The 50632-nt window shown below is 56.7% G+C and carries 59 protein-coding genes and 1 pseudogene (1 of these 60 only partly in view); 54 read left to right on the top strand and 6 right to left on the bottom strand.

The genetic code is table 11. The features are described 5' to 3' along the window. The 29 genes and pseudogenes from tuf to rplQ form a co-directional block, all read left to right on the top strand. Positions 1 to 147, top strand: a pseudogene (gene tuf, locus WA411_RS17035) (elongation factor Tu); the annotation flags it as partial. Positions 148 to 332: 185 nt separating this feature from the next. After that, positions 333 to 644 carry a 30S ribosomal protein S10 gene (rpsJ, locus tag WA411_RS17030; protein WP_004580743.1) on the top strand — a complete coding sequence of 104 codons (312 nt, stop codon included), beginning with the start codon at positions 333 to 335 and terminating at the stop codon, positions 642 to 644. A gap of 76 nt (positions 645 to 720) precedes the next feature. Continuing rightward, positions 721 to 1359 (top strand): 50S ribosomal protein L3, encoded by a 639-nt coding sequence (gene rplC, locus WA411_RS17025; protein WP_008174858.1) that lies wholly within the window; start codon positions 721 to 723, stop codon positions 1357 to 1359. An 11-nt stretch (positions 1360 to 1370) separates the two neighbouring features. Next, positions 1371 to 1976 (top strand): 50S ribosomal protein L4, encoded by a 606-nt coding sequence (gene rplD / locus WA411_RS17020; protein WP_008174860.1) that lies wholly within the window; start codon positions 1371 to 1373, stop codon positions 1974 to 1976. Next, entirely contained in the window at positions 1973 to 2266 is a 294-nt protein-coding gene (gene rplW, locus WA411_RS17015; RefSeq protein WP_008174862.1) for a 50S ribosomal protein L23, read from the top strand. The genes rplD and rplW overlap by 4 nt, the downstream gene beginning before the upstream one ends. A gap of 17 nt (positions 2267 to 2283) precedes the next feature. After that, complete coding sequence (gene rplB / locus WA411_RS17010; RefSeq protein WP_069185080.1) at positions 2284 to 3111, top strand: 50S ribosomal protein L2; 828 nt, start codon at positions 2284 to 2286, stop codon at positions 3109 to 3111. A 23-nt stretch (positions 3112 to 3134) separates the two neighbouring features. Beyond that, positions 3135 to 3410 carry a 30S ribosomal protein S19 gene (rpsS, locus tag WA411_RS17005; RefSeq protein WP_007154011.1) on the top strand — a complete coding sequence of 92 codons (276 nt, stop codon included), beginning with the start codon at positions 3135 to 3137 and terminating at the stop codon, positions 3408 to 3410. A 16-nt stretch (positions 3411 to 3426) separates the two neighbouring features. Continuing rightward, positions 3427 to 3759: a 50S ribosomal protein L22 gene (gene rplV, locus WA411_RS17000; RefSeq protein WP_069185081.1), complete on the top strand. Its 333-nt coding sequence runs from the start codon at positions 3427 to 3429 to the stop codon at positions 3757 to 3759. 11 nt (positions 3760 to 3770) lie between these two features. Then, positions 3771 to 4454 (top strand): 30S ribosomal protein S3, encoded by a 684-nt coding sequence (rpsC, locus tag WA411_RS16995; protein WP_008174872.1) that lies wholly within the window; start codon positions 3771 to 3773, stop codon positions 4452 to 4454. 12 nt (positions 4455 to 4466) lie between these two features. Further along, the gene (gene rplP / locus WA411_RS16990; protein ID WP_069185082.1) at positions 4467 to 4880 is read left to right on the top strand and encodes a 50S ribosomal protein L16; all 414 of its coding nucleotides are present in this window, start codon (positions 4467 to 4469) and stop codon (positions 4878 to 4880) included. Then, entirely contained in the window at positions 4880 to 5071 is a 192-nt protein-coding gene (rpmC, locus tag WA411_RS16985; RefSeq protein ID WP_008174877.1) for a 50S ribosomal protein L29, read from the top strand. Before rplP ends, rpmC begins: the two co-directional genes overlap by 1 nt. 1 nt (position 5072) lies before the next feature. Beyond that, positions 5073 to 5339: a 30S ribosomal protein S17 gene (rpsQ, locus tag WA411_RS16980; RefSeq protein WP_008174879.1), complete on the top strand. Its 267-nt coding sequence runs from the start codon at positions 5073 to 5075 to the stop codon at positions 5337 to 5339. 18 nt (positions 5340 to 5357) lie between these two features. Continuing rightward, a complete protein-coding gene (rplN, locus tag WA411_RS16975; protein WP_007154005.1) occupies positions 5358 to 5726 on the top strand; it encodes a 50S ribosomal protein L14 in 369 nt (122 codons plus the stop codon). Between the two features lie 17 nt (positions 5727 to 5743). After that, a complete protein-coding gene (gene rplX, locus WA411_RS16970) occupies positions 5744 to 6064 on the top strand; it encodes a 50S ribosomal protein L24 (protein WP_069185083.1) in 321 nt (106 codons plus the stop codon). Positions 6065 to 6079: 15 nt separating this feature from the next. Next, complete coding sequence (gene rplE, locus WA411_RS16965; protein ID WP_008174883.1) at positions 6080 to 6619, top strand: 50S ribosomal protein L5; 540 nt, start codon at positions 6080 to 6082, stop codon at positions 6617 to 6619. A gap of 12 nt (positions 6620 to 6631) precedes the next feature. Next, positions 6632 to 6937, top strand: coding sequence for a 30S ribosomal protein S14 (rpsN, locus tag WA411_RS16960; RefSeq protein ID WP_012139779.1), 306 nt, complete (start codon positions 6632 to 6634; stop codon positions 6935 to 6937). Positions 6938 to 7025: 88 nt separating this feature from the next. Beyond that, positions 7026 to 7418 carry a 30S ribosomal protein S8 gene (gene rpsH, locus WA411_RS16955; RefSeq protein WP_069185084.1) on the top strand — a complete coding sequence of 131 codons (393 nt, stop codon included), beginning with the start codon at positions 7026 to 7028 and terminating at the stop codon, positions 7416 to 7418. A gap of 9 nt (positions 7419 to 7427) precedes the next feature. Next, positions 7428 to 7961: a 50S ribosomal protein L6 gene (gene rplF / locus WA411_RS16950; RefSeq protein WP_008174888.1), complete on the top strand. Its 534-nt coding sequence runs from the start codon at positions 7428 to 7430 to the stop codon at positions 7959 to 7961. Positions 7962 to 7970: 9 nt separating this feature from the next. Beyond that, positions 7971 to 8318 (top strand): 50S ribosomal protein L18, encoded by a 348-nt coding sequence (rplR, locus tag WA411_RS16945; protein ID WP_041341459.1) that lies wholly within the window; start codon positions 7971 to 7973, stop codon positions 8316 to 8318. A 12-nt stretch (positions 8319 to 8330) separates the two neighbouring features. Next, positions 8331 to 8831 (top strand): 30S ribosomal protein S5, encoded by a 501-nt coding sequence (rpsE, locus tag WA411_RS16940; RefSeq protein WP_008174892.1) that lies wholly within the window; start codon positions 8331 to 8333, stop codon positions 8829 to 8831. 4 nt (positions 8832 to 8835) lie between these two features. After that, positions 8836 to 9024 carry a 50S ribosomal protein L30 gene (gene rpmD, locus WA411_RS16935; protein WP_012139786.1) on the top strand — a complete coding sequence of 63 codons (189 nt, stop codon included), beginning with the start codon at positions 8836 to 8838 and terminating at the stop codon, positions 9022 to 9024. A gap of 1 nt (position 9025) precedes the next feature. Continuing rightward, entirely contained in the window at positions 9026 to 9460 is a 435-nt protein-coding gene (rplO, locus tag WA411_RS16930) for a 50S ribosomal protein L15 (protein ID WP_069185085.1), read from the top strand. A 17-nt stretch (positions 9461 to 9477) separates the two neighbouring features. After that, on the top strand, positions 9478 to 10800 hold the full coding sequence (gene secY, locus WA411_RS16925) for a preprotein translocase subunit SecY (RefSeq protein WP_064230335.1): 1323 nt from the start codon (positions 9478 to 9480) through the stop codon (positions 10798 to 10800). 30 nt (positions 10801 to 10830) lie between these two features. Further along, a complete protein-coding gene (gene rpmJ / locus WA411_RS16920) occupies positions 10831 to 10944 on the top strand; it encodes a 50S ribosomal protein L36 (RefSeq protein ID WP_008174902.1) in 114 nt (37 codons plus the stop codon). Between the two features lie 140 nt (positions 10945 to 11084). Continuing rightward, complete coding sequence (rpsM, locus tag WA411_RS16915) at positions 11085 to 11441, top strand: 30S ribosomal protein S13 (RefSeq protein ID WP_014575963.1); 357 nt, start codon at positions 11085 to 11087, stop codon at positions 11439 to 11441. A 13-nt stretch (positions 11442 to 11454) separates the two neighbouring features. Then, positions 11455 to 11844: a 30S ribosomal protein S11 gene (gene rpsK / locus WA411_RS16910; RefSeq protein WP_007153992.1), complete on the top strand. Its 390-nt coding sequence runs from the start codon at positions 11455 to 11457 to the stop codon at positions 11842 to 11844. A gap of 18 nt (positions 11845 to 11862) precedes the next feature. Then, positions 11863 to 12483: a 30S ribosomal protein S4 gene (gene rpsD, locus WA411_RS16905; protein ID WP_069185086.1), complete on the top strand. Its 621-nt coding sequence runs from the start codon at positions 11863 to 11865 to the stop codon at positions 12481 to 12483. Between the two features lie 35 nt (positions 12484 to 12518). Next, positions 12519 to 13523, top strand: coding sequence for a DNA-directed RNA polymerase subunit alpha (locus tag WA411_RS16900; protein WP_291909230.1), 1005 nt, complete (start codon positions 12519 to 12521; stop codon positions 13521 to 13523). A gap of 33 nt (positions 13524 to 13556) precedes the next feature. After that, entirely contained in the window at positions 13557 to 13955 is a 399-nt protein-coding gene (rplQ, locus tag WA411_RS16895) for a 50S ribosomal protein L17 (RefSeq protein WP_064230334.1), read from the top strand. A gap of 224 nt (positions 13956 to 14179) precedes the next feature. Here the strand turns inward: rplQ and uvrA are convergent, their stop codons facing one another. Next, positions 14180 to 17002 carry an excinuclease ABC subunit UvrA gene (uvrA, locus tag WA411_RS16890; RefSeq protein WP_291909234.1) on the bottom strand — a complete coding sequence of 941 codons (2823 nt, stop codon included), beginning with the start codon at positions 17000 to 17002 and terminating at the stop codon, positions 14180 to 14182. A 186-nt stretch (positions 17003 to 17188) separates the two neighbouring features. Between uvrA and WA411_RS16885 the strand changes: the two genes are divergently transcribed. The 19 genes from WA411_RS16885 (at position 17189) to WA411_RS16795 (ending at position 37209) form a co-directional block, all read left to right on the top strand. Further along, positions 17189 to 18559, top strand: a complete 1371-nt coding sequence (locus WA411_RS16885; RefSeq protein ID WP_291909236.1) for an MFS transporter — start codon at positions 17189 to 17191, stop codon at positions 18557 to 18559. Positions 18560 to 18616: 57 nt separating this feature from the next. Further along, the gene (gene ssb / locus WA411_RS16880) at positions 18617 to 19141 is read left to right on the top strand and encodes a single-stranded DNA-binding protein (RefSeq protein ID WP_069185089.1); all 525 of its coding nucleotides are present in this window, start codon (positions 18617 to 18619) and stop codon (positions 19139 to 19141) included. Positions 19142 to 19376: 235 nt separating this feature from the next. Beyond that, positions 19377 to 20309: a biogenesis protein MshI gene (locus tag WA411_RS16875; protein ID WP_291909238.1), complete on the top strand. Its 933-nt coding sequence runs from the start codon at positions 19377 to 19379 to the stop codon at positions 20307 to 20309. Further along, positions 20306 to 20911, top strand: a complete 606-nt coding sequence (locus WA411_RS16870; RefSeq protein ID WP_291909241.1) for a PilN domain-containing protein — start codon at positions 20306 to 20308, stop codon at positions 20909 to 20911. Before WA411_RS16875 ends, WA411_RS16870 begins: the two co-directional genes overlap by 4 nt. After that, positions 20911 to 21600, top strand: coding sequence for a type II secretion system protein GspM (gspM, locus tag WA411_RS16865; RefSeq protein ID WP_291909244.1), 690 nt, complete (start codon positions 20911 to 20913; stop codon positions 21598 to 21600). Before WA411_RS16870 ends, gspM begins: the two co-directional genes overlap by 1 nt. Before the next feature lie 43 nt (positions 21601 to 21643). Further along, positions 21644 to 21949 carry a hypothetical protein gene (locus WA411_RS16860; protein ID WP_227514620.1) on the top strand — a complete coding sequence of 102 codons (306 nt, stop codon included), beginning with the start codon at positions 21644 to 21646 and terminating at the stop codon, positions 21947 to 21949. 17 nt (positions 21950 to 21966) lie between these two features. Then, positions 21967 to 23679: a pilus (MSHA type) biogenesis protein MshL gene (gene mshL / locus WA411_RS16855; protein WP_209398983.1), complete on the top strand. Its 1713-nt coding sequence runs from the start codon at positions 21967 to 21969 to the stop codon at positions 23677 to 23679. Between the two features lies 1 nt (position 23680). Then, positions 23681 to 24520: an ExeA family protein gene (locus WA411_RS16850; RefSeq protein ID WP_291909250.1), complete on the top strand. Its 840-nt coding sequence runs from the start codon at positions 23681 to 23683 to the stop codon at positions 24518 to 24520. Then, the gene (locus tag WA411_RS16845; protein ID WP_291909253.1) at positions 24517 to 25593 is read left to right on the top strand and encodes an MSHA biogenesis protein MshN; all 1077 of its coding nucleotides are present in this window, start codon (positions 24517 to 24519) and stop codon (positions 25591 to 25593) included. The genes WA411_RS16850 and WA411_RS16845 overlap by 4 nt, the downstream gene beginning before the upstream one ends. Further along, the gene (locus WA411_RS16840) at positions 25593 to 27362 is read left to right on the top strand and encodes a GspE/PulE family protein (RefSeq protein ID WP_291909256.1); all 1770 of its coding nucleotides are present in this window, start codon (positions 25593 to 25595) and stop codon (positions 27360 to 27362) included. Before WA411_RS16845 ends, WA411_RS16840 begins: the two co-directional genes overlap by 1 nt. Next, on the top strand, positions 27362 to 28591 hold the full coding sequence (locus WA411_RS16835) for a type II secretion system F family protein (RefSeq protein WP_291909259.1): 1230 nt from the start codon (positions 27362 to 27364) through the stop codon (positions 28589 to 28591). Before WA411_RS16840 ends, WA411_RS16835 begins: the two co-directional genes overlap by 1 nt. A gap of 39 nt (positions 28592 to 28630) precedes the next feature. Beyond that, positions 28631 to 29173, top strand: coding sequence for a hypothetical protein (locus WA411_RS16830; RefSeq protein WP_291909261.1), 543 nt, complete (start codon positions 28631 to 28633; stop codon positions 29171 to 29173). Positions 29174 to 29210: 37 nt separating this feature from the next. Next, positions 29211 to 29723, top strand: coding sequence for a prepilin-type N-terminal cleavage/methylation domain-containing protein (locus tag WA411_RS16825; protein ID WP_291909264.1), 513 nt, complete (start codon positions 29211 to 29213; stop codon positions 29721 to 29723). Positions 29724 to 29764: 41 nt separating this feature from the next. After that, on the top strand, positions 29765 to 30256 hold the full coding sequence (locus WA411_RS16820; RefSeq protein WP_291909267.1) for a type II secretion system protein: 492 nt from the start codon (positions 29765 to 29767) through the stop codon (positions 30254 to 30256). A 151-nt stretch (positions 30257 to 30407) separates the two neighbouring features. Continuing rightward, positions 30408 to 30866, top strand: a complete 459-nt coding sequence (locus tag WA411_RS16815) for a type II secretion system protein (RefSeq protein ID WP_336119296.1) — start codon at positions 30408 to 30410, stop codon at positions 30864 to 30866. Beyond that, positions 30863 to 31354 carry a type IV pilus modification PilV family protein gene (locus WA411_RS16810; RefSeq protein WP_291909270.1) on the top strand — a complete coding sequence of 164 codons (492 nt, stop codon included), beginning with the start codon at positions 30863 to 30865 and terminating at the stop codon, positions 31352 to 31354. The genes WA411_RS16815 and WA411_RS16810 overlap by 4 nt, the downstream gene beginning before the upstream one ends. Further along, complete coding sequence (locus WA411_RS16805) at positions 31354 to 32130, top strand: type II secretion system protein (RefSeq protein WP_291909273.1); 777 nt, start codon at positions 31354 to 31356, stop codon at positions 32128 to 32130. Before WA411_RS16810 ends, WA411_RS16805 begins: the two co-directional genes overlap by 1 nt. After that, positions 32120 to 32533, top strand: a complete 414-nt coding sequence (locus WA411_RS16800; protein WP_291909276.1) for a pilus assembly PilX family protein — start codon at positions 32120 to 32122, stop codon at positions 32531 to 32533. Before WA411_RS16805 ends, WA411_RS16800 begins: the two co-directional genes overlap by 11 nt. 290 nt (positions 32534 to 32823) lie before the next feature. Then, complete coding sequence (locus tag WA411_RS16795) at positions 32824 to 37209, top strand: LamG domain-containing protein (RefSeq protein WP_291911201.1); 4386 nt, start codon at positions 32824 to 32826, stop codon at positions 37207 to 37209. A gap of 61 nt (positions 37210 to 37270) precedes the next feature. On the opposite strand, the gene ntrC is transcribed toward WA411_RS16795, so the two are convergent. The 4 genes from ntrC to glnA all read right to left on the bottom strand — a co-directional run bounded on the left by ntrC (position 37271) and on the right by glnA (position 42146). Beyond that, the gene (gene ntrC, locus WA411_RS16790) at positions 37271 to 38698 is read right to left on the bottom strand and encodes a nitrogen regulation protein NR(I) (protein ID WP_153634797.1); all 1428 of its coding nucleotides are present in this window, start codon (positions 38696 to 38698) and stop codon (positions 37271 to 37273) included. Then, entirely contained in the window at positions 38695 to 39789 is a 1095-nt protein-coding gene (glnL, locus tag WA411_RS16785; protein ID WP_291909470.1) for a nitrogen regulation protein NR(II), read from the bottom strand. Before glnL ends, ntrC begins: the two co-directional genes overlap by 4 nt. 254 nt (positions 39790 to 40043) lie before the next feature. After that, the gene (locus WA411_RS16780; RefSeq protein ID WP_291909283.1) at positions 40044 to 40568 is read right to left on the bottom strand and encodes a DUF4124 domain-containing protein; all 525 of its coding nucleotides are present in this window, start codon (positions 40566 to 40568) and stop codon (positions 40044 to 40046) included. Between the two features lie 174 nt (positions 40569 to 40742). Continuing rightward, positions 40743 to 42146, bottom strand: a complete 1404-nt coding sequence (gene glnA, locus WA411_RS16775) for a glutamate--ammonia ligase (protein ID WP_222466519.1) — start codon at positions 42144 to 42146, stop codon at positions 40743 to 40745. A 560-nt stretch (positions 42147 to 42706) separates the two neighbouring features. Between glnA and typA the strand changes: the two genes are divergently transcribed. From typA to WA411_RS16750, 5 genes are all read left to right on the top strand, one after another. Beyond that, positions 42707 to 44518 carry a translational GTPase TypA gene (gene typA / locus WA411_RS16770; protein WP_069185108.1) on the top strand — a complete coding sequence of 604 codons (1812 nt, stop codon included), beginning with the start codon at positions 42707 to 42709 and terminating at the stop codon, positions 44516 to 44518. A 126-nt stretch (positions 44519 to 44644) separates the two neighbouring features. Then, complete coding sequence (gene pip, locus WA411_RS16765; protein ID WP_069185109.1) at positions 44645 to 45607, top strand: prolyl aminopeptidase; 963 nt, start codon at positions 44645 to 44647, stop codon at positions 45605 to 45607. Between the two features lie 91 nt (positions 45608 to 45698). After that, the gene (dtd, locus tag WA411_RS16760) at positions 45699 to 46157 is read left to right on the top strand and encodes a D-aminoacyl-tRNA deacylase (protein WP_291909293.1); all 459 of its coding nucleotides are present in this window, start codon (positions 45699 to 45701) and stop codon (positions 46155 to 46157) included. 488 nt (positions 46158 to 46645) lie between these two features. Beyond that, positions 46646 to 47653, top strand: coding sequence for a porin (locus tag WA411_RS16755; protein WP_291909296.1), 1008 nt, complete (start codon positions 46646 to 46648; stop codon positions 47651 to 47653). 90 nt (positions 47654 to 47743) lie between these two features. Further along, complete coding sequence (locus WA411_RS16750; protein WP_291909298.1) at positions 47744 to 48607, top strand: CYTH domain-containing protein; 864 nt, start codon at positions 47744 to 47746, stop codon at positions 48605 to 48607. A 27-nt stretch (positions 48608 to 48634) separates the two neighbouring features. Here WA411_RS16750 and WA411_RS16745 read toward each other — a convergent pair whose 3' ends face one another. Further along, positions 48635 to 49813: a potassium channel family protein gene (locus WA411_RS16745; RefSeq protein ID WP_291909300.1), complete on the bottom strand. Its 1179-nt coding sequence runs from the start codon at positions 49811 to 49813 to the stop codon at positions 48635 to 48637. A gap of 80 nt (positions 49814 to 49893) precedes the next feature. Here WA411_RS16745 and glnE point away from each other — a divergent pair, with 80 nt between their 5' ends. Continuing rightward, positions 49894 to 50632: the 5' end (the start) of a bifunctional [glutamate--ammonia ligase]-adenylyl-L-tyrosine phosphorylase/[glutamate--ammonia-ligase] adenylyltransferase gene (gene glnE, locus WA411_RS16740; protein ID WP_291909301.1), read on the top strand. Its footprint extends 2168 nt past the window's final position; only the first 739 of its 2907 coding nucleotides appear in the window; the start codon lies at positions 49894 to 49896; its stop codon lies off the right edge, out of view.

Here is a 50632-nt window from a genome sequence, read left to right as displayed (position 1 = left end):
GGTGTGGAAATGGTTATGCCGGGTGACAACGTCAAGATGAGTGTTACCCTGATTGCTCCGATCGCCATGGAAGATGGCCTGCGCTTCGCGATTCGCGAAGGCGGCCGTACCGTTGGTGCCGGCGTAGTCTCCAAGATCATCGAGTAATCTCCTCGTTTGATCAGGAAAAAGGGGCTGATTCTTCAGCCCCTTTTTCTGTTTCAGTCGCAAAGCCTGCCTGACCTGGTCAACCAGCATTGTTGTTGACAGGGTTGGGTATTATGCATACAATGCGGCTCCTTTTTTTGAAGGTCGGCTAACAAGTAGCTGCTACGAGTGGAGTTTGGTGCATCATGCAAAGCCAAAAAATTCGAATCCGGTTGAAGGCGTTTGATTATCGCCTGATCGACCAGTCCACGCAGGAGATCGTCGATACCGCCAAGCGGACCGGCGCTCAGGTGCGTGGCCCTATCCCTCTGCCGACGCGGAAGGAAAAGTACACCGTATTGATCTCTCCGCACGTCAACAAGGACGCGCGCGATCAGTATGAAATTCGTACGCATAAGCGTTTGCTCGACATCGTTGAGCCGACGGAAAAGACAGTAGATGCTCTGATGAAACTGGACCTGGCAGCAGGTGTAGACGTTCAGATCAGCCTCGGCTAATACCGCCCGGTATTAGTCTGTGTAACTGTCATAAGGCCATAGAGGGTGAGAGCCCCGTACACTTAAGAGGTGAAACATGGCAATTGGTGTTGTCGGTCGTAAGGCCGGTATGACCCGTATTTTTACGGAAGATGGGCAGGCGCTGCCCGTAACGGTAATCGAGGTTGAGCCCAACCGCATTACCCAACTGAAAACTCTTGAAAGCGATGGCTACCGCGCCGTACAGGTGACAGTCGGTACTCGTCGTTCCTCTCGTGTTACCAAGAGCGAAGCGGGCCATTTTGCCAAGGCTGGCGTTGAAGCCGGTCGTGGTATGTGGGAATTCCGTCTTGCTGATGGCGAAGGTGAAGACCTGGCCGCCGGTGGCGAAATTACAGCTTCTGTATTTGAGGACGGTCAGGTGGTTGATGCCATCGGTCAGTCCAAGGGTAAAGGCTTCCAGGGCGGCGTAAAGCGCTGGAACTTCTCAATGCAGGACGCCACTCACGGTAACTCTCTGTCTCACCGTGCTCCGGGTTCCATTGGTCAGAACCAGACTCCGGGCAAGGTATTCAAGGGCAAAAAGATGGCGGGCCAGATGGGTAACGCTCAGGTAACTGTGCAGAACCTGAAGATCGTCCGTGTCGACGCCGAGCGCAACCTGCTGCTGGTAAGTGGTGCCGTTCCCGGCGCAACTGGCGGCGATGTTGTCATCAAGCCTGCAGTTAAAGCCTGAGGAGCGGTGCGATGGAATTGACTATTACAGGTAGCGGCAAAGGAATTTCTGTTTCCGACGCCGCATTCGCCAAAGATTTTAACGAGTCGCTGGTTCACCAGGTTGTGACTGCCTACATGGCAGGCGCCCGCCAGGGTACCAAGGCTCAGAAGACGCGTTCCGAAGTAAGCGGTGGCGGTAAGAAGCCATGGCGTCAGAAGGGTACCGGTCGTGCCCGAGCTGGTACCATCCGCAGCCCGATCTGGCGCTCCGGTGGCGTTACCTTTGCTGCCAAGCCCCGTGGCTTCGAGCAGAAGGTTAACCGCAAAATGTACCGCGCAGCGATGCGCTCCATTTTTTCCGAGCTGGTTCGCCAGGAGCGTCTGGTTGTTGTTGACGACATGAACGTTGACAGCCCGAAGACCAAGGCATTCAACGCCAAGCTGAAGGACATCGGTGTGACCAATGCGCTGATTCTGTCCGACAACGTCGAGCAGAACCTGCACCTGGCCTCACGCAACATCCCGCACGTTGATGTGCGTGATATTGCTGGCCTCGATCCGGTTAGCCTGGTTGCCTTCGAGAAGGTCGTTGTGACCGTTCCCGCTCTGAAGAAGATCGAGGAGATGCTGGGATGAATCAGGAACGTATTTACAAGGTCCTGCTTGGACCGCACGTATCGGAAAAAGCGTCTCTGGCAGCAGAGCGTGGTCAGGTTGTGTTTCGTGTAGCACCCGATGCCACCAAGCCCGAGATCAAGAAAGCCGTTGAGCAGCTGTTCAACGTCACCGTAGAAGGTGTTCAGGTTCTGAACCGTAAGGGTAAGCTCAAGCGCACTATCCGCGGGTTCGGCAAGCGTAATGACATTCGTAAGGCTTACGTCAAGCTGGCAGAAGGTCAGGACATCGATTTTCTGGATGTGGAATAAGGTAAAGGGGTCGTAATATGCCGATCGTCAAAACCAAACCAACATCTGCCGGACGCCGTCACGTTGTAAAGCTTTACAACCCGGATCTCCATACTGGGCGCCCCTACGAGCCGTTGGTAGAAAGAAAGAACAAGACGGGTGGTCGTAACAATGTAGGCCGCATCACAACCCGTCACACGGGTGGTGGCCACAAGAAGCACTACCGTGTCATCGATTTCAAGCGGACCAAAGATGGTATCCCGGCGGTCATTGAGCGCCTGGAATACGATCCGAACCGCTCTGCGCACATTGCACTGCTGAAGTATGCCGATGGCGAGCGTCGCTACATTATCGCTCCCAAGGGTATGCAGATCGGTGATCCTGTGCGCTCTGGTATCGACGCGCCAATCAAGGTGGGTAGCACTCTGCCGCTCCGGAACATTCCGGTCGGTTCTGTGATCCACTGCGTCGAACTCAAGCCTGGCAAAGGTGCACAGCTGGCTCGCTCTGCGGGCGCATCCGTACAGCTGGTTGCCCGGGAAGGTGCATATGCCACCATCCGCCTGCGCTCAGGTGAAATGCGTAAGGTGCTTGTAGATTGCCGTGCAACGCTGGGTGAAGTATCCAACAGCGAGCACAGCCTCAAGCAGCTTGGTAAAGCGGGTGCATCACGTTGGCGCGGCAAACGGCCAACAGTACGTGGTGTTGCTATGAACCCAGTTGACCACCCGCATGGTGGTGGTGAAGGGCGTACCTCTGGCGGGCGTCACCCGGTTACTCCGTGGGGTGTTCCGACCAAAGGGCATAAGACTCGTAAGAACAAGCGTACTGACAAGATGATAGTACGTCGTCGTTCGGCCAAGTAAACGACTACATAGAGGTAATTGCTGTGCCACGTTCTTTGAAGAAAGGTCCTTTTATAGACCTGCATCTGTTGAAGAAGGTCGAGGCAGCTCTGGAAGCTAACGACAAGCGGCCGATCAAAACCTGGTCCCGCCGGTCAACAGTCTTTCCAGAGATGGTAGGCCTGACCATTGCAGTCCACAACGGCAAGCAGCACGTGCCGGTTTATGTCACCGAAGATATGGTTGGACATAAGCTGGGTGAGTTCGCGGCAACGCGTACTTATCGTGGTCATGCGGCCGACAAGAAAGCTAAACGCTGATTCTGAGGTAATCGAAATGGAAGTAGCAGCCAAGTACAAGGGCGCTCGCCTCTCAGCTCAGAAAGCACGTCTTGTCGCTGACCAAGTACGCGGCAAGGCTGTTGAGGACGCCCTGAACATTCTGACTTTCAGCCCGAAGAAGGCGGCGGTCGTGATCAAGAAAGCTCTTGAGTCCGCCATCGCCAACGCTGAGCACAACGAAGGTCTGGACGTTGACGAACTGCGGGTTTCCACCGTCATGGTGGATGAGGGTCCGACGCTCAAGCGAATCAAAGCTCGAGCCAAGGGGCGCGCTGACCGTATTTTCAAGCGCACCTGCCATATCACCGTCAAGGTCGCCGACAAGTAGGAGATGCTCAGATGGGTCATAAAGTAAATCCAACCGGCATTCGCCTGGGTGTGATCAAAGAGCACAACTCAGTCTGGTATGCCGACAAAAAGGAATACTCCAAGAACCTGCTGAATGACATTCAGGTTCGTGAGTTCCTCGACAAGCGTCTGGTTAAGGCGTCTGTCAGCAAGATTGTGATCGAGCGCCCTGCTCAGAACGCCCGTATCACGATCCATACTGCCCGTCCCGGTATTGTTATCGGTAAGAAGGGTGAAGATGTTGATCGTCTGCGTCGCGAAGTCAGCGACATGATGGGTGTGCCTGTGCACATCAACATCGAAGAAGTCCGCAAGCCGGACCTCGATGCCCGCCTGGTAGCGCAAAACGTTGCCGGCCAGCTGGAGCGTCGTGTGATGTTCCGTCGCGCTATGAAGCGTGCGGTACAGAACGCCATGCGCCAGGGTGCCAAGGGTATCAAGATCCAGGTAGGCGGTCGTCTCGGGGGTGCTGAAATCGCGCGTTCCGAGTGGTATCGCGAAGGTCGTGTTCCTCTGCACACTCTGCGTGCAGATATTGATTACGCAACCTACGAAGCGCATACCACTTACGGCGTAATCGGCGTCAAGGTATGGATCTTCAAAGGTGAGATTCTTGGTGGTATGGAGCAGGTCCGTGCTGACAAGAAAGCCTCTGGGAAGAAAGGTTCTAAGTAAAGGGGCACTCTTATGCTGCAACCAAAACGCACCAAATTCCGCAAGGTAATGAAAGGCCGTAACACCGGTCTTGCTCACCGCGCCAACAAGGTGAGCTTCGGTGAATACGGATTGAAGGCGACCAGTCGTGGGCGTATAACTGCGCGCCAGATTGAGGCGGCACGTCGTACCATGACTCGCCGCATCAAGCGGGGCGGAAAGATCTGGATCCGGATTTTCCCGGACAAGCCGATCTCCAGCAAGCCGCTTGAAGTTCGAATGGGTAAAGGTAAAGGTTCTGTCGAGTATTGGGTGGCTGAAATCCAGCCAGGCCGCATGCTCTACGAGATGGAAGGCGTTGCTGAAGACGTAGCACGCGATGCGTTCACTCTCGCCGCGGCCAAACTGCCGGTACAGACCACCTTTGTAACGAGGACGGTGATGTGATGAAAGCAACAGAGCTGCGTGAAAAGTCAGTCGAGGAGCTGAACAAAGAGCTGATCGACCTCCTGAAGGAGCAGTTCAACCTGCGCATGCGTAAGGCGACAGGTCAGCTGAATCAGTCTCACCTTCTCGGCAAGGTGAAGCGCGACATCGCTCGCGTGAAAACAGTATTGAACGAAAAGGCAGGACAGTGACATGACCGAAGCTACCCAAACTGCCAGAACTCTGAGCGGCAAGGTCGTGAGCAACAAGATGGAGAAATCCATCGTGGTGCTGGTCGAGCGTCAGGTGAAACACCCGCTGTACGGTAAGTACATGAAGCGTTCAACCAAGATCCACGCTCACGATGAGAGCAATCAGTGCAACATCGGTGACACTGTGACCATTCAGGAAACCCGTCCGGTCTCCAAGACCAAGAGCTGGGCCCTGGTGGAAGTCACTGAACGTGCATCCAAGGTGTAATTCGCCCGGAGAACAACCATGATTCAGACTCAAACAATGCTTGAAGTCGCGGATAACAGCGGTGCGCGTCAGGTGATGTGCATCAAGGTCCTGGGCGGTTCACACCGGCGTTATGCCAGCGTTGGGGATATCATCAAGGTGACCGTCAAGGAAGCCATTCCCCGCGGTAAGGTGAAGAAAGGCCAGGTCCTGAAAGCTGTCGTGGTGCGCACTCGTAAGGGTGTTCGCCGTCCCGACGGTTCGCTGATCCGTTTCGACGGAAACGCGGCAGTACTTCTGAACAATCAGGACGCTCCTATCGGTACCCGTATCTTCGGACCGGTTACCCGTGAACTGCGTAATGAGAAGTTCATGAAAATTATCTCACTGGCACCCGAAGTACTTTAAAGGACCAGAGGCCGGTTATGAAAAAGATCAAACGAGATGACGAAGTAATCGTCACCACGGGGAAAGACAAAGGCAAACGTGGTAAAGTCCTGAAGGTTCAGGACGATGGCCGCATGGTTGTTTCAGGGATCAATATGATCAAGAAGCACACCAAGCCGAACCCGATGCTGGGCACCCCAGGTGGCATCGTCGAAAAAGAAGCACCTATCCAGGCTTCCAACGTGGCTATTTTTAATCCGCAGACCGGCAAAGCCGATCGCGTAGGCTTCCAGATCAAGGAAGACGGCGCGAAAGTGCGGATCTTCAAGTCCACGAATGAAGCTGTCGATAACCAGTAAGCGGTGGTGGTTACGATGCTTAACATGAAAGAGCAGTACAGTAAGGAAGTGGTACCCGCCCTGCAGAAAGAGTTCAGCTACAAGAACATCATGCAGGTGCCGCGTATCGAAAAGATCACCCTTAACATGGGTGTCGGCGAAGCGGTTGGTGACAAGAAGCTGATTGAAAATGCCGTGGCGGATCTTGAGCGCCTGGCAGGTCAGAAAGCCGTTGTTACCAAGGCACGTAAATCCGTTGCGGGTTTCAAGATCCGTGAAGGTTGGCCTATCGGCTGTAAGGTTACCCTGCGCGGCGAGCGTATGTGGGACTTCTTTGATCGCCTGGTTCACATTGCGGTTCCCCGCATTCGTGACTTCCGGGGTCTGAATCCCAAGTCGTTCGACGGTCGTGGTAACTACAGCATGGGTGTGCGTGAGCAGATCATTTTCCCAGAGATCGAGTACGACAAAGTCGACAAGATCCGTGGTCTGGACATCACCATTACCACCACTGCCGGTACCGACGATGAAGGTCGCGAACTGTTGAAAGCCTTTGGCTTTCCGTTCAAGAAATAAGGAACGAGTGTAATGGCTAAGGTTTCCATGAAAAACCGTGAGCTCAAGCGCGAAAAGACCGTTGCAAAGTTTGCAGCGAAGCGTGCCGAGCTCAAGGCGATTATCAAGAACCCGAATACCAGCGATGAAGAGCGGTGGGATGCACAGATGAAGCTTCAGCAGCTTCCTCGCGATGCTTCTCCCTCACGTCTTCGTAATCGTTGCCAGGTGACTGGTCGTCCCCACGGCGTTCTGCGCAAGTTCGAGCTGTCACGGATCAAGCTCCGTGAATACGGCATGCGCGGTGACGTTCCGGGCCTGACCAAGGCAAGCTGGTAAGATAGGCATCCTGACTTCGGTCAGGTGCCTGTTGGTAAGCGGTGCGGCAAGCCGCTGCACAACTAAAAAGATCAGGAGCCTCATACCAATGAGTATGCAAGACACGCTTGCGGATATGTTTACCCGTATCCGTAATGCACAGATGGCATCAAAAGCAGACGTTACGATGCCGTCTTCAAAGATGAAGATCTCCGTAGCCCAAGTCCTGAAGGACGAAGGTTATGTTGACGATTTCTCCGTTTCAGCCGACGCGAAGCCCGAGCTGACGATTACTCTGAAATACTTCGGCGGCAAGCCGGTTATTGAAGAGATCAAGCGGGTCAGCCGTCCGAGTCTGCGCCAGTACAAAGGCGCTGGGGAACTGCCGAAAGTATCCGGTGGTCTGGGAGTCGCGATTGTCTCAACGTCCAAGGGCGTTATGACAGACCGCGCCGCACGAGCTGCTGGCGTGGGTGGCGAAGTCATCTGCACCGTATTCTAGGAGATACACATGTCCAGGGTTGCCAATAATCCTGTCGTGCTGCCTTCCGGTGTTGAGGTTAAGCTGAACGGACAGGAAATTAGTGTGAAGGGTTCCAAGGGAGCGCTTCAAATCACCATTCACCAGGCGGTTGAAGTAAAGCAGGAAGAAAATGTTCTGCGCTTTGCGGCCCGCGATGGTGCTACAAAGTCCCGCGCTCTTGCTGGTACTACTCGTGCACTGGTCAACAACATGGTGACCGGTGTTTCCACAGGCTGGGAACGTAAACTCCAGCTGACGGGCGTAGGTTACCGTGCCCAGGCGCAAGGTAAGAAGCTCAATCTGACACTGGGTTTTTCTCACCCGGTGGAGTACGAGCTGCCCGAGGGGATTACCGCAGAAACTCCGTCCAATACGGAAGTTGTAATTCGCGGTATCGACAAGCAACAGGTTGGCCAGGTCGCTGCGGAAGTCCGCGCGTTCCGTCCGCCCGAGCCTTATAAGGGTAAGGGTGTTCGTTATGCGGATGAGCAGGTCAGACGCAAAGAAGCCAAGAAGAAATAAGGCGGGACTATGAGCGCGAATAACGAAAGATTGCGTCGCGCACGCAAAGTGCGCATGAAGATCCGTGAACTGGGTACCAATCGTCTGTGCGTTCACCGCACACCGCGTCACATGTACGCCCAGGTCACGACTGCAGACGGCAGCAAAGTGCTGGCTTCTGCCTCCACGTTGGATAAGGAACTGCGCCAGGGTGCAACCGGTAACGTGGACGCTGCCAAGAAGGTTGGTCAGCTGATTGCTGAGCGTGCCAAGGCAGCAGGTGTTGAGCAGGTTGCTTTTGACCGCTCCGGTTACCGTTATCACGGCCGTATTCAGGCTCTGGCCGACGCAGCCCGTGAAGCTGGCTTGCAATTCTAAGAGGTGGAGAAGATGAGCGTTAACGAACAGAAGGCGCCTGAGCTCCAGGAGAAGCTGGTCCAGGTCAATCGTGTCGCCAAAGTTGTTAAAGGTGGCCGTATTTTCGCCTTCACCGCACTGACAGTAGTGGGTGATGGTAAAGGTCGCGTTGGTTTTGGTCGTGGCAAGGCGCGTGAAGTGCCGGTCGCCATCCAGAAGGCCATGGAAGCTGCACGCAAGAACATGGTAGAAGTTCCGCTTGACGGCACTACCCTGCAATACCCGGTCAAGGCTCAGCATGGCGGCTCTAAGGTCTACATGCAGCCAGCTTCCGAAGGTACTGGTATCATCGCCGGCGGTGCGATGCGTGCGGTACTGGAAGTGGCGGGTGTTCAGAACGTACTGTCCAAGTGTTACGGGTCTACCAACCCGGTGAACGTGGTACGTTCCACCATCAAGGGTCTCCAGGCAACTCAAGCGCCTGAAGATATTGCAGCCAAGCGCGGTAAGACCGTGGAAGAGATTCTGGGTTGAAGTCATGGCGAACGCAAAAACGATCAAAGTAACTCTGACCCGCAGCCCCATCGGCTGCCAGCCCAAGCACAAGCTGTGCGTCAAGGGCCTGGGTCTTCGTAAAATCGGTCACACCGTGGAAGTGGAAGATACTCCGTCTATCCGCGGCATGATCAACCGGGTTGATTACCTGGTTCGGGTTGAGGAGAACTAAGATGCGTCTGAACGAACTTAGTCCGGAACCCGGTTCACGCCAGGCACCCAAGCGTGTCGGTCGTGGTATCGGTAGCGGTCTCGGTAAAACCGGCGGTCGTGGTCACAAAGGTCTGAAATCCCGTTCCGGCGGCAGCGTAGCGCCCGGTTTCGAGGGTGGTCAGCAGCCGTTGGCCCGTCGTCTGCCGAAGTTTGGTTTCACCTCCCGTCAGCAGCGTTACGTTGCAGAAATTCGCCTGAACGAATTGGCGAAGGTTGAAGGCGATGTGGTGGATCTGGAAGCCCTGAAAAAGGCGGACATCATTCGCGGGGAAATTCGCGAAGCCAAGGTTATCCTGTCTGGTGAATTGAGCCGGCCGGTAACCGTGAAGGGACTTCGGGTAACCAAAGGCGCGCGCGAGGCAATTTCTGCCGCGGGTGGTAAAGTCGAAGACTAAGGCGAGTCGAGGACTAAATGGCCAAGAACGCATCATTGCCTGCGGGCGCGGGTAAAGGACTGGCAGAGCTGCGATCGCGGCTCTGGTTTGTCTTCCTGGCATTGCTGGTGTACCGGATCGGTGCCCACATCCCTGTGCCGGGTATCAACCCCGACCGTCTGGCGGCACTGTTTGAACAGAACCAGGGCACAATCCTGAGCATGTTCAACATGTTTTCCGGTGGTGCGCTTGAGCGCATGAGTATCTTCGCTCTCGGTATCATGCCGTATATTTCGGCCTCTATAATCATGCAGCTCATGACTGCGGTCAGCCCGCAGCTTGAGCAGCTGAAAAAAGAAGGCGAAGCTGGTCGTCGTAAGATCAGCCAGTACACGCGGTATGGTACGGTTATCCTGGCCCTGGTTCAGGGTTTTGGTATTTCTGTCGGCCTGGCATCACAGGGTGTCACCTTCAATGACAGCTTCAGCTTCCACTTCGTGGCAGTTGTGTCGTTCGTAAGTGGTGCCGTGTTCATGATGTGGCTTGGCGAGCAGATCACCGAGCGGGGTGTCGGTAACGGCATTTCTCTCCTGATCTTCGCCGGTATTGTTGCCGGGTTGCCCGGCGCTATCGGTCAGACGCTCGAGCAGGCCCGTAATGGTGAGATGAGCCTGCTGGTCGTCCTGGGTATTGGCGTTCTTGCGGTTGCTGTCATTGGCTTCGTGGTGTTCATGGAGCGCGGTCAGCGCCGGTTGACGATCAACTACGCCAAGCGGCAACAGGGGCGCCGGGTGTTTGCCCAGCAGTCCAGCCATTTGCCTTTGAAGGTGAACATGGCGGGTGTCATTCCGCCGATCTTCGCCTCATCCATTCTGCTGTTCCCTGCATCCCTGGGTCAGTGGTTCGGCCAGGGCGAAGGTATGGAATGGTTGAGTGATATCTCCCAGGCCCTGGCGCCAAGCCAGCCGTTGTACATTATCCTGTTTGCGGCAGCAGTGGTTTTCTTCTGCTTCTTCTACACAGCGTTGATGTACAACCCGAAAGAAGTTGCGGATAACCTCAAGCGCTCTGGAGCGTTTATTCCGGGCATTCGTCCTGGTGATCAGACTGCCAAGTATATCGATGGTGTTCTGACCCGACTGACGCTGTTCGGTGCAATGTACATTGCAGCAGTTTCCCTGTTCCCTCAGTTCCTGATGGTGGCCGGGAATGTTCCGTTCTATCTGGGCGGTACCTCACTGCTGATTGTTGTAGTCGTGGTGATGGATTTCATGGCGCAGGTTCAGTCGCACCTGATGTCCCATCAGTATGAATCACTGATGAAGAAGTCCAATCTCAAGGGCTATGGTCGGAACGGTTAACCCCGTTCCCCTTGAAAACTGGAGTCGACAATGAAAGTACGCGCTTCGGTAAAGAAAATTTGCCGTAACTGCAAAGTAATTCGTCGCAATGGCTCGGTACGAGTCATTTGCTCGGAGCCTCGTCACAAGCAACGCCAGGGCTGATTCCTGAAGGAATCCTTCCTGACATTGTAGGGTTTCGAAATGATGGCGCTTGACTCCATGCGGGGTCAGGCGCTATTATTTCGCGCCCTTTTTGTGGCGGAAAATTCACACAGCAAAGCTTTGAACGCGGAGTAATTTGGATGGCACGTATAGCCGGTGTCAATATACCCGATCACAAACATGCTGTTGTCTCGCTGACCTACATCTTTGGTGTTGGCAAGACCACAGCCCAGAAGCTTTGCGATGCAACCGGCGTCAAGCCGGACGTCAAGGTCAAAGACCTTAGCGATGAGCAGCTTGAAGCACTTCGTACCGAAGTGGGCAAGGTGTCTGTCGAAGGCGATCTGCGTCGTGAAGTACAGATGAACATCAAGCGTTTGAAGGATCTCGGATGCCACCGTGGTCTGCGTCATCGTCATGGCCTTCCGGTCCGTGGCCAGCGCACCAAGACCAACGCACGCACCCGTAAAGGTCCACGCAAACCTATTCGTAAGTAACAGGTAGGCAAACATGGCAAAGCCAGGTACACGTACCCGTAAAAAGGTGAAAAAGACGGTTGTTGATGGCGTCGCGCACATTCACGCGTCCTTCAACAACACTATCGTGACCATTTCTGACCGTCAGGGCAACGTCCTGTCCTGGGCCACCTCCGGTGGTTCCGGTTTCCGTGGGTCACGCAAGAGTACACCTTTTGCTGCGCAGGTAGCAGCTGAAAGAGCCGGTAATGCGGCTGCTGAATACGGCCTTAAAAACCTGGACGTAGAGGTTAAGGGTCCTGGGCCCGGACGTGAATCTGCAGTTCGCGCGCTGAACGCGTGTGGCTACAAGATCACCAACATCACAGATGTGACGCCGATTCCCCACAACGGCTGTCGTCCGCCCAAGAAGCGCCGCGTCTAACACAGGAGACAGTGAATTATGGCTCGTTATATAGGCCCGAAGTGCAAGCTGTCTCGTCGTGAAGGGACAGATCTTTTTCTGAAGAGCGGTGTTCGCGCGCTCGATTCAAAGTGCAACATCGAGACTCCGCCGGGTATGCACGGCGCGCGTCGCGGTCGTCTGTCCGAGTACGGCGTACAGCTTCGTGAAAAACAGAAAGTTCGTCGTATCTACGGCGTTCTCGAGAAGCAGTTCCGCAACTATTACAAGGAGGCCGCCCGAGGCAAGGGTGCAACCGGTGAAAACCTGCTGCAACTTCTGGAAGGCCGTCTTGATAACGTTGTATACCGCATGGGCTTTGGTTCCACCCGTGCAGAAGCCCGTCAGCTCGTCTCTCACAAGGCGATCCTGGTTAACGACAAGTCGGTGAACATCCCGTCTTACCAGGTCCGTCCGGGTGATGTTGTGAGCGTGCGTGAGAAGGCGAAGAACCAGCTGCGTGTTAAAGGCGCACTGGATCTGTCTGCAAGCCGTGCACCGGTGAGCTGGGTAGAGGTCGACGCCAACAAGATGTCCGGCGTTTACAAGTCAGTACCTGAGCGTACTGAACTGCCGGCCGACATCAACGAGAACCTCATCGTCGAGCTTTACTCCAAGTAAAGCCCAGTTAGCAACGATAGCAGATAGGGGCGTCTATGCAGCGTTCAGTACATGAGTTATTGACACCTCGTACCATTGACGTGAAGGAATCAAGTGCCACGCGTGCCAAGGTTACGCTTGAGCCTCTGGAAAGAGGCTTTGGTCATACCCTGGGCAGTGCACTGCGCCGGATTCTCTTGTCTTCGATGCCGGGCTGCGCCGTGACTGAAGCGCAGATCGACGGTGTCCTGCACGAGTACAGCGCCATTGAGGGTGTCCAGGAAGACGTCATCGAGATTCTTCTGAATCTCAAAGGCGTAGCCGTAAAAATGAACGGTCGGGACGATGCCGAGCTTACGCTCAGCAAGAAAGGCCCGGGCGTTGTGACAGCCGGTGATATCAAGCTGGATCATGACGTCGAGATTGCCAACCCGGAGCACGTGATCTGTCACCTTAGCGAGAATGGTGAAGTGAACATGCGTCTCCGTGTGGCTCGCGGTCGCGGCTATGAGCCGGCAGACCAGCGTGGTCTCGACGAGGACGAAACTCGCGCCATCGGACGCCTGCAGCTGGATGCAACATTCAGCCCGGTTCGTCGCGTGGCTTACTCCGTGGAAAGCGCACGGGTAGAGCAGCGGACCGATCTGGACAAGCTGGTTATCGACCTGGAGACCAATGGCACCATCGACCCGGAAGAAGCGATTCGCCGGGCGGCCACCATCCTCCAGCAGCAACTGGCGGTGTTTGTTGATTTCGATCATGAGAAAGAGCCTGAGCGCGTTGAGGAAGAGGAAGAAATCGATCCTATCCTGCTGCGCCCGGTTGATGATCTGGAATTGACAGTGCGTTCAGCTAACTGCTTGAAGGCTGAGAACATTTACTACATCGGCGATCTTATCCAGCGCACAGAAGTTGAGCTGTTGAAGACGCCTAACCTTGGTAAAAAGTCGCTGACCGAGATCAAGGACGTTTTGGCGTCCCGTGGTCTGTCACTGGGTATGCGTCTTGATAACTGGCCGCCGGCTAGCCTTCGTGGCGACGACCGGGTTCTGGGCGGTTAATCGCCGATTAGTTTAAGGTAAGGAATAAGAGCAATGCGTCATCGTAAGAGTGGTCGTAAGTTCAGCAGGACCAGTGCGCATCGCAAGGCCATGTTCCGTAACATGACTGCGTCACTGGTTGAACACGAGCTGATCAAAACAACGCTGCCGAAAGCCAAAGAGCTTCGTCGGGTAGCTGAGCCTTTGATCACGCTCTCCAAGAATGATTCGGTCGCGAATCGTCGTCTGGCGTTCTCACGCCTGCGTGACGATGCAGCGGTCGCCAAGCTGTTTGATGAGCTTGGCCCCCGTTACAGCGAGCGTCCGGGTGGATACCTTCGTATCCTGAAGTGTGGCTTCCGTGCCGGCGACAATGCCCCGATGGCATTTGTTGAGCTGGTTGGTCGCCCGCTGGATATCGAAGCGGAAGAGGTGGACGAAGACGAGGATTAATTTCTTCGGCTTTGGCCAACCACGAAGAAACCGGGTTCCGTGAGGTTCCCGGTTTTTTTGTGTCTGGGTTTTATATGTGACTGGCAGTCTGAGAGCTTGGGTGGCTGGCGCGGGGGTGAGGGTGTATTTTCTTTGGGAAAACAACTCGCTTCGCTCAGACATCTTTTCCCGGCAGAAAATACACCCTCACCCCCTCGCCGACAAAGCTCTTAGTTGCCCGCCAATTATTTGGTCAGCATTGGTTTGAGATAGCGTCCTGTGTGGGAAGCAGGGTTCTTGGCAACCTCCTCCGGGGTTCCCTCAGCAATGATCTGCCCGCCGCCAGACCCACCTTCGGGGCCTAGATCGACGATCCAGTCTGCGGTCTTGATGACGTCCAGGTTGTGCTCGATCACCACGATGGTGTTGCCGTGGTCGCGGAGCCTCTCCAGGACATTCAGAAGCTGCTGGATGTCGTAGAAGTGCAGGCCGGTGGTGGGTTCGTCGAGAATGTAGAGGGTCTTGCCGGTGTCCCGTTTGGACAGTTCTTTGGCCAGTTTCACCCGCTGTGCTTCGCCGCCGGAGAGGGTCACGGCGCTCTGGCCGAGGCGGATGTAGGACAGGCCGACGTCGATCAGGGTCTGAAGCTTGCGGGCGATGAAGGGAACGGCGTCGAAGAACTCTCGGCCTTCCTCGACGGTCATTTCCAGCACTTCGTTGATGTTCTTGCCCTTGTACCGGACTTCCAGGGTTTCGCGGTTGTAGCGTTTGCCCTTGCAAACGTCGCAGGGTACGTAGACGTCTGGTAGGAAGTGCATTTCTACCTTGATCACGCCGTCGCCCTGGCAGGCCTCGCAGCGGCCGCCCTTGACGTTGAAGGAGAATCGGCCGGGCTTGTAACCCCGTGAGCGGGCTTCCTGGGTTCCGGCGAACAGTTCCCTGATCGGCGTGAACAGTCCTGTGTAGGTCGCGGGGTTGGAACGCGGTGTGCGGCCGATGGGGCTCTGGTCGATATCGATGACCTTGTCCAGATGGTCGAGCCCCTTGAGTGACTGGTAGGGCGCGTGGTTCAGACTGGTGGCCTTGTTGAGTTTCGCCGCGGCGACCGGATACAGGGTGCTGTTGATCAGCGTGGACTTGCCGGACCCGGACACGCCGGTGATGCAGGTCATGATGCCCAGGGGCAGGTTCAGGGTTACATCTTTCAGGTTGTTACCGGTAGCGCCAGCAAGGGTCAGTGATTTTCCGCCGCCTTTGTTCCGCTGTCTGGGTACGGCTATCTCCCGGCTGCCTTTGAGGTATTGGCCAGTCAGAGAATCCGGGTTGTCGATAATCTGTTGAGGCGTGCCCTGGCCGATGATGTGGCCGCCGTGGACGCCGGCGCCCGGGCCGATATCAATCACATGGTCGGCGGCTCGAATGGCGTCTTCATCGTGCTCGACGACAATTACCGTGTTGCCCAGATCACGCAGGTGGGTGAGGGTGGCCAGCAGGCGGTCATTGTCCCGCTGGTGGAGCCCGATGGAGGGTTCGTCGAGGATGTACATGACGCCTACCAGCCCGGCGCCGATCTGGCTCGCCAGGCGAATACGCTGGGCCTCGCCCCCGGAGAGGGTGTCGGCGCTTCGCTCCAGGGTCAGGTACTCCAACCCCACGTTCACCAGGAACTGGAGCCTTTGACGGACTTCCTTCAGAATTTTCTCGGCAATTTCTCCCTTCCGGCCCGGTAGGGCGAGGGTTTCGAAGTAATCATGGGCCTCGCCAACCGGCAGATGGGTAACGTCCGAAATATTGTGTTCTTCAATAAACACATGGCGGGCGCTACGGCGCAGACGGGAACCCCCGCACTCCTTGCAGGGCTGTGTGCTGAGGTTGCGAGCCAGTTCCTCTCGCATGCTTTGAGAGTCCGTTTCGCGGTAGCGTCGCTCGAGGTTGGGGAGAATGCCTTCGAACGGATGGGCCTTTTCCATGATGTGGCCACGGGAATTCACGTAGCGAAAAGGAATGTCTTCTTTCCCCGAGCCGAACAGCAGTACATTTCGGAAATCCTCGGGAAGGTCCACCCAGGCCGTTTCCAGATCAATGCCGTAGTGATCTGCCACGCTGCCCAGCATCTGGAAGTAATAGACCGCCCGGCGATCCCAGCCCTTGATGGCGCCCGATGCCAGAGTGGCCTCTGGGTGCTGGACGATTTTCTCCGGATCGAAGAATTGTTTGACGCCAAGCCCGTCGCAGGTAGGGCAGGCGCCTGCGGGATTGTTAAATGAAAACAGTTTTGGCTCGAGTTCGCTCAGGGCGTAGCCGCATTGGGTGCAAGCGTAACGGGCGGAGAATGTGTGTTCTTCGCCTTCACCGGTCATCGGCGCTACCAGGGCAATCCCGTCCGCGAGGTGCAGCGCCGTTTCAAAGCTTTCTGCCAGGCGCTGTTCAAGGCCCGGCTTCACCTTGAATCGATCAACGACCACATCAATCTGGTGCTTGCGTTTCTTGTCCAGGGCCGGCACATCGTCAATATCGTAAACCGTGCCATCCACCCTCAGGCGGATGAAGCCCTGGCTGCGCATGGTTTCGATAACCTGCAGGTGTTCGCCCTTCCTGTCCCGTATCACCGGCGCGAGGATCATCAATTTGCTGTCCTCCGGCATGGCCACCACCTGATCCACCATCTGGCTGATGGTCTGAGCTTCCAGGGGCTGGCCATGGTCTGGGCATCGAGGCTCACCGGCACGGGCAAAGAGCAGGCGCAGGTAATCGTATATTTCGGTGATGGTGCCAACGGTCGAGCGCGGGTTGTGGGAGGTGGATTTCTGCTCAATGGAGATAGCGGGCGACAGACCTTCGATGTGGTCTACGTCCGGCTTTTCCATCATCGAAAGAAACTGGCGGGCATAGGTGGAAAGCGATTCCACATAGCGGCGCTGTCCTTCCGCATAAAGCGTATCGAACGCAAGGGACGATTTCCCGGAGCCGGAAAGGCCGGTGATCACGATCAGCTTGTCCCGTGGCATATCCAGGTCGATGTTTTTCAGGTTGTGGGTCCGTGCCCCTTTGATCTGGATATGGTCCATAACACCTCGCTCGGATAAAAAACGAAAATTATACCGCGTTGGGTCGGCTGCGGCGAAAATGATCCCCGGATCAGCATCACGCGACCTGTCCCCCGTCAGCGCCCCTTCTGCTACAATGCGCCGCCTGCGAAGGGTATCTGCCCTTAATCTGACCGCTTTCAACCCCGGCTGAGGTACGTAATTGCCATGAACGCGCTGGAAAAACGCTCCGTACTCGCACTGGCGTCCGTCTACGCCATGCGCATGCTCGGACTGTTCATGGTGCTGCCGGTGTTCATGCTGCTTGGTGAAGATCTCAAAGATGCGACGCCGGCCCTGCTCGGTTTTGCCATAGGGGCATACGGCCTCAGCCAGGCCCTGTTGCAGATTCCCTTTGGCATGCTGTCTGATCGGCTCGGTCGTAAGCGCATGATCTACATCGGGCTCGTACTGTTTGCCGCGGGCAGTTTGCTGGCCGGGGCCACGGACTCCATATACGTTGTGATTGCCGGTCGGATTCTTCAGGGTGCCGGCGCTATCGCCAGTGTTCTGATGGCGTTGCTCAGTGATCTGACCCGTGAAGAGGAGCGGACCAAGGCCATGGCGACCGTTGGAATCACGATAGGTCTGTCGTTCTCGGTCTCCCTGGTGCTCGGCCCCCTTCTTGGGGCCTGGTGGGGGCTGTCCGGAATCTTCTACGCGACCGCAGCGCTGGCAATAGTGGCGCTGGTGATCGTCAACCGCCTGGTCCCGACGCCGCATCAGCACAAGACGAGCCCCGATACCCATCCTGCCAGGGACATGCTGGGCCGTGTGCTTTCAGACGGTCGTCTTCTCCGGTTGGATTTCGGCATCTTTGCCCTGCACCTGGTGCTCACCGCCCTGTTCCTGGTCTTTCCCTCCATGCTGCAGGAGCAGTTTGGTCTTGCCAGCAGGTCACACTGGTGGTTCTACCTGAGCGTGATGATTACGTCTTTTTTTGCCATGGTGCCGTTCATCATCATCGGCGAGAAAAAGCGTCGGATGAAGCCGGTGCTGTGCGGGGCGATTGCGTTACTGACGTTGGCTACTGCCGGGTTTACTGGTGTGTCCGGCAGCCTGGTTGCAGCCTGGGCCGTGCTGTTTTTCTTCTTCATGGCCTTCAATCTGCTTGAAGCCAGCCTGCCATCACTAATCAGCAAAGAGGCACCGGCGGCAAGCAAAGGGACAGCGATGGGGGTCTATTCCACGTCCCAATTCATGGGTGCGTTTCTGGGCGGCGCCCTGGGCGGCTATCTGCTGGAGAGTGGCGGAATCCAGGGTGTGCTCTGGTTTATGGTGGTGGTGCTTGGCCTCTGGTTACTGGTAGCGCTTACTATGCCAGCGCCCGGCCACACCACCAGTTTCGTGGTACAGTTGCAGCAGGTAATGAATAACCAGTACGACGATATCGATGACAATCTCCGTCGCCTTCCCGGCGTTCAGGACGTGGTGATTGTTGAAGAGGCTGCCACCGCCTATCTTAAGGTGGATCGTCAGCAGTTTGATGAGGCGTTACTTGCGGACTTTTCCTTTGTCCGGCAGGCTAAACATTCTTGAAATCCGGAGGCCCGCACGGAACGCGGGCGTCCCTGAAAAAAGAGTCAGGAGCAGAGCATGGCACGAGGCGTAAACAAAGTAATTCTGATCGGTAACCTGGGACAGGACCCGGATACCCGCTACACCCCTAACGGTAATGCCGTTGTGAACCTGAATCTGGCAACAGACGAAAGCTACAAGGATCGTCAGACCGGGCAATTGGTGCCGAAAACCGAATGGCACCGGGTTGTCATGTTCGGCAAGATCGCCGAAGTGGCCGGCCAGTACCTGCGCAAGGGCTCGAAGGTCTACATTGAGGGCAAGCTGCAGACGCGCAAATGGCAGAACAAGGAAGGTCAGGATGTCTACACCACCGAGGTTGTGGTGGATATCAATGGCCAGATGCAGATGCTCGACAGCCGTGGCGGCGAAGGCGGTATGAACCAGGGCGCCCCGGCAGGGCGGCCTCAGCAGTCCGGCTATAATGCCCCGGCGGGCCAACAGAACAACCCGCCACCGCAGTCTGGTGGGTACAGCAATCAGCCGTCACAGGGCAGCATGCCGGAGCCGGTAGACGACTTTGACGATGACATTCCGTTCTAAATTTCCCGTGAACAGAAACGGAATCTGAGCATCCAAAGTGACTTAAGCCCCCGCCTCGCGGGGGCTTTTTGTTACTGGTTTGCAAAAACGGTGTGAAATTGGCCAAAAAAACGTGGAGTTACGTTCGCTTTCTCATCTATCATGTCATTTGATGTAAAAAGCGCCTGTTTCTTAGGCAGCATAATAATAGCTTGATGCTGGCGAGTTGGCTTCGGATCCTTTTTTAACGGACTCCATGACAAAGATACCAATCTTCAAAAGACTGACCGGTCTGTTCGGACGTTCCGGGGCTCGCCTGCGGGTAAGTCTTGAAATTCGTCCCGACGGTATTGCCTGGGCGGAATCGGGGCGGCCGGATGCCGGTAGGTGGGGGTTCATTGATTGCCTCCCTGCGAGGCGTCAGGCGGCACTGGTTGAACTAGTCGACAAGCACGGCTGGTCGGGTGCAGCGACAACGCTCGTGCTGCCCCTGGACCAGTATCAGGTTTTCCAGATGGATCGCCCGGAAGGCGTCGAGGAATCGGAGCTGGGGGATGCCCTCAAGTGGAAACTCAAGGATTTTCTCGATTTCAGCCCGTCTGAGGCGGTCTCCGATGTTTTCCCGTTTCCGAAAGACGCATCCCGGGGCCGTGGCGAACTGGTCAACGTGGTCGCCGCCAGAAAAGTTCTGGTCTCTGAACTGGTTCGGCTGGTTCAGGAAGCCGGCCTGGAACTGGAGCGCATTGATATCGCCGAGCTCGCGTTGCGAAATCTGGTATGCAGGCTGGATGAAAACCGGCGTGGTGCCGCGTTGGTCCACCTGAAAGAAAACTACGGCCAGATGGTGATCTGCAAGGACAACACGCTGTACTTGTCCCGCCGGCTTGATGTGACTTCCGACGATCTTCGAGATGCCGCCCGGCAGGAGTCGGCGGTGCAATCACTGGCCCTGGAGATGCAGCGTTCACTGGACTATTACGAAAGCCAGTTGGGCCAGGTGCCGCCGGCAATGATCCACCTCGTTGCCCGTGACAGCGTGCTTCCTCTTGCCTCGATGCTTTCTTCCTATGTGGCCGCGGGCCTTGAAACACTCGATTGGCGTGCCCTGGGCTTTGAGTCCGATCTGGACAGTCGTTGCCTGCCGGCCTGGAGTGCGGGCTTGCCGTTGCCGGAGGGCGGGCGTCCATGATCCAGCAGGTCAATCTCTACACTGACGAGCTGCGTCCGAGAAAGGAAAGACTCCAGGCTGGAATGGCGGTTGGTATTCTGGTTGTCGGAGTGGTGCTGATTGCGTTCGTGGCCGGTTTCCTGACCTACGAGAATTCGGTGATGGCAAACAAGGCCTCACGCCTTGATCAGCAGAACCAGCAGCTTGAACAGGCTGTGGCGCAGCTTTCTGCCGCGGTTCAAGCCCGTCAGCCGGATGCCGAAGTGAAGGAGGCTCTGGAGCGCGTCACCCAGACCCTCGCGCGCCGCCAGCGATTACTGGAACGGGTGGAAAGCCTGGTGCTTTCCGAGGACCGCAATTTCTCGCCACAGCTGGCAGCATTGGCCCGACAGATCCCGGAAGATGTCTGGCTGACAGGCGTTATCCTGGAGTCAGGCCCGGGCAGAGTCACTATCGAAGGGCGTAGCCGCGAAGGCGCTCTGGTGCCTCTGTACCTTGAGAACCTGGGCGAGGAACCAGCGTTTACCGGACGAACCTTTGGTGTGTTCCGATTGTCACGCCCGGAGGAAGGCCGCTGGATTGACTTTCATGTTTCAAGCGAGCGTGACGGGGAGGGTAACTGATGGCGGACGCACCCAACACCTCTCTTGCCCGGGCTGCGCAGTGGTATAACCTGCGACCGATTCGTGAGCGGGCCCTGATTCTGCTGACTGCACTCGTGCTGGTTGTGGTGCTGGTCTGGGAGCTTGGGGTTACGCCATTACAGCAACGACACCAGAGTCTGGAGAATCGGATCCAGACGCTTTCCGCTAGCCGGGACGACCTGCTGGCGCAGCAGCAGACGCTCAATCAGCAACTTGCCACCGATCCCTCCAGGGAAATGCGGGATCAGTTAAATGCCCGGCAGCAGAGACTGGAGCAGCTCAATCAGCAGATCGCGGAGACCACCGGGCAACTGATCGCGCCCAGGGCGATGGTGGCGCTGTTGCGGGATATTCTGGCCGCCCAGGATGCACTGGAGCTGCAGGCTCTGGAGCTACAGACTCCGACCCCGGTTTTCGCTCCGGATGCCCCCGATCAATCCTCACAGGAGCAGGCAGAGGCGGCGCAACCACTGCTTTATGCCCATGATGTCGAGCTCCGCATCATGGGAAGCTATCTTGATGTGCTGAACTATCTCGAGCGGCTCGAGGCACTGGATGAGCGTCTCGGGTGGATAAAGCTGGAGTACAGTGCGGGCGACTGGCCCTCCGGTGAAGCGACCATCAGGGTGCAAACACTGAGCCTGGATCAGGCGTGGCTGGGGGTGTGAAGTGAGCAGGAACTTGGGTGCCTCAATAATCCGGTGGTTTTGTGTGGCTATCGGTTCGCTGTTGCTGGTGGTGGGAAAAACCCATGCACTGCAGGACCCGACCCGGCCACCGGGCCCGCAGACAACTGTGGCCAAGCCTGCCCCAGAGCGGGCTCTTGCTCTGGATTCCATACTTTTCAGCAAGGACAGGCGTGTCGCCGTCATCGAAGGTGAGGCCCTCAGGGAAGGCCAGGGTTTTGACAACGTGCGGGTTATCCGGATTTTTGCCAACCGGGTTCTGGTAACGGATAACGGCCGCGAACGGGTGTTGTACCTGGAGAGACTTCCGCAGGTTCGGGGAACTCAATGACAGATAATCGGATACTCATGACAACGATCAAAACAACCAGTGCGCTGATTCTGAGCCTGGTACTGGCGGCCTGCAGCAACAATCCGTTGATGCGCTCGGCAACCGCCACCTCAACCGATGCTGCCGATGCCATTGATCGAAGCCTTGAAGAGGCTTCGCAGGCACAACCTCCAGCGCCGACCCCGAGTCAGGCAGCTGCAACTCTGCCGGCTGACGTGAGCGCAGCACTGCTGCCGCCACTCTCCAGCGAGGCGGATCTGGACGAACGTTTTGACGTCAATGCCCGGGGCGTGCCGGCAGCAAGCTTCTTCGAATCTCTGGTGGAAGGAACCCGCTATAACGTGGTGGTTCATCCTGATGTAAATACCAGTATCGACCTTCGGCTGGGGGACGTCACTGTACCGGAAGTGATGGATATCGCAGGCGACCTGTACGGGCTGGATATTCGACGCAGTGGCCGACTGTTCCGCGTTCAGTCGGACCAGATCCAGACCCGGCTGTTCCCGATTGATTACTTGCACTTCAAGCGTAAGGGCGGCTCGGAGACCAGGGTGAGCTCCGGTCAGGTTACCGGTGCTCGCAGTGGCGGCTCAGGCAGCGCTGACAATAGTGGTGACAGTGCCGGTTCCGGCGAAATCCGCAACCTGGTTGGAACAACCATTTCCACAGAAACAGCCTCGGATTTCTGGCAGGACATCCAGAGCGCACTGAGCATGATTGTCGGTGGCAGTGATGGCCAGCAGGTGATCGTGAATCCGGGCGCAGGGCTGGTAATGGTCCGTGCCGGTTCCGAGGATTTGCGGATGGTTGAGGAGTATCTGCGCCGCACCGAGCTGATCATGCAGCGTCAGGTCATTCTGGAAGCCAAGATCCTGGAGATCGCGCTCAACGAGGGCTACCAGCAGGGCATCAACTGGTCGGATATCCAGAGTGCGTCCAGCATTACGGCCTCGGATGGTCTGCCCGAAGATTTTACCGCGCAGGCGTTGGCCGGCCAGGCCATTCAGACCTCCGATATCGGAGGCCTGTTCTCCGCCAGCGTGCGGGCCGGCGACTTTACCGGCCTGATTGAGCTGCTTGGGGAGCAGGGCAATGTGCAGATTCTTTCCAGCCCACGTATTTCGACCGTGAATAACCAGAAAGCCGTGATCAAGGTCGGTACCGATGAGTTCTTTGTGACCGACATTGATTTCGACGACAACAACTCGGCCGTGACGGCCACGGACTCAACCTCTACCTCCGTGGAACTGACCCCGTTTTTCTCTGGCATTTCACTGGATGTGACGCCTCAAATTTCCGAAAACGGCGTCATCACCCTGCACGTGCATCCGTCGGTCAGTGAGGTTAACGATCAGGAGAAGGTGATCACCATTGGCGAGCGTGACGTCACGCTGCCTCTGGCCAGCAGCACCGTTCGTGAAACCGACAGCGTTATCCGTGCCGAAAGCGGGCAGATCGTGGTTATCGGTGGTCTGATCCAGAACTCCAGCGAAGACAACAATTCCGCGGTTCCCTTCTTCAGCGAGATTCCGCTGGTGGGTGAACTGTTCAAGCAGCGGCGGTTCCAGTCCCGCAAGAGCGAGCTGGTTATCCTCCTGCGCCCGGTTGTCGCCGGAATGCCGGAGATGAACGCGGATGTTTCTGCCAGCCGGGAACGCATGAATGTGCTGCGTGAGTTGCTGCAATCGTCCGAATCCGTCACCCCGGAACCGGAGAAAGCCGTTCGATAGCATGTACGAAGCCCATTTCGGACTGCAGGAAGCACCGTTCGCATTGACGCCCAACACCCGCTATTTCCTGCGGGCGCCCAGCCATGGTGATGCGCTGGAATTGTTGCTGGTGGCGTTGAAAGAGCGGGAGGGCTTTATCAAGATCTCCGGAGAGGTAGGCACGGGCAAAACCCTGCTGTGCCGGCTCCTGCTGAACGAACTCGAGCAGATTGCGTACACCGCCTATATTCCGAACCCGCACCTGACCCCGGATACCCTGTACGAAGCCGTGGCTGAAGAGCTGGGCGTGGAACTGTCCGGATGCGCCAATGCGCATCAGGTGCTCAAGGCCATCAACGAAAAATTGATCGCCCATGCCATGGAGCAAAAGCCGGTCGTCCTCGTGATTGATGAGGCCCAGGCGATGCCGGAAGAGACCATCGAGGCGTTGCGACTGCTCACCAATCTGGAAACCGAGAGCGTCCGGCTGCTGCAGGTGGTCCTGTTTGGCCAGCCTGAGCTGGATGTGCTGCTTCAAAAGCAGAGCCTGCGCCAACTCAACCAGCGCATAACGTTCCACTATCGCCTCGCCCCCCTGGACCGCCATTCGGTTGCCCAGTATCTGCGCCATCGCCTGGCCCAGGCCGGCTACAACGGCGCCGATCTTTTTGCACCGGGTGCGCTTCGGCTGATTACCCGGGCCTCCGGTGGCATTCCGAGGCTGGTTAATATTCTGGCTCACAAGTCCATGTTGGCGGCCTGGGGCAGGGGTGACCGTCTTATTGAGCGGGGCCATGCCATGCAGGCCATTCGCGACACCGAGAGCGTTCGCTTGCCGGGACTGATCGGGAGGTGGTTATGAGCCTGCTGAACGATGCCCTGCGTGCGGCAGAGCAGCGACAGAACCGGCCGGAAGTGGCCGCGGCCTATGCAGGACAGTCGCAATCCCGACCTCGTCCGCGTTACGGGTTCTGGGTCGTCATCGTATTCCTGGTCGCAGGCGCAGTGGGCGCAGCTGCTTTCTGGTTGATGACTCGAACCGGTAAGGAAGACATGCCTGTCCATGTGAGCGCCCCGCCGGCGCAAGAGGCCGGAACAGAACTGCAACTCGAGAGCGTTGCCGGAAACGACAACACCGCTGAGGCCTCGCAGCCTGCCTCTGAGCCCCCAGTTGTGGTTAAGTCCGAACTGGAAGCCAGGGAAGTAGCCGAGGCGATTGAGCCACAGAAACCGGAGCCTGAACCTGTACCGGTGAGAGTCGAAGCCCCGGAGCCTGAACCCGCCGTCACTACACCGGTGGTGGCCGAAGCCGAGACTGCCCAGGAATCCGAAGCGCCAACGCCACCCATAAAACAGGTTCGTGAGACGCCCGAAGCCATCGATCGTCGAGTCAGCCGGGAGTTGGCCTCGCTGCTGAGGAGTGGTGAAACCCGTCAAGCTGAGCAGGCGTTGCAGGAGCTGGCTAGTGCTCAGGCGGCGACTGCCAGCCGCGAAGTTTTCGCGCGTCAGATGCTGGTGCAGGAAATGCCTGACAGGGCTCTGGCCTGGCTTCCGGAATCGGTGACGAGCGGCGATGCCGCTCTGCGACTTCTGAGAGCCCGGGCACTCCACGCCAAGGGCAGTCTGCCCGAAGCACTCGCCACCCTTGAGAGTAGCGTGCCTGCAGTGCGCCAGGCCGTTGAGTATCGGGTAACCCTGGCGACCTTGCTGCAGCAGGCAGGCCGCACCACCGACGCGGCCCGACACTGGTCGGCCCTTATTGCCGAGGACGACAGCCGCGCGGCCTGGTGGGTGGGCCTTGCGATTGCCCTGGAGACAGGCGGCGAGACCAACAGCGCGGTCCGGGCCTACAGCCAGGCCGCACAGTTACCCGGGCTTTCGCCGTCCCTGGCGAATTACGTTCGCGAACGACTGAAAGCTTTGCAGGCGGGATGATGACGACAGAGCCGAAAAAGAAAGTCCGGTTAGGCGACCTGCTGGTCCAGAATGATGTCATCACTGAGCAGCAGCTGATGACGGCCCTGCGCGAGCAGAAAAGCACCGGGCGTAAGCTTGGTAAAACGCTCACAGACCTTGGTTATGTGGACGAGGACAGTCTGCTCAATATCCTGTCCCGCCAGCTGGATGTTCCCTTTGTGCAGCTGCGTCACTACCAGTTCAACAACGAACTGGTGAAAAAGCTACCGGAGGCCATGGCCCGACGGTTCCGCAGTATCGTGCTGGCGGAGCATAGTGGCGAGCTGCTGGTGGGGATGGCCGATCCTCTGGATATCTTTGCCTACGATGAGTTGGTCCGCATTCTGAAGCAGCCCATCAAACAGGCGGTGGTGCGTGAGAGCGAGCTGCTGAGCACCCTGGACCTGGTCTACCGGCGTACCGATGAAATTGCCTCACTGGCGGAAGAGCTGGAGGACGAGCTGGGCGAGGATGCCTTCGACCTCGCGGACCTCTCGGCCGAATCCGAAAGCGCCGAAGCGCCGGTGGTCAAGCTTCTGCAAACGCTGTTCGAGGATGCGGTTCAGGCCCGCAGCTCGGACATCCACATCGAGCCGGACGAGACAGTCGTGCGCATCCGGCAGCGGGTGGACGGCGTTTTGCAGGAACAGGTGATGAAGGAGAAGCGGGTTAATGCCGCGCTGGTCCTGCGTCTGAAGCTGATGGCAGGTTTGAATATCTCCGAGAAGCGGATGCCCCAGGACGGGCGCTTCAACGTTCGGGTGAAGGGCCGCAGTATCGACGTGCGGGTGTCCACAATGCCCGTTCAGTACGGCGAATCGGTGGTCATGCGTCTTCTGGACCAGAGCCAGGGCATGTTGAACCTCGACGGTACCGGGATGCCGGACCACTTGCTCGAACGATTCCGCCGGATGATCAAGAAACCCCACGGGATGATTCTGGTGACCGGCCCCACGGGTAGCGGTAAAACCACCACGCTTTATGGCGCCCTCACGGAACTGAACCGCCCTGAGGTGAAGATAATCACCGCGGAGGATCCGGTGGAATACCGCCTGCCCCGGATTACCCAGGTGCAGGTGAACCCTAAAATCGGTCTGGAATTCGCCAATGTACTTCGGGCCGCCCTGCGTCAGGATCCCGACGTGATCCTGGTGGGCGAGATGCGGGATCGCGAGACCGTGGAAATCGGTCTGCGGGCGGCGATGACTGGTCACCTCGTGCTTTCCACCCTGCACACCAACGACTCCATCAGCAGCGCCATGCGACTGATCGATATGGGTGCCGAACCCTTTCTCGTGGCCAGCTCGCTGCTCGGCGTGGTTGCCCAGCGTCTGGTCAGGCGGGTCTGTGACAACTGTGCCGAGGCCTACACACCGACGGAACAGGAAATGGTGTGGCTGCGCAGCTTTGATCTGGATCCGCTGGATATGGAAGCCGGGTTCGTGCACGGCCGAGGTTGCTACCAGTGCAGCAACACGGGCTACAAGGGCCGGGTTGGCGTTTATGAGATGCTTGAAATGAACGAGGCCATGCTGGACGCTTTGCGGCGCCAGGATGTCTCGGAGTTCACCAAAGCGGCTCGCCTGAGCACCCTGTACAGACCGCTCGGGCAGTGCGCCATGGATTTTGCGTTACAGGGCACCACCACGCTGGAGGAAGTGGCCCGGGTGGCGGCGACCTCCGAGGGTGATTTCTCGCCCGACGACGAGATTCCCTTGCCGGATGAGCCTGTTGGGGGAGATGCCTGATGCAGTTCAGCTACCGGGGCAAGGATAATCGTGGGAGCGTCCAGCAGGGTTTGCTGGGCGCTCCCAATGCCGATGCCGCTGCCACGGAGCTGATGCGCCGGGGGATTACCCCGCTCTCCATCCGGGAGGTGGAGGACACGGAGTCGGTTGTTGATCGATTGAACCGGCTGCCGATATTCCGGAAGAAGGTCACCCTCGATGAGCTGATTGTTTTCTGTCGCCAGATGCATGCCCTGACCAAGGCGGGTATCCCCCTGATCCGCACCATGCGCGGCCTGGCGGAAACCACCCGTTCACCGGTGCTGGCGGAAGTACTGGAGGATGTGACCACCCGGCTCGAAGGCGGCACAACCATGGCGACGGCCATGCAGGCGCATCCGAAGGTTTTCTCGGAGTTATTTATTGCCATGATCCATGTGGGCGAGAACACCGGGATGCTGGACGACGCCTTCCGACGCCTGTCAGAAATTCTCGAGCTTGAGCGGGACACCAAGCGTCGCCTCAAACAGGCCTTGCGCTATCCGATGTTCGTCATTATCGCCCTGTTATCGGCGCTGATGGTCGTGAACTTTCTGGTTATCCCGAAATTCGCTTCGGTGTTCGACAAGCTGGGGGCGGACCTGCCGTTCCTGACCCAGGTATTGGTCGGAACCTCCAATTTCCTTCTGGCCTACTGGTACGTGATGCTCTTTGCGGTCGCTGCAGGCGGCCTCCTGCTGCGGCAATGGAAGCAGACGGAACAGGGCCGGCTGACCTGGGATCGTTACAAACTCAGGTTGCCGATTATCGGACCATTGCTGGAATTGATCACGCTCAGTCGGTTCGCGAGGAACTTTGCTACCATGCTGTCCGCCGGCATGCCGGTAACAACGGCGTTAACCGTGGTGGCGGACACCACAGACAATGCCTGGATCTCGACCCACATCAAGGGTATGCGAGGCGGTATCGAGAGAGGCGAGACTCTGCTCAGAACAGCCAGACAAAGCGAAATGTTCACCCCGTTGATTTTGCAGATGATTGCGGTGGGCGAGGAAACCGGTTCCGTGGACGACATGCTCAACAATGTCGCGGATTTTTACGATGAGGATGTGGACTACGGACTCAAGCGACTGGCGGAGTCGATTGAACCGATACTGATTGTGGCCATGGGCATTCTCGTGTTGATTCTGGCACTGGGCGTGTTCCTCCCGATCTGGGACCTGGGGGCCGCCGCCATGGGGCGGGGCTGAGTGCCAGCGGCACGGGTTTCAGAGGCCAGCGGACTGGCGATGTCGCGCAGGTTCCGCTTCGCGGTGGTGTTGGCCGGACTGGGAGTGCTCTGGTGGTTCCTGCTCGGCGTGTTGGAACGAGAAAGCCGAAATGCCGAAGAACGGGCCGCCAACATGGTGATCGGCCAGCTCAGATCGGCCCTGGTGATCAAGGGTGCAGAGGTAATGCTGAGCCGTGACGGCCGTCTTGCTGAGCACAGGGGCATCAACCCGTTTGAGCTGGTGGAGCACAAGTGGGGTAATTACGCTGGGCGATGCCAGGGCGAGGAACTGGCGCCGGCAACCTGGTGTTTCCGGGTAAGCGAACAAAAAGAAACAGAATACGGGCCCAAAGGCTGGTTAATTTATAAACCGGGGCAGCCGATAACCATAGACAGTCGGCAAGCCAACCAGGAGCAGCCTCTGGCCTGGGCAGTGACAACGGAATTTGCAGACCGCAACGGGAATGGTGCGCGGGAGCAGGAAGAACGGCTGACGGGGCTAAAACTCGCCCCGGTGTCGTTGACAGAAGAAGCAGCGCAAACGCAGGATGCGCAACGCTGACCAGACGGACGAATGAAACCGTAAAGAGGCCGATGTAATGAAGCGGGATTACAGTAAGAGCAAACAACAGGGATTCACCCTGATCGAGCTGGTGGTGGTTATTGCCATACTTGCGATCTTGGCGGCGTTCGCATTGCCACGGTTCGCCCAGCTCTCCGAGCAGGCGCATCAGTCCAGCATTCGCGCAACTGCTGGGGCCCTGGCAGCGGGTGTGGCGTTGGCCAAAACCCAGTGGGTATCCAACGGCTTCACCGCAGCAGAAACGGATGTGGTGGGCTTCGGCAACGACAATGTCGATGTCAGTGATGACGGCTGGCCGACCTCCGTTGCTTCAGACGATACCGGGACCACAATGGATGCCACCAAGTGCGAAGAGGTTTGGCTTGGGGTTCTGCAATCCAATGCGCCGACCGTGAGCACGACAGCGCCAGCCGAATATCTGATTTCGATCACTGGTGATGATTGTGTGTTTACCTATCAGGCAGACAACCAGGGCAGCACCATTGCGTATGATGCGGACACTGGCGAAATAACCACAACCATTAACTGATAAACCTCGAAGCCAACTGGCGATAAAAACGGAGTAATACCATGAAAGCGATGACAGCCATTGCGGCAAGAAAAGAAAAGGGCTTCACCCTGATCGAACTGGTTATGGTGATTGTAATTCTCGGTATTTTGGCGGCGTTTGCTTTGCCGCGGTTTGCGGATTTTGGTGGTGATGCGCGCGAGGCGTCAATTCAGGCCTTAGCGGGAGCCATGAAGTCAGCAGCATCAATTGCGCACTCCGCACAACTGGCAGATGGAGCCGCGCTAGGAACTAGCGTAACTCTTGATGGTCAGGCTATTACTATGGTGAACGGATACCCAACAGCAGATGCTGCCGGAATCGTTGCTGCGGCTGATATTGACACAACCAATGATTATCCCGCTTCGGGCGGCGGTACCGCTGGAGCGGATACCATCACCTTTACCCTGCAGGCAAACTGCACCGCAGCTTATACCGCTGCCAATGCGGCGACTGACAACACTGCTCCTTTAACAGCCCCATACAGTGTGGCTGTTGATGTCACAGGCTGTTAAACGCCTGCGCATATTTGGCAGTCTCTTTTGCATCACGGCAGGCAGGATAGGCTTCCCCAAACCTATCCCGCCGCTCCTAAAGCAAAGGGCTGCGGTAGCGTCGATTTGAAGGCTCGACACACGGTTAAGGAGAGTAGAAAGGGGCATGAGAATGAAAAACGCCCCGAGCGAATCGGGCTTCACCCTCGTAGAACTGGTAATGGTCATCATCCTGATCGGAGTCCTCTCCGCTCTGGGCATTGGCCTGTTCGCTAGCCGCTCGGCCTTCTCCCCCTTGCTGGCGACCCAGCAACTGTCCTCCGCCACGCTGCTTGCCCAGCAGGCAGCGTTGGCAGGGAATCCTGCCAATACGCTCACAATTGAGCGAGATTCAGATGTTTTCCGGTTTGTGGTTGGTAGCGGTTCCGGTAACGAGCGAACTTTTGAGGTCGCTCATGAGGGTGCCACTTTGTCAGTTGCCGGCAGCACGCTTCCAGTGACGGTGACATTCAACACGAGGGGCGCGCTTTCTGCTGGTAACAACCTGCAGTTCTCTTTTTCCGGCGAAAGCACGTTTCAAACCTGTCTGAGTTCTCTGGGCGCCGTTTACGCCGGCAGTTGCCAGTCATGAAAGCACGTCACGGTGGCGCAACACTTGTGGAGCTGGTGATCACGATCGTGATCATTGGTGTTGCAATAGCCGGAGTGGTTGGAGCGTTTTCGCTGATCGCAGGACGTAGTGCCGAGCCACTGAATCAGACCCGGGCTGTGGCCCTCGCGCAGCTCTATATGGATGAGATTCTCAGCCGAAAATACGATGACAACACACCCGTCGGGGGCGTTCCTAAGCAAGCCGGCTGCACAATCAACACAGAGGAAGCCAGTCGGGCTGACTATGATGATGTCGACGATTACAACGCCATCGACGATGCTGCGCCCGAAAATGCTGAAGGCGTCCCTCTGACATCGGATTATTCCGGCTTCCGGATTTCGATCACGGTGCAATGTGCTGGTGGAGAGGTGGGGCTGGCCCAGGCGGATGCCAAACGTGTCGACCTGACAGTTACCGATCCGGGCGGCCAGGGTTACAGTTTCTCTGTCTACAGGGCGAATTTCTGATGCACCAGCGAGCCGGTTTTACCCTGATCGAGCTGCTGGTGGTCATCGTATTGCTGGGCATTGTTGCCACGGTCTCTGTCCGATTCGTGAGCCTCTCGACACAGGGCGCTCTAGATGTCAGCGCTCGCCAACTGCGGGCGTTTCAGGGCGTGGTGGTTTCGGAGCAAATCACGCGCGAACTGAGGGAGGCGTTCCCTCTGTCCGTTCGGACTTCAGGTGATTGCATCGAGTGGTTGCCCTTGGAGGCAGGTACCAACTACGTCAGGCTTACCCGTGGCCCGGCATTTGACGGGATAGAGGTCGCCGCGTTTGCTAACCTTCCAGCCGTGGGAACGACCCGTGCTGTGGTTTATGGTTATGGAACGAGTACCGCCGATCTTTATAGTGGCGCGAATCCTGGACCCGTTTCGTCTTTGATTTCCTCAATTGACAACACCGGCTCGCCGGCCAGTATCGAACTCTCCTCTGGCCATCGGTTTACCTCAACATCACCCGCCCGCCGCTTGTTCGTGGTAGGTCAGCCCGTCAGTTTGTGCCAGAGCGGTCGATTTCTTTATAGGTATGATGATTATTCGCCGAGCTCCACCCAACCATCACCTCCAACGGGGGACAGGGAGGTGTTGGCTGCCAATCTGTCTGGCAATGTCGAATTCCGGTTTTTGCCGGCAACTCTGCAGCGGGCGGCAGTCGTTCAGTTCTCGTTCACTTTGATTAGTGAGGATGGTTCTGAAACAACGACTGTCAGCCAGGAGGTGCAAATCCGAAATGTACCCTGAACAAGGCATCAAGCAGCAAAGGGGGGCGGGGCTTCCGGTAGCGCTGTTCATCATCACCGTTTTGGCACTCATTGTTACCAGCATGGCGCAGCAGCAGGAGAGCGCGGGCGCTTCGGTCAGCCAGCAGATTCTTTCCCAGAGGGCCTTTTATGCAGCAGAAAGTGGTGCCCAGGTTGCTGTGACGGAGGCACTGTCAGGCGGCAGCTGTGGAGCTGTTTCTTCTTCGATCAATTTTTCCAACGGCGGCCTCTCGAGCTGCTCCGCAGGTATTACCTGTACGTCGGTGCAAGCCGATATCGATGGCAGTCCAGCACCCGAAACTGTGTTTACTTTACTCAGTAATGGTCAATGTGGCAGCGGGCCTGAAGCTGCGTCCCGAACGATTGAGGTGCGAGTGCGATGAGGCAGTTCACGGCGCTGACAAGGTTAATCCTGTTTGTGATCCTACTGGCCCCGTGCCTGGCCCATGCCTGGAAGATGGAAGCTGGCACTTTGGATCTACCGGCCACATCGGGGGAAAATGAGCTGTTCTCTTTCAGCTTCAGGCAAACCTATGCCTCCCCTCCTATTGTTGTAGCCTTGCCAACCGATGATGGCCCCAATGCTTCTGCTTTACGGATCAGAAACGTTACTGCAACGGGCTTTGAGATAGCGCAGGTAGAGCCATTTTCTGAGGATGGCCCGCACACCAATATGACCGTAAGTTATGTGGCCGTAGAGCCGGGTGTGCACCAACTGCCCGACGGCACTCGCATTGAAGCTGGCCTGCTCAGTACCCGTGAGACCGGGTCCGGTAACAACAAGGATTTTGTCCAGTTTGGCGGTAACCCTCCCGGCCAGAAGCGTTGGGGAAGCCACGCATTTACAGCAGGGTTTTCAGGCGCTCCGGTAGTCATTGGTGACATCCAGACGATGACCAATGAGAGAAATGCGAATGTGCCAGATGACGTTTCGGAGCCATGGTTGACTATGGTTTTCGATGCCGTGACGGCGTCAGGTTTGAACTATGCTCTGGAATTCAGTGAGGCCTATGATGCGTCTGACAATAAGTTCTACGAACTGGCCAGCCCTGAGCAAATCGGTTTTATCGCGATAAGTGCAACGGCGACCAGCACATTTAATGCGATCGGTAATCTGAATGTGCGCTATGAAGCTCAGAGTATCAATAACGGGCCTCGTGGTTGGGATGACGGGTGCGACACATTTAGCTTTAGCAGTGTGTTTGGAACCAGCCCGATCGCGGTTGCCAGTAAAACCAGCCGACGGGAAGACGACGGTGGTTGGCTGAGACAGTGCCAACTTTCCAGTTCCAGCATCGGATTGTTAATTGACGAGGACACCGCCCAGGATAACGATCGGAATCACGGCAGAGAGAGTGTGGGGCTAGTCGCTTTTTCTGAGGCTTTTGCCTACGACTCTGAGGTCCGCCCGCCCGAGCCTGAGCCCCTGATGATGGAATCGCGCTCAGTCACCGTCAGTCCTGGCACATTTACCAGGGTTTCCTTCCAGCAGGTATACCCATCACCTCCAGCCGTATTTGTTCTGAGCGACGACAGCAATCCGGAACCATCGGCAGTTCGGATTCGCCAGATCACTGAAGATGGCTTCGATATTGTGCCGCTTGAGCCGCCCACCCGCTACAGTGATGTAGGCGATCAGACTACAACGGTGCATTATCTTGCGGTGACCTACGGTGAGCATGCCTTCCCAGATGGATCAAGGCTTGAGGTTGGCCAGGTACCGCTGCAATCGGAGCAGGGCCGGTTTGTATCCGGCTCGAATTGGTCACGCCTGAACTTTCTGACCGCATTCGGCGGAACACCGGTCTTCATAAGTAACATCCAAACCCTGGAAAACGAAACGTCTTCTCCCGGTGAACGATCGGTTCCCTGGTTGACGATGGCGCACGACCGCCTGGGAGCCTCGGGAATAGATCTTGCCCTGGAACGTGCAGAGACTAGGTCTGGGGCTGTTGTGCGACCGGAGTCGGTCGCATACCTGGCAGTCGAACCGGGCGTTATCGGTCGTTTTGTTGATAATGACGGTAGAACGGTTCTGTCTGAAGCCCAGGTTACGTCGGACAACATTTCTGGAACGAACAGCTGTGACAGAGCAGCGTTTCTGCAATCGTATCCCTCTCCGCCTCGGGTTGTCGGGTCCCAGCTGACCCGCGATGGTGGCGACGGTGGTTGGCTGCGCCGTTGCTCGGTGTCCAACGATGCTGTTGAGCTGAAGATTGAAGAGGACTGGGCAAATGACCGGGATCTGAGCCACACCACGGAGCGGGCAGGGTTTCTGGCATTTTCCGGTGATTTTGTTGTCGACTTCTCTCTGCGGGCAGTCTACGGCCTCGAGGGGCCTCGATGGCAAGGTGATCCTGGAGAGGTTGTCGAGCTCCGCGGCACGGGGCTGGATGGACGAGCCGTCAATGGAGCGAGGGCGGAGCCAGCCAAAGTCTGCTATGGCGCCACCCTTTCGGGCGGCTCGTTCATAGACATCCCCCATGATGATGACTTGTCCAGCGCCGATGAGCTTACCGTCATGGCCTGGATAAATGTCGATGCTTTTCCAACTGGCGGTGGCATCAAAACCATCGTGTCGAAAGACGAAAACTATGAGTACCACGTTGACAGCAACCGCGAGATCTACTGGTGGTGGACGAACGAATCAGGTGTTTCGCGATCCTTTACCTCGGGCTATCAACTGCCATTGAACACCTGGGTTCACACAGCCATCACCTACTCGAAACGAGATGGGATACAGCGCATCGTTGTTGACGGTGTGGAACGGGCAAGGCAGTCGTTTGCCGATGAGTCGTTGCTCCTGAACGCTGATCCTTTTCAGATAGGCGCCGATCAGGGGTTCGGCGGCCGAGAGTTTGAAGGCCAGATCGATGAGGTGCGCCTCTACGCCCGGGCGCTATCCGATGCAGCCATTCTTCGCGAAGCAAATCGCAGTCGTCCCTGTGCCCAGGTACTTGATCATTTCCGTATAACTGTGCCTGCGACTGCCAGCGTTTGTGCGCCGGTCGATGTCAGAATTCAGGCAGAGGATGCCGGCGACAATGTTCTCACTGGGTATCAAGGTACCGTGCGGATTACAACAAGTGCCGGCCATGGCAACTGGCAGAGGGTCGCAGCGTCGGGCTCCCTGTCGCCCAGTCCAGATGTCGATGATGATGGTCAGGCCATCTACGAGTTCGTCGCTGCAGATAATGGAGAAATTACACTGGGATTGGAGAATACCCGGGCTGATCGATTGACCATCCGTGCAGAGGACACAACCAGTGGGCAGTTCGGGATTTCCAGTGTGGTTGAATTTCGTGAGAACGCCCTGGTCATCGCTTTGGCCGACAGCCTGGGCATTGATGTCATTGCCGGGCGGCCACACGGCTTGCAGGCCGAGGTATTGAGGCGCGATCCCTCCAGTGGCGAGTGTGGTCGTGTTGAAGCCTATGATGGTGCGGTGGATCTTAGGGCCTGGCTGAATCGGGAAACAGACGATCCAGCTGGCGCTGCGCCCGGGCTTGATGCGGGGGCGGGAAGTATATCTTTGCCCTCTTCACGACCAGCGACTTCCAATCTGACTGTTGACTTTGATCGGGGCCTTGCAAGCCTGGGGCTCATTCCTACCGATGTTGGTCACTATGCTCTGGAGCTGGAAGATTCCGAATCCGGTCTCATCCTGGATGAGAATGACAATCCCATCGCCATCGCAGGCACCGGCCCTGAATTAACGGTCAGGCCTTTTGCTTTTGCCGTGACAGTGGCTGGCAACCCAGCGACGGAGTCGCCCAGCGGAGCCGCCTTCAGGGCGGCGGGGCGACCGTTCGATGTTTCGGTTCGGGCCGTTCAGTACGACAGTGCTGACGATGCAGATGCAGACGGCCAACCGGATGGTCACGGAGATACTGATGCCGCCAATAACTCCGATCTCACGGATAACGCATCCGTAGACAGCTTTGACGCGACCGTTAGTGTAGCCAGTTATCTGATTGCGGGGCCCGCAGGGGCAGCTGATCCAGGGCTGGCAGGCTTGAGTGGCTTGAGCGGCTTCAACTCTGGGTTTGCCTCTGGTTCAGCATCCTTTAGCGAGGTTGGCTCGGTAGAGGTCACGACAGGACTCAGCGGCACTTTCCTTGGCCGCTCTGTTGCGGTGGTCGGGGATTCCGGGCCCGTAGGCAGGTTCCACCCTGATACGTTCACTCTCGAAAGTGCGATGGACGGAGTACTTGATCCTGTCTGCAATGGTTTCAGTTACACCGGTCAGGGTTTCGGCTACAGTCTTTCGCCAGAGTTTACCCTTGCTGCAAGAGCATACAGTGTGAGCGGTTCTGGGCCTGTTACCCGAAACTATCGCGACAGCTGGCAGAAGCTGACAGTCGCGGACATCGCCCGGACTGATCCGGCAACAGACGCCGATGAGATTGGCGCTCAGAGCACAGCAATTGATGTGACCACTATTGCTGGTACACCAACTCTTACAGCGAATGGCAATGGCACGCTCATTTATCAGGCGGGACCAGACAACTTTACATATGACCGCAATGCAAACTCCCTGGTTGGCCCGTTTGATGCCAGACTCGAGACTGTGTTCACGAATATTTCTGATTCAGATGGGGTATCAATGCCGGCGGCGGAGCTGCCTACGCTGTCTTCCGCTGGCGCCTCGATTCGTTATGGTCGAATGATTCTAGAGAACGCCTACGGACCTGAAAACCTCGATCTGGAGATGCCGTTTGAAGTCCAGATCTGGAACGGGGCTGATTTCGAGCTTCATGGTGATGAGACTTGCTGGGCCTATGATACCGCCGATGCCCTGATAACAGGCACGCCCCCGAACACCTCGGTAAGTGTCAGTTCCGGAACTATAAGTGGTGGTCGGCCCGAGCCAGCAGCACCCCTTGTACTTGCTGCTCCGGGCGAGGGCAATACCGGCAGTGTACAGGTTGAATACCCGGTGCCGCTGTACTGGCAGTATGATTTCGATGGCGACGGTGTTGAGGAGAATCCGAAATCAACCGCGACATTCGGCGTCTATCGCGGCCACGACCGCGTGATCTACTGGCAGGAACGATAAAAAAGGGCAGGACGCGAGTCCTGCCCCAAAACATCAACGAACCCCGGCGGTTCGCCAATCGTCAGTCTTCCTCGTGTTCCGGATGATCCATCCCCAGCTCGTTGATTTTCCGGGTGAGCGTGTTCCGGCCCCATCCCAGCAGGATGGAGGCATCCCGTCGACGGCCACCGGTGTGCTTCAGGGCTGTTTCAATCATGATTTTCTCGAACTCGGGCACGGCCGTATCGAGAATTCCCTTCTTGCCTCGCTTCAATTCCTGTTCGGCCCAGTTTTTCAGGCCTTCCTGCCAGGTTGCTCCGGTGGTTGGTGTCTCGGCCTGGTGTAATAACTCGGGTGGCAAGTCATCAATGTGGATCTCGCGACCGCTGGCCATTACGGTCAGCCAGCGGCAGGTGTTCTCCAGCTGGCGGACGTTGCCCGGCCAGGGCAGGGTGGTCAGGTATTCTTCGGCCTCTTCGCGCAGGATCTTGGGCTCGACGGCCAGCTCTTTGGCCGCCCGTTTCAGGAAGTGCTGCATCAGGCGGGGGATGTCTTCCCGGCGCTCGGCGAGCTTGGGCAAGTGCACGCGAATGACGTTCAGGCGGTGGAACAGGTCTTCCCGGAAGGTGCCTGCCTGCACCAGTTTCTCCAGGTCCTGGTGGGTTGCCGCGATGATGCGCACATCCACCTTGATCGGGGTTGTGCCGCCTACCCGGTAGAATTCGCCATCGGCCAGAACCCGCAGGAGGCGGGTCTGAGTGTCAGCGGGCATATCCCCGATTTCGTCCAGGAACAGGGTGCCACCGTTGGCCTGTTCGAACCGGCCCTGGCGAGCGGCGCCAGCGCCGGTGAAGGCACCCTTTTCGTGGCCGAAGAGTTCGGATTCAATCAGGTCTTTGGGAATTGCAGCCATGTTCAGGGCAATGAAGGGATGGTTCGCCCGGGGGCTGTGGTTGTGCAGCGCCTGGGCCACCAGTTCCTTACCCGTGCCGCTTTCGCCGTTAATGAGAACCGTAATGTTGGAGTGGGAAAGCCGGCCAATAGCCCGGAAGACTTCCTGCATGGCAGGCGCTTCACCGATGATTTCGGCGTTGCGCTGGGACATTTCGGCCTGGGGTTCACCACTGGCACGCTTCTCATGGCTGTGGGCCACGGCGCGCTTGACCAGTGCGACCGCGTCATCCACATCGAACGGCTTGGGAAGGTATTCGAAGGCACCGGTCTGGTAGCTGGTTACGGCGCTCTCCAGATCCGAGTGCGCGGTCATGATGATGACAGGCACGTCCGGGTGAACGTCGACAATCTGGGACAGCAGGGTGATGCCGTCGACGCCGGGCATCCGGATATCGCTCACGATGGCGTCCGGCTGTTCGTGTTCCAGCCGCATCATGATGCTTTCACCACTGTCAAAAACTCGGGGCTGCATACCGGCCTGGTTAAGGGCGCGCTCCAGCACCCAGCGAATACTGCGGTCGTCGTCTATGATCCAGACGTTCGCCGGTTGGCTCATGGGGTGTCCTCCAGAGGCAGGAAGATGATGAAGTCGGTTCGGCCTGGTTCGCTTTCGCATTCGACCAGTCCACGGTGTTGGCCGATGATGCTCTGGGTAATGGAAAGGCCCAGGCCGGTGCCACTGGCACGGCCACTGATCATCGGATAGAAAATGTTCTGCACCAGCTCCGGCGGAATGCCGGGGCCGTTGTCGATAACGTCGACCCGGCACACGAGCCTGTGGCGTCGGTTGCCAATGGTGAACTGGCGCAGGGTGCGGGTACGGAAAGTAATGGTCGGCGGCTCGTCGGAGCTGTGGCTCGCCTGGTTTTCGAAGGCCGCTTCCATGGCGTTCCGTGCGATGTTCAGGAACGCCTGAATCAGTTGTTCCTTGTCACCCTTGAACTCGGGAATGCTGGGGTCGTAATCCCGTTCGAAATTCAGTCGTCCCTTGCTTTCGGCCTCAAGCAAGGTGCCTACCCGTTCGAGGATTTCATGAATATTGGTCGGCGCCAGCTTCAATGCCTTGTTCGGGCCCAGCATCCGGTCCACAAGGCTCCGGAGCCGATCCGCCTCGTCGATGATGACCCGGGTGTATTCCCGTTGATCCTCACTGTTGAGTTCCCGATCAAGAAGCTGAGCCGCACCACGGATGCCGCCAAGCGGGTTCTTGATCTCGTGGGCCATGCCCCGGACAAGAATTCGGGTGGTCTCCTGCTGGGAGATGATGTCTTCCTCACGACTGATCCGCATCAGCCTGTCTCTCGGCTGGATCTCGATCAGGAGCTCCGTCGGTTCCAGGCTGATGGGGGTGACAGAATAATCGACCGTAAGCCGGGAACCGCTGGTGAGGAGGAACTCGGCCTCGCGGCGAGTATAGGATTGTCCGTTCCGTACAGCGGCAAAAAGCGTTTTCAGGGCGTCTTCGGATTCCACCAGAATGTCCTGGAAGGGGTGGCCCTGACTGCGGGTCATGCTGGTTTCGAACAGGCTTTCGGCGGCGGGGTTGAGATACCGGATGCTGAGATTGTCCTCGAGCACCAGGACAGCGGTAGTGAGGCTGTCGAGAATGCTCTTGTATCCGGTTTGATGGGCCGAAGGCAGTGCCATGCGTGAATCCCGTTGGTTCGACATAGTGTGACCTCCGGAGTTTTGCAAAAAGCGAACCACTTTGAACCGGGTTCACGAATGAGTGGGCAAAGTGCGGGCAGAGGGGCTTATTGGCGCTGAAAAGTGCCGTAAGCTGGTGCAAATGGGAGAAATCCCTCTGACCAGTCCGGAAAATGCGCCCCGTTGCTGATCAGAGTATGGCTTTTTTCTGGTGCGTTCGCACCAAAATAGTGCGAATTGTTAGGCAGGTTTGGTTAGTTCAATGCGGAAGGGCGGTGAACGGTGAAGGTGATCGGTGAGCCGGTTTTCACCTGAACTCCGTTTTCATCCACGATGTGGACGCGGGCTTCGTGGGTTCCACGGAAAACGTTGTTGACGGTGATCGAGCCAGAAGTACTCTGCCCGACTGGCTGCCCGTCCAGCGTTACTTCGTATTTGTGACCAGGTTGGAGCCCGGGTGTGCTACGGACCTCGAACTGTACGTCGCCGCTGCCACTATGGAACGCCTGATTGTTGTCCGGATAGGCGAACGAGACGCTGTCGTAAGCTGCGCCTTCCCGCTGCACCTCTTCGCGCAGCTTTTCGGTTTCCTGAACAACTTCTGGCTTGGGCAATGTGATGGTCGTGACTGGCTTGACCTGGACCGCTTCAGAGCCCTCGCTCGGCTCGTCAGAGTAGGTGACGTTGCCGTAGGCATCGACATTACGGTAAACCTCGGCAGAGACGGGAATCGCCAGCAAGAAGAAAAGGCCGGCAACCAATCCAGACTTTGGATTCATAAGCTCACCTGTTATTGGGTTTCTTCGATTATCGGCGGCGCCCGGAGTCTTTTCAACGCCTGCAGACCCTGATGTTGGTTACATATCGTTAAGGGCTCCAGGCACTGTGCGGCTGCTCACAAAAAAGCCCCGCACGAAGGCGGGGCTTGTCTGCTTTCCCTCTACAGCGAGGTTTTAGCAGGAGTAGTACAGATCGAACTCGACCGGGTGAGTGGTCATGTTCAGTTTCTCGACTTCACCGCGCTTCAGATCAACGTAGCCCGCGATCATGTCTTCAGTGAATACGCCGCCACGAGTCAGGAACTCGTGATCTGCTTCCAGGCAGTCCAGGGCTTCGGACAGAGTCTCGGCCACGGTCGGAATGCTCAGGGCTTCTTCTTTCGGCAGGTCGTACAGATCCTTGTCCATGGCATCGCCAGGGTGGATCTTGTTCTGAATGCCGTCGAGGCCAGCCATCATCAGCGCTGCAAACGCCAGGTACGGGTTGGCAGACGGATCAGGGAAGCGAACTTCGATACGACGCGCTTTCGGGCTGTTTACATACGGGATACGGATAGAGGCTGAACGGTTACGGGCAGAGTAGGCCAGCATAACCGGAGCTTCAAAGCCCGGAACCAGACGCTTGTAAGAGTTGGTAGAGCTGTTGGTGAAGGCGTTGATGGCCTTGGCATGCTTGATCACACCGCCGATGTAGTACAGTGCGGTTTCGCTCAGGCCAGCGTAGCTGTCACCGGCAAACAGGTTCTTGCCGTCTTTGCTCAGGGACATGTGAACGTGCATGCCTGAACCGTTATCGCCAACCACCGGCTTGGGCATGAAAGTGGCAGTCTTGCCGTAGGCGTGGGCCACGTTATGCACGCAGTACTTCAGGATCTGAACTTCGTCTGCTTTGCGGGTCAGAGTGTTGGCGCCAACGCCGATTTCACACTGGCCAGCGGTGCCCACTTCGTGGTGGTGCACTTCGATTTCCAGGCCCATGGACTCCATGGCCGCACACATGGCGCCACGCAGGTCGTGGAGGCTGTCAACCGGCGGAACCGGGAAGTAACCACCTTTTACGCCCGGGCGGTGACCGATGTTGTTACGATCGAAATCTTCGCCGGAAACCCAGGCAGCTTCCTCAGAGTGGATGTGGTACATCGCACCCTGCATGTCGACGTTCCATTTTACGGAGTCAAACACGAAGAACTCGGGCTCGGGGCCGAACAGGGCGCCGTCTGCGATGCCGGTAGACTTGAGGTATTCCTCTGCGCGACGGGCAACGGAGCGTGGGTCACGCTCGTAACCCTGCATAGTAGAAGGCTCTACGATGTTGCAGGTGATGTTTACTGTGGTCTCTTCGGTGAACGGATCGAGTACGGAAGTCTCGTCGTCCGGCATCAGGATCATGTCGGATTCGTTGATGCCTTTCCAGCCCGCGATGGAGGAGCCGTCAAACATCTTGCCGTCTGCGAAAAAGTCTTCATCTACTTCGGTGGCAGGCAGTGTAACGTGCTGCTCTTTACCGCGGCTGTCAGTGAAGCGCAGGTCAACCCATTTGACTTCGTGTTCTTTGATCAAATCAACTGTCTTGGACATTGTGCATGCTCCGTAAGTTATACCGCACAGGCGGCTGTATTCATGTTCGTGGCGCCGGATCGCCCGGGTTATCGGGTTCCGATCTGTTTCTCAGGTTTGCGCAGCTTAGCAAATGCCGTTGCGTCTTACCTGTAAATTTCGGCTGATTTCGATAAAGCAAGGCGCTTGCCAATTTTTAGGGCATGCTCCAGAACGGCGCAACTGCAAGGGTTTGGGGCATATTAGAAGGAAATGATGCGCCCTCCACCGAAAACCTGCACCCAAATGGTGCACCTTGTTGGTGCATTTATGAGGTGGTCGCCCCAATGAGGTGCGCGCCCGCTGTATGAAGAATAGGCGTTTTTCTTCATATTAACGACACAGACTTTTCGCTATACTGCGCGCCGCTTCATTTTTTACCCTGTCATTTTCAGGTCCATGATCGGAAAGCACCGTGCAGGGTGCCGGGCAGCCAGCTCCGGTGAATGAGTTCATTTTACGGATTTGAGACGGCATGTGCTGGGATTCCCCCTGCGAACGACCTTCTCAGGTCATTGAGTGCATGCCGCAGGAATATTTTTGTGATTGAGAAACTTCGTAATATCGCCATTATCGCCCACGTTGACCATGGTAAAACCACGCTCGTAGACCAGCTTTTGCGCCAGTCAGGCACTTTGGAGCGCAAAGAGCTCGATAGCGAGCGGGTCATGGATTCCAATGATCAGGAAAAAGAGCGGGGCATTACCATCCTGGCGAAAAACACCGCTCTGAAATGGAATGGCTACGACATCAATATTGTCGACACACCGGGCCACGCAGATTTCGGCGGTGAAGTTGAGCGGGTCATGAGCATGGTGGATTGCGTGCTGCTGGTTGTTGATTCCATCGACGGCCCCATGCCCCAGACCCGCTTCGTTACCCAGAAGGCGTTTGCCGCGGGGCTGCGTCCGATCGTTGTGGTTAACAAGATCGATCGTCCTGGCGCCCGTCCGGATTGGGTTGTGGATCAGGTATTCGACCTTTTTGACAACCTGGGCGCGACCGATGAGCAGTTGGACTTCCCGATTGTTTACGCCAGCGCCCTGAACGGCATTGCCGGGCTGGATCACGAAAAGCTGGATGACAACATGGATGCCGTGTTCCAGGCGATTGTTGACCATGTCCCGGCACCCAATGTCGACCCGGACGGCCCGTTCCAGATGCAGATTTCCCAGCTGGATTACAACAGCTTCCTCGGCGTGATCGGCATCGGCCGTATCATGCGCGGCAAGATCAAAACCAATTCGCCGGTAACCGCTATTGGCGCCAACGGCAAAAAGCGCAACGGCCGAATCCTAAAGATCATGGGGCATTCCGGTCTGCAGCGTGTCGAGGTAGACGAAGCCCAGGCTGGCGACATCGTCTGTGTCAGCGGTATGGATGAGCTGTTCATCTCCGACACCCTTTGTGACCAGGCCAACGTTGAAGCGCTGCCAGCACTGACGGTGGATGAGCCGACTGTATCCATGACCTTCCAGGTCAACGATTCGCCGTTTGCCGGCAAGGAAGGCAAGTACGTTACCAGCCGGAACATCAAGGAGCGTCTGGAAAAAGAACTGCTGCATAACGTTGCGCTGCGTGTTGAGGAAGGCGACTCTGCCGACAAGTTCAAGGTGTCCGGTCGTGGCGAATTGCACCTCTCAGTTCTGATCGAGAACATGCGACGCGAAAACTTTGAGTTGGCCGTTGGCCGCCCCGAAGTGGTTATCAAGGAAGTGGATGGCGAAAAGCAGGAGCCGTACGAGAACGTCATCGTGGATATCGAAGAGCAGCACCAGGGTGCCGTCATGGAGCAAATGGGGCTGCGCAAGGGCGACCTGACCAACATGGTGCCGGATGGCAAGGGCCGCATGCGTCTGGATTACACCATTCCCGCTCGCGGCCTGATTGGTTTCCGGAATACCTTCCTGACCATGACCTCAGGTACCGGCATCCTTACGTCCACGTTCAGCCACTATGGCCCGATCAAGGTTGGGGACGTTACCAGCCGCCAGAACGGCGTCATTGTGTCGATGGCTACGGGTACCGCGCTGACCTACTCGCTGGAAACCCTGCAGAGCCGCGGCAAGCTGTTCCTGGATCCGGGGCAGGAGATCTATGAAGGGCAACTGTGTGGTATTCATAGCCGGGACAATGACCTGGTGGTGAACCCCACCAAAGCCAAAAAGCTCGACAACATGCGTGCCTCCGGCAAGGATGAAGTCATCGGCCTGGTGCCCCCCATCAAGTTCACGCTTGAGCAGGCGTTGGAGTTTATTGACGACGATGAGCTGGTGGAAGTGACGCCGAAGTCCATCCGGCTGCGCAAGAAGCTTCTGACCGAGAACGAGCGTAAGCGCGCCAGCAAGAAGTAACGTCTTTAATGGGGTCAGATGAAAGTCTTCATCTGACCCCATTTCCTTCTGTACTCCCCTCTACGGAATGCCTCTTTCTTTTCGCTTAAGCTAAACTCCGGGTAAATCCTTTAAACGGAGCGCTTCATGCTCAGCCTGTACCCGGAAATCAAGCCCAACGCCCAGCACCGTATTGCCGTTGATCCACCTCATGAACTCTACGTTGAAGAAAGTGGAAACCCCGACGGGATGCCGGTTCTCGTTGTTCATGGTGGCCCGGGGGGTGGGTGCGAGGACTATCACCGGCGGTTTTTCGATGCCGAGCGGTTCCGGATTATTCTTATGGATCAGCGCGGTGCCGGCCGTTCCACGCCGCTAGCAGAGCTCGAGGGTAACAGCACCGACAAGCTGGTTGAGGATATGGAGGCGGTACGCTCGTTCCTCGGTATCGATAAGTGGCTTCTGTTCGGCGGCAGTTGGGGGTCGACCCTGAGCCTTGTTTACGCCCAGTCACATCCGGAACGAGTGTCCGGGCTGGTTCTGCGTGGCATATTTCTCTGTCGTCCCCGCGATATTCAGTGGTTCTACCAAGAAGGGGCCAGCCGCGTGTTTCCGGACTACTGGTCTGACTTCGAGGCGCAAATTCCGGAAGTCGAGCGCGATAACATGGTGGCAGCCTATTACCGAAAATTGACCAGTACCAACGAGCTGGAGCAGATCCAGGCGGCCAAGGCATGGTCAATCTGGGAGGGTAGGTGTGCAACCCTGCATCCGAACCCCAGGGTAGTTGAGCATTTCGGCCATCCTCATGTAGCCATCGCGCTGGCCCGTATCGAATGCCACTATTTCATGAACGCCGCCTTTCTTGAGCCCGACCAGATCCTTCGCAATGCGCACCGTCTGGCGGACATTCCCGGGATTATCGTACACGGACGCTACGATATGGTTTGTCCTCTGGATAATGCCCAGGCGCTCAGTAAGGCCTGGCCCGAGGCAGAATTCCAGATCATTCGGGATGCAGGCCACTCTGCATCGGAGCCAGCTATTGTCGATGCACTCATTCGCGGTGTTGAGTCCGTTGTCGCGAAAACTGAAAAAAGTGCTGGCTGAATTGCGTTTTGAGGGTTGCGGCCGGTAATTGGCATGGATACACTCTTGCCCGATCTCAATTTTGCCTGTTCAATCGTCCTCAAGGCAGTTGATGAAAGGATTGATCCAGCGAGTTTCGCAAGCCAGTGTTACCGTGGGCGGTGAGCAGATAGCCTCGATCGACAAAGGCCTTTTGCTGTTGCTGGGCGTCGAGAAAGGAGATAGCGAGCGCGAGGCAAGGGAACTTTGCCGAAAAATCCTCACTTACCGTGTGTTTCCCGATGACGCAGGGCGGATGAATCGCAGCCTGCTGGATATCGGTGGTTCCCTCCTTGTTGTTCCACAGTTCACTTTGGCGGCCGATACGTCTTCCGGAACCAGGCCCGGTTTTTCCCTGGCTGCGGGGCCGGATGACGCCAACAGGCTTTATGAATCGTTTGTGGCAGACGCAATTTCACGCCTGGGGTCGGATAGAGTAGGGGAAGGAAGGTTTGGCGCGGATATGAAGGTTGGGTTAACGAATGATGGGCCTGTCACCTTCATGCTTGAGAATAGACAAAGGTGTGAATAGGTAGTTGCACTAGTATTGTGCGCAGGCCGCCATGCTGGCCTGCAATGGTGCGAAATTACCATCAGAGACTTTGTGTGTGCGCAGTTTTAAGGGGGCAAGCTGCTGTTAATAAAGAGTTAATGGTAATCTGGCCTCGGATTTGAAATATAACTGCAACGGAGCTCCTGAGCGCCAAATCGCATAAATAATTGCGTTTCTGGTGCCAAAAGAGCTAAAAATGCAGCGCAGTTAATTTGCAAAATGAGAATGATTGTATTAAAACAGTTTCATCATTCAGGACTTTAAGAAGATCCTGTAAGTGGTTGAGCTGTATAGATCTGGAATCTTTCAGATTTATCCGAAGAAGAAGAAAAGTTACTTGTGTGTCATCAAACTGACACAAGGGTAATGCAGAATCGGCCTCATCCAGCCTGACTGGTGAAGCCTTACAAAATCGGGATAAGAACCCGTCGCTAAAACCTGAGTTAACTCAAAAAGGAAGACGCAACATGAAAAAAACGCTCATCGCATCTGCTATTGCAGCCGCTACCTTCTCTGGCAGTGTTTTCGCACAGGCTGAAATGTCAGCTTCCGAACTGGCGGCCAAGATGGACTCCATGCCGTCTGTATACGGCAACATCCAGTACGTGCTGAAGCACACCAACGTTGACGGCGGTGGCTCCGAGGTTGAGCACGCTGACAACGGTTCCACTCTGGGCGTTAAGCACGATCACGAAATCGCTCCGGGCATCACTGGCTTCTTCAAGCTGGAGCTTGAAGGCATCAACGCTGACGACAAGTCCAGCAGCAACGGTATCGACGCTCTTGACGAAGCCTACGTAGGTGTTAAGGGTGATAGCTTCGGTCAGATCTGGGTCGGCTCTGACGATTCTGTCTACGAAAGTGCCATCGTAAAGATTGGTAACTTCCACGAAGTGGGTTCCGACATTTTCGGTAACTACTCCACTGGTGAAGGTGACCTGGTCCAGTACATGTCTCCGTCTTTCGGCGGTCTGACTGTTTCTGCAGCTGTTCAGGTTAACGGCGATAGCGACACCAAGGGCGGCGCGGACAAATCTTACCCGTACCAGCTGGTTGCGACCTACGCTGTAGACGCTCTTGAAGTGTCTGTTGGTATGGACTCCAACGACGGCGGCGCTGCAGCCGACAACAACGAAAACAGCTACGGTCTGACAGCGACCTACAGCGCTGGCGACTTCAGCGTGATTGGTGAATACCAGACCCGCAAAGACGTAAACGACATCGTTGGCGTAATGGGTGTGTACACCATGGGCGCGAACCAGTTCGCTCTGTCTTACCAGATGCTGGACGACGATGCTTCTGGCGACAAGAAAGACACCGTAATCCTGCAGGCTCTGCACAACGTGTCTGATCACATGTACGTTTACTTCGAAGGCTACCTGTCTGGTTCAGACGCAGCTAACGAGTACAGCCTGGAAGGCGCCTCTGGCGACGAGCAGTCCATCGCTTCAGTTGGTGCTGTTTACTACTTCTGATCAGCCAACCGGCTAATCCTGTAGTATGAAAACCGGCGACCCTTGGGTCGCCGGTTTTTGCGTTTATGAACATGAGAAAAGGTCGTGGAAATGGCAACCGAACTGGAAATCAAGCTCAGTGTATCTGAAGCTGCCCAGGCGCAGGCTTTGCAGTGGCTCTCAGCCCGCCCCGAGGTTCTACCTGGAAAAACCAAATCCCTGGTCAATCGCTATTTCGACACGCCAAAAGCCGATTTGAATCGCGCCAAAGCCGCTTTGAGAATCCGCAAAGCCGGTGATGACTACATCCAAACTCTGAAAACCCGGGGTGAATTTGTCGATGGCGCCCACCGGCGCGAAGAGTGGGAGTGGCCGGTATCCGGCCCGGATCTGAATTTGTCGTTTCTGGAGGACACACCGCTGAGTACCGATCTGGATCTCGGCAGTCTGCGGGTAGTGTTTGAAACCAACTTCCAGCGTAACGTGCTCTGGTTGGAAGAGGGGCAGAGTGTCATCGAGATCGCCCTCGATTCTGGCAGTGTGGCTGGCAATGAAGCCAGGTGGCCACTGCACGAGGTGGAGTTTGAGCTGAAAAGCGGTGACGGCAGGCACTTGGTCGCTTGGGCACTTGAGCTGGCCCGAGAAGTTCCCGTTTTTCTGAATCTTATCAGCAAGGCCGAGCAGGGGTATTTTCTTGCGGGCCTCTATCGCCCGGAGACTGTTTGCAATACTGAGCCGCTAACCGTAACCGAGTTCCTTCAGGCGTTGGGGAGCTGTTGGCTGCTTGACGAGCCTTTCCCTGCAGACCAATTGGATCTTTCGAAAGTAGCAAATGTAGCTGCTGCCGCGGGGTGCGGGGAGCTTTGGGAGCATGTGGTCGCTGAGCTGGCTCGCGGATCGACGGTTCGTAGTCTTTCCGAAAACGCTACAGAGCTGGGTGTTCTCCAGTTGCAGCTGGCCAGTTCAGGGCAGTAGCTGGCGGATTGTGGAGTCCGGTGGTTTCTAGTCGGGAGACTTGTTTTTTTCTGGCTCTGCTTCGCCCGTTTCCTGCGCGGCGGAGTGGGCTCGCCACTGCTTCAGGAAAACCCGGTATCGCTCCAGGGCTTCCTCCACTACTGACACCTCTGGTGTGTCAGCGGACTTAACAAGCACAATCAATCCCTTGCCTTCAATTTCCTCGTTGGTCGGCGGATGACATATGACTTCATTGTCGTCATCAATGTAAGCGAGCGCAGTCCCTATTCCATGACGGACCAGGGCGCTGACTATGTCCGCCCAGTTCAGGTCGTCCAGCTTCAGCTCGTACCGATGGGGATGATCGTGCTCGTAGTTGAACAGGTCCTCCAGAACCTTTTCCGAGCCGGGGGCAACCACTGAACGCACCATGATTTCCGGATAAGTTCGAACAGGGCGGATGATGGTCCTCACACCGAGCGCCTTGAAGCGTCCCCGGTTCTGGTCGTTGACGCATTCGACAATGGTGTGACTGCCGAGATTCAGCTCTGTCAATCGATGAGCGATGTCGAAAGTCAGGCTATCTGAATAGGGATCGGCTTCGTCTGCCGCGAGCACGATGATATGTCTGGCACTGCCGGCGTGAACTGCTTTTAGCGCCTCGGGGTCGAACCCTGCACCGTGATGGTGCACGACTCCGATGTCGGAAAGTTCTGTGGGCAGTCCCATCGGAAACTGGCGAGTCAGTATCATGATAGGAATGGTTTCATAGCCCGGGATTTCCCGAATCTGGGAAGCAAACCTCATGAAATACTGCTCGCCCCCGTGCTGGGGCGTGTTAACAATAATGATGTGGTCATTCATTTTATAGATCCACCTTCCTGTGAGAATCCGTTCCCGTCGATAGAACCGGTACTCGATATAGTCGCTGACGATCAGTGTCAGCAATGTAATTGAGGTAATAAACATCAGCACAATCGTGCTGAACCGACCGATCATGGTCTGGGGCGCATAGTCCCCATAGCCAACGGTGACCAGTGTGGTCATTGTCAGCCAGGCAGCTTCAAATAATGAAAGGTCTTCGGCTGCCCAGATGATCAGAACCTGTACCGAAAGCAGCACGCCCAGTATTGCGAACAGGCGCTTCATCCGGCTCCGAATCAGGCCGCCCATGGGCAGATGGGTTTCCTGATGTTCCGGATTCAGTGGGCGGCGGTTTCGTTGCATCCGTGTCGGCGGCCTGTTCAGTTGCGGGGAAGTTCGTTATACAGTACCGGAAATATAACAGAGAGACAGGGGTTTGCATTATGTCCGAGCCGTGGCACAGCCTTCCGAAACCGCTGGCGGATGATGTCGCAGGGTGCTGGAAATCGGTGTTTCCGGATGGAATTCCGGCCTGGTTAACCTCATCGGAAGGCATGGATGACGCAGTGGTAGCTACGGCAATTTCCCGCAGCCTGTTCCTGCGCCAGACCCTGGAGCGCCATGCCGGGCAGATTCAGGCCCTGGTGGTTTCCCGTTCGCTGGCGGAGCCGACCACCCCTGACTATCTGCAAGATCGTTGGCAGGATTATCTCTCCGAGGTCGACAGCGAATCGGAGCTGCATTCGGCCCTCAGGCAGTTCCGCATGGAGTCCCAGTTCCGAATTATCTGGCGGGATCTGATGCGCTGGGCGGATCTGGCAGAAACCATGGCAGCGACCAGTGCCTTCGCCGATATTTGTATTGATGGCGCTCTCAGCTGGCTATACAGCGACGCTTGCGAGCAATATGGCACACCTCGCGGGGCTGATCCGGTGACCGGCAAGGAAGCAGACCAGAAAATGGTGGTCCTTGGCATGGGCAAGCTGGGTGGTCGGGAGTTGAACGTCTCCTCGGACATCGACCTCATTTTCGCCTTTCCAAGCAAGGGGGAGACTGTTGGCGGGCGTCGCTCGCTGGATAATCAGCAGTTTTTTGTGCGGTTGGGGCAGCGACTGATCCAGGCACTGGATCAGATAACGGCGGACGGCTTTGTCTTCCGTGTAGACATGCGGCTTCGGCCCT

Source organism: Marinobacter sp. CH_CUG1437-1 (genome assembly GCF_037029655.1).
GTDB classification, from domain to species: Bacteria; Pseudomonadota; Gammaproteobacteria; order Pseudomonadales; family Oleiphilaceae; genus Marinobacter; species Marinobacter salsuginis.
This window is presented reverse-complemented; position numbering and strand designations above follow the sequence as displayed.

Excerpts from the sequence above, each read along its gene's own strand:
- rpsJ (WP_004580743.1), top strand. The coding sequence starts at position 333 with ATGCAAAGCCAAAAAATTCGAATCCGGTTGAAGGCGTTTGATTATCGC.
- rplC (WP_008174858.1), top strand. The coding sequence starts at position 721 with ATGGCAATTGGTGTTGTCGGTCGTAAGGCCGGTATGACCCGTATTTTT.
- rplD (WP_008174860.1), top strand. The coding sequence starts at position 1,371 with ATGGAATTGACTATTACAGGTAGCGGCAAAGGAATTTCTGTTTCCGAC.
- rplW (WP_008174862.1), top strand. The coding sequence starts at position 1,973 with ATGAATCAGGAACGTATTTACAAGGTCCTGCTTGGACCGCACGTATCG.
- rplB (WP_069185080.1), top strand. The coding sequence starts at position 2,284 with ATGCCGATCGTCAAAACCAAACCAACATCTGCCGGACGCCGTCACGTT.
- rplV (WP_069185081.1), top strand. The coding sequence starts at position 3,427 with ATGGAAGTAGCAGCCAAGTACAAGGGCGCTCGCCTCTCAGCTCAGAAA.
- rpsC (WP_008174872.1), top strand. The coding sequence starts at position 3,771 with ATGGGTCATAAAGTAAATCCAACCGGCATTCGCCTGGGTGTGATCAAA.
- rplP (WP_069185082.1), top strand. The coding sequence starts at position 4,467 with ATGCTGCAACCAAAACGCACCAAATTCCGCAAGGTAATGAAAGGCCGT.
- rpmC (WP_008174877.1), top strand. The coding sequence starts at position 4,880 with ATGAAAGCAACAGAGCTGCGTGAAAAGTCAGTCGAGGAGCTGAACAAA.
- rpsQ (WP_008174879.1), top strand. The coding sequence starts at position 5,073 with ATGACCGAAGCTACCCAAACTGCCAGAACTCTGAGCGGCAAGGTCGTG.
- rplN (WP_007154005.1), top strand. The coding sequence starts at position 5,358 with ATGATTCAGACTCAAACAATGCTTGAAGTCGCGGATAACAGCGGTGCG.
- rplX (WP_069185083.1), top strand. The coding sequence starts at position 5,744 with ATGAAAAAGATCAAACGAGATGACGAAGTAATCGTCACCACGGGGAAA.
- rplE (WP_008174883.1), top strand. The coding sequence starts at position 6,080 with ATGCTTAACATGAAAGAGCAGTACAGTAAGGAAGTGGTACCCGCCCTG.
- rpsN (WP_012139779.1), top strand. The coding sequence starts at position 6,632 with ATGGCTAAGGTTTCCATGAAAAACCGTGAGCTCAAGCGCGAAAAGACC.
- rpsH (WP_069185084.1), top strand. The coding sequence starts at position 7,026 with ATGAGTATGCAAGACACGCTTGCGGATATGTTTACCCGTATCCGTAAT.
- rplF (WP_008174888.1), top strand. The coding sequence starts at position 7,428 with ATGTCCAGGGTTGCCAATAATCCTGTCGTGCTGCCTTCCGGTGTTGAG.
- rplR (WP_041341459.1), top strand. The coding sequence starts at position 7,971 with ATGAGCGCGAATAACGAAAGATTGCGTCGCGCACGCAAAGTGCGCATG.
- rpsE (WP_008174892.1), top strand. The coding sequence starts at position 8,331 with ATGAGCGTTAACGAACAGAAGGCGCCTGAGCTCCAGGAGAAGCTGGTC.
- rpmD (WP_012139786.1), top strand. The coding sequence starts at position 8,836 with ATGGCGAACGCAAAAACGATCAAAGTAACTCTGACCCGCAGCCCCATC.
- rplO (WP_069185085.1), top strand. The coding sequence starts at position 9,026 with ATGCGTCTGAACGAACTTAGTCCGGAACCCGGTTCACGCCAGGCACCC.
- secY (WP_064230335.1), top strand. The coding sequence starts at position 9,478 with ATGGCCAAGAACGCATCATTGCCTGCGGGCGCGGGTAAAGGACTGGCA.
- rpmJ (WP_008174902.1), top strand. The coding sequence starts at position 10,831 with ATGAAAGTACGCGCTTCGGTAAAGAAAATTTGCCGTAACTGCAAAGTA.
- rpsM (WP_014575963.1), top strand. The coding sequence starts at position 11,085 with ATGGCACGTATAGCCGGTGTCAATATACCCGATCACAAACATGCTGTT.
- rpsK (WP_007153992.1), top strand. The coding sequence starts at position 11,455 with ATGGCAAAGCCAGGTACACGTACCCGTAAAAAGGTGAAAAAGACGGTT.
- rpsD (WP_069185086.1), top strand. The coding sequence starts at position 11,863 with ATGGCTCGTTATATAGGCCCGAAGTGCAAGCTGTCTCGTCGTGAAGGG.
- WA411_RS16900 (WP_291909230.1), top strand. The coding sequence starts at position 12,519 with ATGCAGCGTTCAGTACATGAGTTATTGACACCTCGTACCATTGACGTG.
- rplQ (WP_064230334.1), top strand. The coding sequence starts at position 13,557 with ATGCGTCATCGTAAGAGTGGTCGTAAGTTCAGCAGGACCAGTGCGCAT.
- uvrA (WP_291909234.1), bottom strand. The coding sequence starts at position 17,002 with ATGGACCATATCCAGATCAAAGGGGCACGGACCCACAACCTGAAAAAC.
- WA411_RS16885 (WP_291909236.1), top strand. The coding sequence starts at position 17,189 with ATGAACGCGCTGGAAAAACGCTCCGTACTCGCACTGGCGTCCGTCTAC.
- ssb (WP_069185089.1), top strand. The coding sequence starts at position 18,617 with ATGGCACGAGGCGTAAACAAAGTAATTCTGATCGGTAACCTGGGACAG.
- WA411_RS16875 (WP_291909238.1), top strand. The coding sequence starts at position 19,377 with ATGACAAAGATACCAATCTTCAAAAGACTGACCGGTCTGTTCGGACGT.
- WA411_RS16870 (WP_291909241.1), top strand. The coding sequence starts at position 20,306 with ATGATCCAGCAGGTCAATCTCTACACTGACGAGCTGCGTCCGAGAAAG.
- gspM (WP_291909244.1), top strand. The coding sequence starts at position 20,911 with ATGGCGGACGCACCCAACACCTCTCTTGCCCGGGCTGCGCAGTGGTAT.
- mshL (WP_209398983.1), top strand. The coding sequence starts at position 21,967 with ATGACAACGATCAAAACAACCAGTGCGCTGATTCTGAGCCTGGTACTG.
- WA411_RS16850 (WP_291909250.1), top strand. The coding sequence starts at position 23,681 with ATGTACGAAGCCCATTTCGGACTGCAGGAAGCACCGTTCGCATTGACG.
- WA411_RS16845 (WP_291909253.1), top strand. The coding sequence starts at position 24,517 with ATGAGCCTGCTGAACGATGCCCTGCGTGCGGCAGAGCAGCGACAGAAC.
- WA411_RS16840 (WP_291909256.1), top strand. The coding sequence starts at position 25,593 with ATGACGACAGAGCCGAAAAAGAAAGTCCGGTTAGGCGACCTGCTGGTC.
- WA411_RS16835 (WP_291909259.1), top strand. The coding sequence starts at position 27,362 with ATGCAGTTCAGCTACCGGGGCAAGGATAATCGTGGGAGCGTCCAGCAG.
- WA411_RS16830 (WP_291909261.1), top strand. The coding sequence starts at position 28,631 with ATGTCGCGCAGGTTCCGCTTCGCGGTGGTGTTGGCCGGACTGGGAGTG.
- WA411_RS16825 (WP_291909264.1), top strand. The coding sequence starts at position 29,211 with ATGAAGCGGGATTACAGTAAGAGCAAACAACAGGGATTCACCCTGATC.
- WA411_RS16820 (WP_291909267.1), top strand. The coding sequence starts at position 29,765 with ATGAAAGCGATGACAGCCATTGCGGCAAGAAAAGAAAAGGGCTTCACC.
- WA411_RS16815 (WP_336119296.1), top strand. The coding sequence starts at position 30,408 with ATGAAAAACGCCCCGAGCGAATCGGGCTTCACCCTCGTAGAACTGGTA.
- WA411_RS16810 (WP_291909270.1), top strand. The coding sequence starts at position 30,863 with ATGAAAGCACGTCACGGTGGCGCAACACTTGTGGAGCTGGTGATCACG.
- WA411_RS16805 (WP_291909273.1), top strand. The coding sequence starts at position 31,354 with ATGCACCAGCGAGCCGGTTTTACCCTGATCGAGCTGCTGGTGGTCATC.
- WA411_RS16800 (WP_291909276.1), top strand. The coding sequence starts at position 32,120 with ATGTACCCTGAACAAGGCATCAAGCAGCAAAGGGGGGCGGGGCTTCCG.
- WA411_RS16795 (WP_291911201.1), top strand. The coding sequence starts at position 32,824 with ATGACCGTAAGTTATGTGGCCGTAGAGCCGGGTGTGCACCAACTGCCC.
- ntrC (WP_153634797.1), bottom strand. The coding sequence starts at position 38,698 with ATGAGCCAACCGGCGAACGTCTGGATCATAGACGACGACCGCAGTATT.
- glnL (WP_291909470.1), bottom strand. The coding sequence starts at position 39,789 with ATGGCACTGCCTTCGGCCCATCAAACCGGATACAAGAGCATTCTCGAC.
- WA411_RS16780 (WP_291909283.1), bottom strand. The coding sequence starts at position 40,568 with ATGAATCCAAAGTCTGGATTGGTTGCCGGCCTTTTCTTCTTGCTGGCG.
- glnA (WP_222466519.1), bottom strand. The coding sequence starts at position 42,146 with ATGTCCAAGACAGTTGATTTGATCAAAGAACACGAAGTCAAATGGGTT.
- pip (WP_069185109.1), top strand. The coding sequence starts at position 44,645 with ATGCTCAGCCTGTACCCGGAAATCAAGCCCAACGCCCAGCACCGTATT.
- dtd (WP_291909293.1), top strand. The coding sequence starts at position 45,699 with ATGAAAGGATTGATCCAGCGAGTTTCGCAAGCCAGTGTTACCGTGGGC.
- WA411_RS16755 (WP_291909296.1), top strand. The coding sequence starts at position 46,646 with ATGAAAAAAACGCTCATCGCATCTGCTATTGCAGCCGCTACCTTCTCT.
- WA411_RS16750 (WP_291909298.1), top strand. The coding sequence starts at position 47,744 with ATGGCAACCGAACTGGAAATCAAGCTCAGTGTATCTGAAGCTGCCCAG.
- WA411_RS16745 (WP_291909300.1), bottom strand. The coding sequence starts at position 49,813 with ATGCAACGAAACCGCCGCCCACTGAATCCGGAACATCAGGAAACCCAT.